This window comes from Levilactobacillus lanxiensis (assembly GCF_016861655.1).
Classification (GTDB): Bacteria; Bacillota; Bacilli; order Lactobacillales; family Lactobacillaceae; genus Levilactobacillus; species Levilactobacillus lanxiensis.
Genome location: NZ_BOLN01000003.1, coordinates 115,344 through 173,014 on the forward strand (window position 1 = coordinate 115,344; position 57,671 = coordinate 173,014).

At 49.6% G+C, this 57,671-nt stretch carries 55 protein-coding genes and 1 tRNA gene (2 of these 56 cut by a window edge); 36 read left to right on the plus strand and 20 right to left on the minus strand.

Going from position 1 to position 57,671, the window contains the following annotated elements; all coding sequences use genetic code 11:
* On the plus strand, positions 1–434 hold the 3' portion of the coding sequence (locus JUF22_RS04580) for a polysaccharide biosynthesis protein (RefSeq protein ID WP_203643909.1). The gene continues 1,177 nt to the left of window position 1, outside the view; the window shows 434 of its 1,611 coding nt (coding positions 1,178–1,611); the start codon falls outside the window, past its left edge; it ends in the stop codon at positions 432–434.
* Between the two features lie 193 nt (positions 435–627).
* Entirely contained in the window at positions 628–1,005 is a 378-nt protein-coding gene (locus tag JUF22_RS04585; protein WP_203643911.1) for a helix-turn-helix domain-containing protein, read from the plus strand.
* 661 nt (positions 1,006–1,666) lie between these two features.
* Here the strand turns inward: JUF22_RS04585 and JUF22_RS04590 are convergent.
* Both JUF22_RS04590 and JUF22_RS04595 read right to left on the minus strand, forming a co-directional pair.
* Positions 1,667–2,149 carry a C40 family peptidase gene (locus tag JUF22_RS04590; RefSeq protein WP_203643913.1) on the minus strand — a complete coding sequence of 161 codons (483 nt, stop codon included), beginning with the start codon at positions 2,147–2,149 and terminating at the stop codon, positions 1,667–1,669.
* Positions 2,150–2,303: 154 nt separating this feature from the next.
* A complete protein-coding gene (locus tag JUF22_RS04595; RefSeq protein WP_203643915.1) occupies positions 2,304–3,260 on the minus strand; it encodes a linear amide C-N hydrolase in 957 nt (318 codons plus the stop codon).
* Between the two features lie 151 nt (positions 3,261–3,411).
* Here JUF22_RS04595 and JUF22_RS04600 point away from each other — a divergent pair, with 151 nt between their 5' ends.
* Complete coding sequence (locus JUF22_RS04600; RefSeq protein WP_203643917.1) at positions 3,412–4,038, plus strand: LVIS_2131 family protein; 627 nt, start codon at positions 3,412–3,414, stop codon at positions 4,036–4,038.
* Between the two features lie 623 nt (positions 4,039–4,661).
* On the opposite strand, the gene JUF22_RS04605 is transcribed toward JUF22_RS04600, so the two are convergent.
* The 6 genes from JUF22_RS04605 to JUF22_RS04630 form a co-directional block, all read right to left on the minus strand.
* A complete protein-coding gene (locus JUF22_RS04605) occupies positions 4,662–4,820 on the minus strand; it encodes a hypothetical protein (RefSeq protein ID WP_203643919.1) in 159 nt (52 codons plus the stop codon).
* A 92-nt stretch (positions 4,821–4,912) separates the two neighbouring features.
* Complete coding sequence (locus tag JUF22_RS04610) at positions 4,913–5,440, minus strand: hypothetical protein (RefSeq protein WP_203643921.1); 528 nt, start codon at positions 5,438–5,440, stop codon at positions 4,913–4,915.
* Between the two features lie 140 nt (positions 5,441–5,580).
* Entirely contained in the window at positions 5,581–6,708 is a 1,128-nt protein-coding gene (locus JUF22_RS04615; RefSeq protein ID WP_203643923.1) for a DUF5776 domain-containing protein, read from the minus strand.
* Between the two features lie 363 nt (positions 6,709–7,071).
* Entirely contained in the window at positions 7,072–7,626 is a 555-nt protein-coding gene (locus tag JUF22_RS04620; protein ID WP_203643925.1) for a M15 family metallopeptidase, read from the minus strand.
* Between the two features lie 764 nt (positions 7,627–8,390).
* On the minus strand, positions 8,391–9,038 hold the full coding sequence (locus tag JUF22_RS04625; protein ID WP_125765202.1) for an NAD(P)H-hydrate epimerase: 648 nt from the start codon (positions 9,036–9,038) through the stop codon (positions 8,391–8,393).
* Positions 9,039–9,069: 31 nt separating this feature from the next.
* Positions 9,070–9,522 (minus strand): MarR family winged helix-turn-helix transcriptional regulator, encoded by a 453-nt coding sequence (locus tag JUF22_RS04630; RefSeq protein ID WP_203643927.1) that lies wholly within the window; start codon positions 9,520–9,522, stop codon positions 9,070–9,072.
* Positions 9,523–9,950: 428 nt separating this feature from the next.
* On the opposite strand from JUF22_RS04630, the gene JUF22_RS04635 reads away from it, so the two are divergent.
* Both JUF22_RS04635 and JUF22_RS04640 read left to right on the plus strand, forming a co-directional pair.
* Positions 9,951–10,277 (plus strand): hypothetical protein, encoded by a 327-nt coding sequence (locus JUF22_RS04635; protein WP_203643929.1) that lies wholly within the window; start codon positions 9,951–9,953, stop codon positions 10,275–10,277.
* A 47-nt stretch (positions 10,278–10,324) separates the two neighbouring features.
* Positions 10,325–10,396 (plus strand) — tRNA-Arg (locus JUF22_RS04640).
* Positions 10,397–10,562: 166 nt separating this feature from the next.
* Here JUF22_RS04640 and JUF22_RS04645 read toward each other — a convergent pair.
* Entirely contained in the window at positions 10,563–11,687 is a 1,125-nt protein-coding gene (locus JUF22_RS04645) for a GGDEF domain-containing protein (protein ID WP_236000718.1), read from the minus strand.
* A 544-nt stretch (positions 11,688–12,231) separates the two neighbouring features.
* Positions 12,232–12,633 carry a winged helix-turn-helix transcriptional regulator gene (locus JUF22_RS04650; protein WP_203643934.1) on the minus strand — a complete coding sequence of 134 codons (402 nt, stop codon included), beginning with the start codon at positions 12,631–12,633 and terminating at the stop codon, positions 12,232–12,234.
* Positions 12,634–12,735: 102 nt separating this feature from the next.
* Between JUF22_RS04650 and JUF22_RS04655 the strand changes: the two genes are divergently transcribed.
* From JUF22_RS04655 to JUF22_RS04670, 4 genes are all read left to right on the plus strand, one after another.
* The gene (locus JUF22_RS04655; protein WP_203643936.1) at positions 12,736–13,698 is read left to right on the plus strand and encodes a 2-hydroxyacid dehydrogenase family protein; all 963 of its coding nucleotides are present in this window, start codon (positions 12,736–12,738) and stop codon (positions 13,696–13,698) included.
* A gap of 178 nt (positions 13,699–13,876) precedes the next feature.
* Positions 13,877–14,074, plus strand: coding sequence for a hypothetical protein (locus tag JUF22_RS04660; protein WP_203643938.1), 198 nt, complete (start codon positions 13,877–13,879; stop codon positions 14,072–14,074).
* A gap of 125 nt (positions 14,075–14,199) precedes the next feature.
* Complete coding sequence (locus JUF22_RS04665) at positions 14,200–15,411, plus strand: hypothetical protein (RefSeq protein ID WP_203643940.1); 1,212 nt, start codon at positions 14,200–14,202, stop codon at positions 15,409–15,411.
* Positions 15,412–15,427: 16 nt separating this feature from the next.
* The gene (locus JUF22_RS04670; RefSeq protein ID WP_203643942.1) at positions 15,428–16,396 is read left to right on the plus strand and encodes a helix-turn-helix transcriptional regulator; all 969 of its coding nucleotides are present in this window, start codon (positions 15,428–15,430) and stop codon (positions 16,394–16,396) included.
* Positions 16,397–16,785: 389 nt separating this feature from the next.
* Here the strand turns inward: JUF22_RS04670 and JUF22_RS04675 are convergent, their stop codons facing one another.
* Complete coding sequence (locus JUF22_RS04675) at positions 16,786–17,370, minus strand: hypothetical protein (RefSeq protein WP_203643944.1); 585 nt, start codon at positions 17,368–17,370, stop codon at positions 16,786–16,788.
* Positions 17,371–17,725: 355 nt separating this feature from the next.
* Between JUF22_RS04675 and JUF22_RS04680 the strand changes: the two genes are divergently transcribed.
* Positions 17,726–18,676 (plus strand): restriction endonuclease, encoded by a 951-nt coding sequence (locus tag JUF22_RS04680; RefSeq protein ID WP_203643946.1) that lies wholly within the window; start codon positions 17,726–17,728, stop codon positions 18,674–18,676.
* Between the two features lie 47 nt (positions 18,677–18,723).
* On the opposite strand, the gene JUF22_RS04685 is transcribed toward JUF22_RS04680, so the two are convergent.
* The gene (locus JUF22_RS04685) at positions 18,724–19,809 is read right to left on the minus strand and encodes a family 20 glycosylhydrolase (RefSeq protein ID WP_203643948.1); all 1,086 of its coding nucleotides are present in this window, start codon (positions 19,807–19,809) and stop codon (positions 18,724–18,726) included.
* Between the two features lie 210 nt (positions 19,810–20,019).
* The gene (locus JUF22_RS04690) at positions 20,020–20,283 is read right to left on the minus strand and encodes a type II toxin-antitoxin system HicB family antitoxin (RefSeq protein ID WP_203643950.1); all 264 of its coding nucleotides are present in this window, start codon (positions 20,281–20,283) and stop codon (positions 20,020–20,022) included.
* 434 nt (positions 20,284–20,717) lie between these two features.
* Between JUF22_RS04690 and brnQ the strand changes: the two genes are divergently transcribed.
* From brnQ to JUF22_RS04720, 6 genes are all read left to right on the plus strand, one after another.
* Complete coding sequence (gene brnQ, locus JUF22_RS04695; protein ID WP_203643952.1) at positions 20,718–22,103, plus strand: branched-chain amino acid transport system II carrier protein; 1,386 nt, start codon at positions 20,718–20,720, stop codon at positions 22,101–22,103.
* 141 nt (positions 22,104–22,244) lie between these two features.
* Positions 22,245–22,565, plus strand: coding sequence for a nucleotide pyrophosphohydrolase (locus JUF22_RS04700; RefSeq protein WP_203643954.1), 321 nt, complete (start codon positions 22,245–22,247; stop codon positions 22,563–22,565).
* Between the two features lie 12 nt (positions 22,566–22,577).
* Positions 22,578–24,332: a DUF2075 domain-containing protein gene (locus tag JUF22_RS04705; RefSeq protein ID WP_203643956.1), complete on the plus strand. Its 1,755-nt coding sequence runs from the start codon at positions 22,578–22,580 to the stop codon at positions 24,330–24,332.
* Positions 24,333–24,396: 64 nt separating this feature from the next.
* Positions 24,397–25,710 carry a replication-associated recombination protein A gene (locus JUF22_RS04710; protein WP_203643958.1) on the plus strand — a complete coding sequence of 438 codons (1,314 nt, stop codon included), beginning with the start codon at positions 24,397–24,399 and terminating at the stop codon, positions 25,708–25,710.
* A 167-nt stretch (positions 25,711–25,877) separates the two neighbouring features.
* On the plus strand, positions 25,878–26,294 hold the full coding sequence (gene arsC, locus JUF22_RS04715) for an arsenate reductase (thioredoxin) (RefSeq protein ID WP_203643960.1): 417 nt from the start codon (positions 25,878–25,880) through the stop codon (positions 26,292–26,294).
* 287 nt (positions 26,295–26,581) lie between these two features.
* Complete coding sequence (locus JUF22_RS04720; RefSeq protein WP_203643962.1) at positions 26,582–27,775, plus strand: ROK family protein; 1,194 nt, start codon at positions 26,582–26,584, stop codon at positions 27,773–27,775.
* A gap of 52 nt (positions 27,776–27,827) precedes the next feature.
* Here the strand turns inward: JUF22_RS04720 and JUF22_RS04725 are convergent, their stop codons facing one another.
* On the minus strand, positions 27,828–30,116 hold the full coding sequence (locus JUF22_RS04725) for a MucBP domain-containing protein (protein WP_203643964.1): 2,289 nt from the start codon (positions 30,114–30,116) through the stop codon (positions 27,828–27,830).
* Positions 30,117–30,639: 523 nt separating this feature from the next.
* Here JUF22_RS04725 and xylA point away from each other — a divergent pair.
* Together xylA and xylB are read left to right on the plus strand one after the other, a co-directional pair.
* Positions 30,640–31,989, plus strand: a complete 1,350-nt coding sequence (gene xylA / locus JUF22_RS04730; RefSeq protein ID WP_203643966.1) for a xylose isomerase — start codon at positions 30,640–30,642, stop codon at positions 31,987–31,989.
* A gap of 470 nt (positions 31,990–32,459) precedes the next feature.
* Positions 32,460–33,968: a xylulokinase gene (xylB, locus tag JUF22_RS04735; RefSeq protein WP_203643968.1), complete on the plus strand. Its 1,509-nt coding sequence runs from the start codon at positions 32,460–32,462 to the stop codon at positions 33,966–33,968.
* Positions 33,969–34,100: 132 nt separating this feature from the next.
* Here xylB and JUF22_RS04740 read toward each other — a convergent pair whose 3' ends face one another.
* Positions 34,101–34,382: a hypothetical protein gene (locus JUF22_RS04740; protein ID WP_203643970.1), complete on the minus strand. Its 282-nt coding sequence runs from the start codon at positions 34,380–34,382 to the stop codon at positions 34,101–34,103.
* 405 nt (positions 34,383–34,787) lie between these two features.
* Here JUF22_RS04740 and JUF22_RS04745 point away from each other — a divergent pair, with 405 nt between their 5' ends.
* The 4 genes from JUF22_RS04745 to JUF22_RS04760 all read left to right on the plus strand — a co-directional run bounded on the left by JUF22_RS04745 (position 34,788) and on the right by JUF22_RS04760 (position 40,077).
* Entirely contained in the window at positions 34,788–36,161 is a 1,374-nt protein-coding gene (locus JUF22_RS04745) for a sugar porter family MFS transporter (protein ID WP_203643972.1), read from the plus strand.
* Between the two features lie 335 nt (positions 36,162–36,496).
* Positions 36,497–37,870 carry a sugar porter family MFS transporter gene (locus JUF22_RS04750; RefSeq protein WP_203643974.1) on the plus strand — a complete coding sequence of 458 codons (1,374 nt, stop codon included), beginning with the start codon at positions 36,497–36,499 and terminating at the stop codon, positions 37,868–37,870.
* A gap of 342 nt (positions 37,871–38,212) precedes the next feature.
* Positions 38,213–38,992 carry a (S)-acetoin forming diacetyl reductase gene (locus JUF22_RS04755; protein WP_125765394.1) on the plus strand — a complete coding sequence of 260 codons (780 nt, stop codon included), beginning with the start codon at positions 38,213–38,215 and terminating at the stop codon, positions 38,990–38,992.
* A 710-nt stretch (positions 38,993–39,702) separates the two neighbouring features.
* Complete coding sequence (locus JUF22_RS04760; RefSeq protein WP_308439789.1) at positions 39,703–40,077, plus strand: iron chaperone; 375 nt, start codon at positions 39,703–39,705, stop codon at positions 40,075–40,077.
* 49 nt (positions 40,078–40,126) lie between these two features.
* On the opposite strand, the gene JUF22_RS04765 is transcribed toward JUF22_RS04760, so the two are convergent.
* Together JUF22_RS04765 and JUF22_RS04770 are read right to left on the minus strand one after the other, a co-directional pair.
* Positions 40,127–40,642 (minus strand): universal stress protein, encoded by a 516-nt coding sequence (locus JUF22_RS04765; RefSeq protein ID WP_164511360.1) that lies wholly within the window; start codon positions 40,640–40,642, stop codon positions 40,127–40,129.
* Positions 40,643–40,662: 20 nt separating this feature from the next.
* Positions 40,663–41,172 carry a YbhB/YbcL family Raf kinase inhibitor-like protein gene (locus tag JUF22_RS04770; RefSeq protein WP_125765392.1) on the minus strand — a complete coding sequence of 170 codons (510 nt, stop codon included), beginning with the start codon at positions 41,170–41,172 and terminating at the stop codon, positions 40,663–40,665.
* 194 nt (positions 41,173–41,366) lie between these two features.
* On the opposite strand from JUF22_RS04770, the gene JUF22_RS04775 reads away from it, so the two are divergent.
* The 4 genes from JUF22_RS04775 (at position 41,367) to JUF22_RS04790 (ending at position 44,565) form a co-directional block, all read left to right on the plus strand.
* Complete coding sequence (locus tag JUF22_RS04775; RefSeq protein ID WP_203643976.1) at positions 41,367–42,551, plus strand: ArgE/DapE family deacylase; 1,185 nt, start codon at positions 41,367–41,369, stop codon at positions 42,549–42,551.
* A gap of 177 nt (positions 42,552–42,728) precedes the next feature.
* Positions 42,729–43,187 (plus strand): Panacea domain-containing protein, encoded by a 459-nt coding sequence (locus JUF22_RS04780; RefSeq protein ID WP_203643978.1) that lies wholly within the window; start codon positions 42,729–42,731, stop codon positions 43,185–43,187.
* On the plus strand, positions 43,184–43,621 hold the full coding sequence (locus JUF22_RS13765; protein WP_236000719.1) for a hypothetical protein: 438 nt from the start codon (positions 43,184–43,186) through the stop codon (positions 43,619–43,621). The genes JUF22_RS04780 and JUF22_RS13765 overlap by 4 nt, the downstream gene beginning before the upstream one ends.
* Positions 43,622–43,803: 182 nt before the next feature.
* On the plus strand, positions 43,804–44,565 hold the full coding sequence (locus JUF22_RS04790; protein ID WP_203643980.1) for a potassium channel family protein: 762 nt from the start codon (positions 43,804–43,806) through the stop codon (positions 44,563–44,565).
* A 30-nt stretch (positions 44,566–44,595) separates the two neighbouring features.
* Here the strand turns inward: JUF22_RS04790 and JUF22_RS04795 are convergent, their stop codons facing one another.
* Complete coding sequence (locus JUF22_RS04795) at positions 44,596–45,204, minus strand: hypothetical protein (RefSeq protein ID WP_203643982.1); 609 nt, start codon at positions 45,202–45,204, stop codon at positions 44,596–44,598.
* Positions 45,205–45,410: 206 nt separating this feature from the next.
* Between JUF22_RS04795 and JUF22_RS04800 the strand changes: the two genes are divergently transcribed.
* The gene (locus JUF22_RS04800; RefSeq protein ID WP_203643989.1) at positions 45,411–46,274 is read left to right on the plus strand and encodes an aldo/keto reductase; all 864 of its coding nucleotides are present in this window, start codon (positions 45,411–45,413) and stop codon (positions 46,272–46,274) included.
* A 552-nt stretch (positions 46,275–46,826) separates the two neighbouring features.
* Here JUF22_RS04800 and JUF22_RS04805 read toward each other — a convergent pair.
* Positions 46,827–47,216, minus strand: a complete 390-nt coding sequence (locus JUF22_RS04805; protein WP_203643990.1) for a hypothetical protein — start codon at positions 47,214–47,216, stop codon at positions 46,827–46,829.
* A gap of 170 nt (positions 47,217–47,386) precedes the next feature.
* On the opposite strand from JUF22_RS04805, the gene JUF22_RS04810 reads away from it, so the two are divergent.
* From JUF22_RS04810 to JUF22_RS04835, 6 genes are all read left to right on the plus strand, one after another.
* Positions 47,387–47,923 carry a GNAT family N-acetyltransferase gene (locus tag JUF22_RS04810; protein WP_203643992.1) on the plus strand — a complete coding sequence of 179 codons (537 nt, stop codon included), beginning with the start codon at positions 47,387–47,389 and terminating at the stop codon, positions 47,921–47,923.
* A gap of 460 nt (positions 47,924–48,383) precedes the next feature.
* On the plus strand, positions 48,384–49,826 hold the full coding sequence (gene nhaC, locus JUF22_RS04815) for a Na+/H+ antiporter NhaC (RefSeq protein WP_203643994.1): 1,443 nt from the start codon (positions 48,384–48,386) through the stop codon (positions 49,824–49,826).
* A gap of 866 nt (positions 49,827–50,692) precedes the next feature.
* On the plus strand, positions 50,693–51,061 hold the full coding sequence (locus JUF22_RS04820) for a hypothetical protein (protein ID WP_203643996.1): 369 nt from the start codon (positions 50,693–50,695) through the stop codon (positions 51,059–51,061).
* A 73-nt stretch (positions 51,062–51,134) separates the two neighbouring features.
* Positions 51,135–51,494: a hypothetical protein gene (locus JUF22_RS04825; protein ID WP_203643998.1), complete on the plus strand. Its 360-nt coding sequence runs from the start codon at positions 51,135–51,137 to the stop codon at positions 51,492–51,494.
* A gap of 564 nt (positions 51,495–52,058) precedes the next feature.
* Positions 52,059–52,322: a hypothetical protein gene (locus tag JUF22_RS04830; RefSeq protein ID WP_203644000.1), complete on the plus strand. Its 264-nt coding sequence runs from the start codon at positions 52,059–52,061 to the stop codon at positions 52,320–52,322.
* 36 nt (positions 52,323–52,358) lie between these two features.
* Complete coding sequence (locus JUF22_RS04835; protein ID WP_203644002.1) at positions 52,359–52,721, plus strand: hypothetical protein; 363 nt, start codon at positions 52,359–52,361, stop codon at positions 52,719–52,721.
* Between the two features lie 139 nt (positions 52,722–52,860).
* Here JUF22_RS04835 and JUF22_RS04840 read toward each other — a convergent pair whose 3' ends face one another.
* Positions 52,861–53,526, minus strand: coding sequence for a metal-dependent transcriptional regulator (locus JUF22_RS04840; protein ID WP_203644005.1), 666 nt, complete (start codon positions 53,524–53,526; stop codon positions 52,861–52,863).
* Positions 53,527–53,918: 392 nt separating this feature from the next.
* On the opposite strand from JUF22_RS04840, the gene JUF22_RS04845 reads away from it, so the two are divergent.
* The 3 genes from JUF22_RS04845 to JUF22_RS04855 all read left to right on the plus strand — a co-directional run.
* Positions 53,919–55,511: an Nramp family divalent metal transporter gene (locus JUF22_RS04845; protein ID WP_203644013.1), complete on the plus strand. Its 1,593-nt coding sequence runs from the start codon at positions 53,919–53,921 to the stop codon at positions 55,509–55,511.
* 3 nt (positions 55,512–55,514) lie between these two features.
* On the plus strand, positions 55,515–55,946 hold the full coding sequence (locus JUF22_RS04850; protein ID WP_203639532.1) for a universal stress protein: 432 nt from the start codon (positions 55,515–55,517) through the stop codon (positions 55,944–55,946).
* A gap of 534 nt (positions 55,947–56,480) precedes the next feature.
* On the plus strand, positions 56,481–57,671 hold the 5' portion of the coding sequence (locus tag JUF22_RS04855) for an Nramp family divalent metal transporter (RefSeq protein WP_203639533.1). The gene runs 372 nt beyond the window's last position; 1,191 of the gene's 1,563 nt are visible here — the first part of the coding sequence; it begins with the start codon at positions 56,481–56,483; the stop codon falls past the right edge of the window.

A 57,671-nucleotide genomic window follows, 5' to 3' on the forward strand; every position in this document is an offset into this window, starting at 1 on the left:
CGGTGCTACAGGCGCTGCGGATGAGCAAGAAGGCCACGACTTACTTATTGACGGGTTTGGGCATTAAAATTGTCCTGCAACTGCCAATGGTTTATTGCTTCCAAGGTTACGGTGCGCTGTTGACCACGGCGATTGCCTTTGGTTGGATCACGGTCGTTAGCTGGCGCTTGATTCGCCGGAGCTATGCGGTCAAGCTGCGGGCTATCGGACCGATTGCGCGGTTAAATTTGGTCTTTGCGGTCGTCGCCACGATTTTGGTCGACGGTTGCCAGTGGTTGATTGGGAATTTCTTCTTCACCAGTAAGTTGCTGGCGATGGGCTACGTCGGCGTCCTGGGGCTGATCACGTTAGGCATCTATCTGTGGTTAGCTAACCGGTTAGGCGTGTCAGAATTAATTTTCAAGCGACCGATAAAATTAGAATTACATCGTTAACAAGGTTTGGCTACTGGCCAAGCCTTTTTTCGTGCGACAAGTGATGAATGCTGATAACGTAAGATTCGCAACCACTTTCGCAACGATTACGGGCGCAACTAGCCCGGGCAAAGTGCGGCTTGTTCGCTTTTGTTTGCTAGGCAGCCCGGTTGAACTTGGGTATGATGAGGACAGTCTAAGAGGGGATGAGAATATGGAAAATCGGTTTAGTCAGCAGTTGGGAAAACTTCGGCGACAACGGCAATTGTCACAGGAACAGTTAGCGAGCCAGTTGTTTGTTTCCCGGCAGTCAATTTCCAAGTGGGAGCAGGGGGAGACGTCGCCGGATTTAGACATGCTAGTGAAATTGGCCAATTTGTTACAAGTTGACCTGAACGAATTAATTGGTGGTGAGCAGCCCCAACCGGCAGCGCAGACAACGACGGTCGAACATGAGGGGCCACATGATTACTTGCGGCGATGGAACGGGCGGCCGATGAACGGCTGGGAATTTCTAGCCGGTTACTGGTGGTTGCTGTTTCCATTGATCGGGTCGATTGGTTGGGCGTTGCGGGTAATTACCGGACATTGATGGCATTGGCCGGTATAAGTCGTGTAAAATAGTAAGATATCTAGGTGAATAAACCCCTTAAAGGTTTGCGGACGAAGGATTTTAAGCCATCCGGTAACTTTTAAGGGGATTTTTGTGTGTGGTGAATAAACAGGTGGAAGGTGGTGAAGGTATGGATATTGATTGTAAGTATGATGGGTGCGGTTGCGTATCAGTGATTGTGAGTGTCACGGTTGCGATAGTGATGATTCGGTTGTTAATTGGTGTTCTTACATATTAATTTAGAGATGGCTGTATTGGTTTGGTTCGTTAGACATTCTCTCGCCAATATATCCAGGTTCCTTGCGGCCTCCGAAACGTGTTCCACAGGACAGCTGGTTCCGCTTAACAACGCTAAGCAAATAGGTGGCTGTAAAGCTACATTAGTTTGAGTCGTTAGACATTCTCTCGCCAGTATATCCCGGTTCTTGCGGCCTCCGAAACGTGTTCCACAAGGCAGCTCCTTCCGCTTAGCACCATTAAGAAAATAACCCAGACCCGGGGTTATTCTCTTAATGCCACTAATGCTCGGGAGCTAATCGCCTTGTTCCACACTCTTTACCCAAAAATCCCCCGTCGCGACGTACGACGGGGGATACAGTTTATTTCATTTATGAAGGTTGGAACTGTTTATGGAGCTAGACTAGTCGGTGACCACGTTACCAACGCGGGCGTAACCAACAGCGTGCCACCATGGGGCGTGAACGGCTTCGGTCACAACACCACGGTTTTGGGAATCGATCATCCGACCGTTACCAACGTACAAACCAACGTGGGAGATAGAACGCTTAGACCCACCGAAGAAGACCAAATCACCCTTCTTGATGTTCTTGTAGCTCACGTGCTTGTACTTGTTGTATTGGGCTTGGGCAGTCCGTGGAATCTGCTTAGAAGCACCCTTCTTGTAAACGTAGCTGGTAAAACCAGAGCAGTCAAAGCGGGAAGGACCAGTTGAGCCCCAACCGTAAGGCTTACCTAATTGGGCTTTGGCAACCTTGTGGATCTTGTCGTAAGAGATGGTGCTGTCAGCTTGGGCGGTAGCGGGTTGGGTAATAGCAAACCCGGCAATAGCAAATGCGATAGTGGCCATAACAGTCAATACGATATCAGTAAACGTCTTCTTCATAAATGTAAACAAACTCCTTAAGTTTTATTTTTTAGTAGTAAGTGTTACTCGTTGCGAATCAACATGCTTAATACTATCAGGGAGTTGTTACAGAAATGTCTCAAAGCAGTATCAATCGGATTAAAGTGAAAATTAAGTTTTGCAATATAAGTCGTTAATCAGCGGGATAGGCGTGTGGAAAATGCCGGTGGGCCGCCATTTCGGGGGCCAAAGTGATTTGTTGCAGCCGGTTGGTTGTTCGTGACATAAAGAAATATGTCAGCCGGGTTAAATCGATAATTCCCCGATAATGGGTGTAATTATGGTTACCTTGATTGCGGCGAGCGGGGTCGTATGGCAAAATAACGGCCGCTAACCAGTCAAAAAGTTGGGTGACGGTGGCGTCGGTCGTGGCAATCGTGGGGGTGCCCCAGCGTTGAACGGCCATATGAATGAAGCGCCGAGTGGGGACCGGACCCGTGGGGAGTGGCGCGCCACTCGCTATGTAGGACTGCGCGGCGGTAATGGTGGCCGGTGTGAAGTCTGTGCCGGGAACGCCGAGGAAGTCGTTGAGATTTTGCAGGTGAGTGGCCAAGACAGGCGTATTGGTGAGAACAGCGGCTGCATCGGGTTCAGCGGTCAGGGGGCCGCCAGTGGGTTCGATGACCAGTGTTTGGCCCGACCGGTCACTGAGAATCCAGTGGAAAGGGTAGACGTACTTGTCTGCGCCCCATTTGCGACCGACGAGGGTCACGCGGGGCAGGTCGGCCACGACCTCGGCTAACGTCGCGTGTTCGCCTAAGACCCAGTTAATGAAGTCCTGGGGCGTCAGGTTTGTTTGGCCGGGGACCGGGTCGTCGGCGTAATCGACGGCACCAGGTAGGTAGAGTTCGGCACACGTGAGACCGTTTTCATTTACGCCGTCGGCCATCAGGTACGCGGAAAAGTCCGCCGAGATGCGACCGCCGCCCAGTAAGGCGTAACGGGTGGTGCGCGTGGTGTTCAGAGCCGTTTGCCAAGAGTAGTGCCGGGGCAGAAAAACCGGCCGCCAGGGTGTGGTCGTGGGAAAATCCATGGTTCGTCCAAAAAAGTGGTGGCCTGTCGCGGCCGTATAGGTTAGACTAGTACACACAAGGGATTCCTCCTTATATAGGAAATTGACTTCAGTATACCATTGAAATTGGCCGGGACTGTGGCTTGTATTCCCGGCACGAATCTCGTAAGCTATTAGAGAGAAGATTTACCCGAATTTTGCGGCTTAACTCTGGAAGGGAACTGGGAAAATGAAATCGACATGGAATTTGGTGGGGATGGCACTCTGGCTGCTCGTCCTCGTAACGCTGGTCTGGATGGTCCACGACATGCGCGTGCGGCGGATTCGCCTCATTGTGAAGGAACACCACAGTTTTTCGTGGCAGAACTTTACCATTTCAACGATTGAGCTGGTCGTTTGGCTGTTGTTCTTCGGTGGGATGAGCTACACGACTTTCTTCCAAAACGTCAACCAATTGGGCGACCGGGTCAGTCAGACTACCCGTTACGAGCCACTGGTCATCAATACCGGGAGTGGTAGCGGATCCGCGTACTACGTGACCGTGAACAACAGTACCGGGAAGAAGCCCGTACAGACCTATACATACCTGACCGAAGGGGAAAAATACCAGGTCAGCAGTACCGACGCGACCGTTTCGGCGGGCAAGAAGGCCATTAACCTGCCGGCTTCGGCGTACAAGTGGAACACCAAGCAGGTGGCCAAGTATGATCAGCGGCATCAAAAAGCCTGGGTCGGCGTCATCGAAACGACCTACAAGAAGTCCTTCGTTAATGGCATTGGCCTTCACGCGGGTCGACTTGCCAACCGCTTCACCTTGATTCGGATTCCGGATCATTCGTTTATGATGAGTGAATAAAAATATCGCCTATAAATCCTTGATATAACGGGATTTATAGGCGATTTTGTTTTCTCTACGTGATTAGTCGGTTTTGGTGAATGACTCTGGTATGCTGAAAATTAGTAGGAGTTAGAGGGGTGTGCTGGTTTCGTTCGACTCAATGGACTGCTTTTTAGGCATTGAAAAGGATAGGTGAAAGCCAATGCAACAAAAATCTGTCGAGAGGAATTTAGCTATTGGGCGACTGGATGTCTTTCGTGTTGGCTCTGGCAGTGTTCTTATACCAGATTTGGCGCGACCAGCAAAAGCCAAAAAAATAAGCCTTCCCTCAAACTTTAGCAGGTTTGGGAAGACTCGCAACATGAGTTGAACCTAATCGGCTATTGCCCTTTTAACGGCTAGCTAACATCTGAGAAGTTGGTGTACGACCACCAGCTTCTTTTTGATTGGCTACAGTATAGCATGAAACTTTGGGATTAGCAGGTAATTTCTCTTAGTAAATCAGAACCAAAAAATAGTATAGATGGTATCTACCAGCAGCGTGTTCTGTCGGTAAATCTGGTGATACTAGTTTTTTCGTGATTAGTCGGATTTGGTGAAGCGCCCTGATAGGTTGACTCAACACGAAAGTTAAAAGGACTTCAAGACTTACGATTTTTCACGGCAATTGCCAATCCCAAAAGGATAACGACAACCCAGATGCCAATTTTTAGCCAACTGGTATTCTTCAGGTTAACGGTTAAGATAATTGCCAGGAACGCAATGAAACCCCAGATTAATTGCCAGTGTAATTTCCACATTATGGCTAGTCCTCACTAAAGTGACTTTATTTTTTGACTGGCTACAGTATAGCATGGAGCCCTGGACTCAGTTGGTAATTTCTCTTGGTAAATTAGAACCAGAAAACGGTATAGATAGCGTCGACCAGCAACGTTGCGTAGGCGAAGACGACCGTGTAAATTTGAAAGACGGTACCCAGCCGGTCGACCCGAACGTGGGTAGCCATTAGTAGGTTGTTTTGTCGGTAGATTTGGCGCAATTGGCGTTTGGTCGAGAACATTAGCCATTGCGAAACCCCAACGGCGATGGCAAAAATTGCAATCAAGCTCAAGACAGCGGTCGGTGAGCCCAACCCAGGGAACATAACGATCCACAGCATTGGCAAAATAACGGCTGCGAGAAAAATATATGAAGACACTTGTATCCGCGGTCGGTAGGCGTCGTTCACGCGCTTCTCTGCCGGATGTTCTTGGAAGAATTGGTCCTGCGCAATGGTGTGGCGGGCGAGGTCCTGGACACTGACGTCATATTTACCCGTTCGCAAGCGGTTGTAAACGTGAATCAAGTAGAGCGTCAGGATGACAAAGACGACAATGAAAACGGCATAGACGATGAACACGGTTAGTAAACCCGTAAGCATGGGTGTCCCTCCTAAATGATTTAATGACTTATATTATAGGCGTCATAGCAGAAAGAAGAAACTAGGGAACTAAAAAGTCCGCCGGCAACTGAGCCAACGGACTAGGGGTGTTTAGATAGTGTAGTGACAACGGGGTGACCCTATTTCTTGATGACTAAGGTCTTGTTCCCGGTGATGTAAGTGCCATTGGTGAGAACCAGCCGAGTGGTCAAGTTGTGCTTCTCAATCCGCTTGATTTTCAGCGTGGTATCGCGCTTGTAGTGCCGCACCTTGCCACTCAAGTTTACCTTGTGGTAGGCGTTGAGACCGTGATTACCGATGACGCGGATAGTCTTGGGGTTGGCGTGGTAGTAAGTGTTGCGGACAAAGTTAGCATTGGCCGTGATGTAGCCGGTGCGGCCATCAAGGGACCGGACACGGTAACGGAGCCGTCCAGCGTTGGACCGGGCGTAACCGGTGACAACAAATTGGGGCCGATTTGGCCGAGTCTGCTTGGTGTACCAGTGTGTCCGCGTAGACTTGGTGAAGGTTGGCTTGTTGTAGAGCGCAATCTTCTTGGTCGCGTAAACGGCTGAGACCTTGACGGCAGAAACTTTGGTGGCGTCGGCTTGGTCGGCGGCGCCAGATGTCGTGAGGGATGCGCTACTACTGGTTGCGGCAGCTGGAGTGGCGCTTGAGGTGCTGCTTGAAGTGTTGCTGTTGGTGTTGCTTGCTTCGTTTGAAGTTCTGGTACTTGGGTGGTCACTTGACGTATTAGTGTCTGAATCTTTGGTGTAGTAGTAATTGACCGTAGCGGTTTGATCAGCAGTATCAGTTGTGCTCGTTGTAGACGTCTTAGAATCGAGTGTGTAACCCTTAAGTTGAACGTTTAAGGCTTTCAGGCCACTCATTGCGGCATCAAACAGAGGCGTGTCAGCGTCGAATCCGGTATCGACTGTTCTGGTTTGAATAGTCTTAGTTGGATCTGCTGTGTCGTAGAAGTTCAATGTAATTTTTACTGGTTTTGTATTTGATTCAAAAGTCATTTTGGCTGAATCAAATTTCATGTAAAAAACGTCTGTGTCAAGATGGCTGCTAAAGAACATACCGTAGTACACGACACCTGTATCTGCATCAATAATAATATTGTCGATCATCTTGTGCATGCCTGCTGTTACATCACCATCACCATCAGATGAATACCGGGAACCATCGTCAAGGTAAAGAGGATAGCGATCGTCACTGGTACCACCCGTATAAAGGTTGCCATGATCTTCTGCTGTTCCCAAGCTTGCTAACAATTTAACCATATCTTTGCCATTGGATATGCTAGTTGTCTCAGAGCTGTCCGCAGTAACGGAAGACGTGTCCTGAGAACTGGCCCTCACATTAATAGCTGGTTGGTTAATGGATGTAATCAAAGCAACTGAAAATAGCAGGAATGGAATGGTCCAAAGTCTATTTTTCATGGTTCATACCCCTAGTGTATTTATTTGGTACCTAAAGTATAAGTCGTAAAATAAATAATAACAATATTAGCCGTCAATTGTTTATAATTTGCAATAGAAACCAAAAAAACGGGACAATTTGATTGGAATTGTCCCGCCAAAATTAGGCGTCAATATTTAGTGATTGCAGCCAATTAAATTAAGTTAAAAGTCATTCGGATCAGCCGCCGCAGGCTCGTAGTCGTCCATCTGTGTATCGCGGTAGTCCCACCACTCATTCTCGTAGCCGAAGAAGCCGGCTTCCTGCATGGCGCGGTCTAGAATTTGGTAGTGCTTCTCCTGAGTCGCAGTCCGGGGATGGTCCCGGTGGGCGGCCACGGTGAAGTCGTCGAATGGCGTCTGCATTTCCAATTCATTGCCGTCAAGGTCACAGAGTGTCAGGTCAAAGGTCACGCCCTTTTGGTGAGAGAAATTGGGATTGGGTTTGGCTACGAACGAGGGGTCCGGGTAAACGTCGTATAATTTTTCTTGAGCCGGGATAGGCCGGTAAGCGTCCCAAACCTTTAATCGGTAGCCCTGTTCGCGCAACAAAGCACTAGCCTTGGCGAGCTTCTTCGCCGTACCGGTCCGCGCAATGGCGGTCGTGAAATCATAAATCACGTGATGAGTAAAATTGTCAGGGGTGGCATAGCGCAGGTCGACCAGAATGCTGGGGTCCAGCGCTTGAACGTTGGTAAAGCCAGTTTCGAGTTGTGTCATGGTGCACCTCCAAGTGAATTTATGCTGAGTGTCGGTTTTTGTCAGCGCCTTACCGGCCGGAGAAAATAGACCGGAACGCTGAGGAAGGACGTCCGAAGCCAAAGAGCGGTCTTCGGACTCGCTTTGAACCTCTGGAAAACGCCTTTCAAAGTCGCCATTTTTTAAGAAAATAACTCAAAAAATCTCTCGGCTGAGTCTATTTTCACCGGTCTCACGGCTTACACTGGCGTAACCAGCACCGCTGTCAGCATAGCTGTTGTGACCAGTATACCGGGTTTCAGAGGGGAAAGCTTGTGAAGTGGCTTGAGAAAACCTGGTTAGGAATTTAACGAGGACTATCGTCCAAATCCCACTAACAATAGTAGTTGAACGATTGAACGACTAGTGGCGTCGGCCATTTTCTTTAACGCCAACCAGGGGAACCGGAGGCAGTCAGGTGCGAAACCCTGTGTCGGTGGTGTTGGCCGGGTGATTTTCCCGGCCTTACAGCACGGGCCGTCGCCAAGACTTGCGGGCTAGGCAAGGCTTGGTGGCGAGGCTGGAGACCGCTCCTCAGGCTCCGGCCGTGCCCCCACAGGGTGGAAGTACCTGACTGCCGCAGGTGGACCGGTCAATTGTGCGCAAAAGAAAAAACGGCCGACTCCCTTAGGAGGTCAACCGTTAGTCGGGAAACACGAAAGTCACTCAGCTCTCGCATATCCCATTTTACGCGTTTTACGATATTTTCTAAGCAATATTTCTCGGTTGGTTAACTCACTAGCCAATCACCGGGCGTGTTCCAAATGATCCTGGGCGTAGATGCCAATGTCGGCCACGTGAATCGTGCCAGCATGCTGCTTGCCAATCGTGGTCAATAGGCCAATCTTGTTGTAGGCCATGGTGGTCGTACTGTCGGCCACGACCGCAACGCCCATGACGTCGCCGGTGTCGGCGTTGATGCCCGAAGGCACGTCGATGGCCACGGTCTTGGCGTCGGCCGCGTTAATCGCGTTGATGGCATCCGCAAATTTACCAGTGACCTCACGTGACAGGCCCACGCCGAAGATGGCGTCGACGATGACGGTGGCGTTGACCACGTGGTTCAGGTCGTTGGTCACCGGAATGCTGTAGTAGTTCGCAATCTTTAATTGCTGGCTGGTCTGCGGCGTCGCCTTGTCGGGGTTGCCCAGCAGGTAGATTTCCACGTCAATGCCGCGAATCTTGAGTAGGCGGGCGACCGCGATACCGTCGCCGCCATTGTTGCCGGTAGCGGCCACGACCACGACGCGGCTCAGGTCGAAGTCGTCATTTAAAATGTTGTTGAAAGTTGCCAAGGCGGCTCGTTCCATCAGGACTAGCGCGGGGATGCCGATCACGTTGATGGTGTGGGCGTCGTAGCGCTGGGCCTCGGCAATGGTAATGGCTTTACTCATAAAAATCCCTCCTTAGTAGGGAAAGGCGTGGCTAGTGGGATTCGGACTGCTGGTCACGGAGAACACGTGATGAAAGTAGTTGGAGCTGGGTGGTGATGTTGGCGTAGTCAAAGTCGCTGTCTGGCGGCGTGGCTTCCTGCCACCAGTCGTGAAGCACGGCAATGGCCTGTTTGACCAATTCCTGGCCGTCGGCGGTGAGCTTGAGACGCCGGTTGCGGCGGTCATCGGGATCGGTTTCTTTTTGTAGTAAGGACAGGCTGACGAGGTGCTGGACCATGCGGGCCATTAAGCCCTCGTCGACCGCCATCGTCCACGCGGCGCGCCGTTGATTGAGCTGGCTGGTTTCGGAGACCAGCACTAACAAATAAAATTCGGTGATGTTGACCGGCATCTTGTCGGCCTCCAGAATCTGGTTCATTGCCCGCTGAAACTGCCGGTGGAGGATGGCCAGGTTCGTGGTAAAGTCTAATATCGAGTCTTCCATGAGTCGCCCCACCTCCTAGGTTACTAATTAGTCATGTCCGGTACGTGGTGCGCTGACGGGGCCTCCGGGCTGGTGAAAATGAGACCGGTTCGCGGTGGGCGCCCGTCCGGAGCCAAAGAGCGGTCTCCGGACTTACTTTGTGCCTCTGAGAAGCGAGTCACAAAGATAGCAATTCCCTAACCGGCGTTGCCGCTAAGGGAATTCCCACGGCTGAGCTCATTTTCACCAGCCCTGCGGCGAACGTTGACGTAGCCCCAACCGTCCAAACTGAATGAGAGACTTAAATCTAGACGGTTGCCGGTACCAAAACATAGTCGTTCATATACCCTTAGTTTACACCAGATTGCGGAGAAGGATAACGCTTTGACTCTATTCTTTGCCGGAACGTGCTAGAATAGCAATAAAACTAATTATAGGAGGCAACAAATATGATTATCCAAGTACCAACCGATATGGATGAGGTTCAGATGCGCCAGCTTCAGCTGAAACAGCAGGGGGAGGACGTGAGTGAAGACGTCATCATCCGGCAGGCCGTCCTGGATATTTTTCAAAATGTGCTCGACCAGATTGAAGACGGGCACTACGATACAGCGGATTGGGCCGGGGAAACCATGACCGTTACCGACATTAATGGTGATCAGACCGCTGTGGTCAAGCCCCAGGGCGACTCGTTTGTGGCCGATTTCCGCGAAAATTCAGATGCCGCAGAAGACTATTTAGAACAACAAGCCATCAAAGCATCTGGCGCCCGATAAAAATATTTGGTCATTGGACTAATTTAGGACTAAAATAAAGGCGTAGCGCGCCCTTAGTGTAATGGATAGCACATGAGATTTCGGTCCTCATGATCCGAGTTCGACTCTCGGGGGGCGCATCGCGTATTTAGGTTAATTAGTCGTCTAAGACAACGAGTCTTTACTTAATATCTCTAACAACGGAAAGTTTGGTTGAGATATTGGTTGAGACTCGTTGCCTTTTTTTCGCTTGGAATGAAAAACAGGTCAACCGCATGATTGCGATTGACCCGTTAGTAAAGCAATTTAAAATTTCCGCGTCTGACCCTCAACGGTAATCCGGTCGCGGCCGCCTTCTTTGGATAGGTACAGGTAGTGGTCGACCCGTTTGAACCAGCTGTCAAAGTCCAGGTCCGCCGGCTGGAGCGCGGAAATGCCGACCGAGACCGTCACACTTAATTTCTGTCCGTTGACATGGACCGGATGTTCTTCCAGCGTATTGCGGATGGCCGTGACCACACTTTGAGCGGTACTAGGGGATTCGTCCTCAAAGATAATGACGAATTCCTCGCCCCCGTATCGGAACAACTCGCCGGTATTGGTCTGCCGGGCGAGTTCTTGGTTGAAGTGCTGCGCGACGTGTTTGAGGACGGCATCCCCAGTGAGATGGCCGTAGTCGTCGTTGAAGTGTTTAAAATGGTCAATGTCAAACATCGCCATGGTAATCGGCTTCGCGGGGTGCTGCTGGTAAACGCCGAAGACGCCGACCGTGGTCGTGTCAAAGTTGGCGCGGTTACGGACACCGGTCAGCTCATCGTAGTTGGCCGCCTGACTGAGCCGCGCAAAGTGGGCAATCATCAGGTTGACCCGGGTCACGAAGACGCGAATGATCCACATGTAGAGAATGAAAATCACGAGCACGTTGATTGCGTAAAACCAGTGATACGGTAGGACTGACCAGATGATCACACACCAAGCCAGGCCATATAGGAACTGTAATAAGAGATAACGCCATTCGGATTCCAGTGCCAGGGCCTGGTGTCGACTGATATAGCCAACCACGCCGCCTAGCAGGAGGAGCATTAAGGTGAAGAGCCACCATAGCCGGGGGCTGGCGCCGAGGTAGAGGGACTGGCCATAAAAGACTAATGGCATCAGGAGATTGACCACGGTCACCGCCAGCGTTTGCATGGCGTAGAGACTGAACAACAGAATGATCAGCTGGGCAATCACGTAGCCCCAGTCGGCCACACTCCCGCCATTTAGGGCCCAGAAGGTTTGACGCAATAGGACGACCCCGCCGATAACGATGGCGGCTTCAATCAGATGGACGCCCACGGTATAAGCCCGTGACCGCCGAATGGTGCGCTGAGAAACCAGGTAAGTCATGACCAGCATAATGGCAATCAACCCGATGGTAATCAGGGCCATAATGACCGATTTTATATTAAAAAGATCCTGAAAAAAGTTTTCGAGAATTGACATCAATTCACCTGCTCAAAGAACTGTTCTAAGTACAGCCTTAAGCATACCATAAATGGGGAGAACGGTTTCGCTGATTAATAAATATTTCGTCAAAATAGTGGCCATGTTGGGGAGAGTGAGGGAAATATGCGCGGGCAAACCCAAAAAGCCGCTAGCTGTAGGACTAGCGGCTTGGAAAAGTACACGGGAGCGCAAAAGAATACCATGGTTATGTAAGCGGTTACGTTTATGTGAATGCCAATATCATGTAGAAGTGAAAAGACCCCCCAAAGGTTAAAAATGAACGTCTGTGTAAGTGACCAGAGGCGGGCCAAAGTGGCCAGCTGTGTCGGTGGTCTTAACTGAGTGAATTTCTCAGTTTAGAGCACGGGACGACCTTTGAGACCGAGCTTTGGCTCAAAGGCGAGGCCCCAGACCGCTTCCCAGGCTGGAGCCGTTCCCCATAGCAGGCCACTTTGAGCCCGCCGCCGGGAACGTAAAACAAGGACCGCTAGTCATTTTTAACCGGACCCAGATTGAAGGGGACGTTGTTCATATGCAGCTCCTGCAACCGCTGTTCGCCCCAGTCATACATGCTATCGATGATGGGCAGGAGCGACTCACCCAGTGGTGTCAGGGAATAGGCCATTTTAATGCGGGGCCCATCCTCTTCCTCCCGGCTGATCAAACCGTCTGCGACCAACTCCTTGAGTTTCTTAGCGAGTTCCTTGTGCGACGCGTTAGGAAGCAGCGTTTGTAATTGATAAAAATAATAAGTCCCTTCGTGGCCCAAATGGTAGATGATGTTCACCTTCCATTTGCCACTAAACATGGCTAGGGTGAATTCCTTGCGACAAGTGTAATCGCCGTTCTTCAGCCTTTGCCGAACGAGTTTACGAACTGTATCAGTCACGTGAAGACCTCCTTTGACGGACCGGTAACTAAAAAGTGCGTTATTGTGGGACAGCAGATTAGGGCTTAAGCTAAGTGTATCAAAGTTTAGGAGGAAAAAATCATGACAAAAGTATATTTAACTGCCCAATTCCCTGAAGTTGCCCTGAAACAGCTGCGTGACAATCATTTAGACGTTGAGAGTTATACCGGCGATGGTCTGATTTCACACGAAGAGTTACTGGCCAAGGCCGCCACTGCTGATTTTCTGATCACCACGTTATCCACGTTCGTTGACCAAGAAATTATCGATGCGGCACCGAAACTTAAGTTGATTGCGAACTTTGGCGCTGGCTTCAACAATATTGATAGCGCTTACGCCAAGGAAAAAGGCGTTCTCGTCACGAACACACCCAAGGTTTCGACGAACTCGGTAGCTGAATTGACGCTTAGTCTGATTTTAGCCCTGAGTCACCGGATGGTCGAGGGTGACCAGCAGATGCGCACCGTGGGCTTTCCTGGCTGGGCACCGCTCTACTTCCTGGGTCATGAAATTACCGGCAAGACGCTGGGCATCTTTGGCTTAGGCAGTATCGGGAGCGAAGTGGCACGCAAGGCCGGTAGTCTGGGGATGAAGGTCAGCTACTTCTCCCCACATCGTTTGGCTAGTGCGGATGAAGAGGCCCTCAACGTGACCTACCAATCGGTTGACGACCTGGTTAAGAACAGTGATTTCATCAGTATCAACGCACCGCTCACGCCAGAAACGAAGCATCAATTTAATGCGGAAACGTTTAAGCAGATGAAATCAACGGCCGCTATTATTAATGTGGGTCGGGGACCAATCCTGGATGAAGCCGCGCTGTTACAGGCCTTACAAGCAAAGGAAATTGGTGGCGCCGCACTGGACGTTTACGAAAACGAACCGCAATTCGATGCTGGGTTCACCACGCTGAAGAACGTCATTTTGACGCCTCACATTGGTAACGCAACGGTGGAAGCCCGGAACGCTATGGCCGACATCGTTGCCGGTAACGTGGTGTTGATGGCTAAGGGCCAAGATCCGAAGTATGTCGTTAATAAATAAGCGCTAAACAAGTTATGAGACCCGTCAACTTTCCTAGTGGAAGGCTGGCGGGTCTTTTTGTCGTGGTCTGGTTTTAATTTACTTTCACTGCCGTTATTCGACAAATTCTGTCGGAACGGGTTGCTAAACTGAAGGCATCAAGTGGAGTTAACCCAGCAATAGAGAGGAGTCTTGTGCAATGAAACCCACCTATGTTCCACTCACTGACCGCGAGAAAATGGTGATTGGCTTGTTAACCGTCAGCCAACGATTGTCCGGCACCTTGCCCACGCCGGCCGAGTTTGATGCCAGCCTCCAAGCGTTGGGGGTGGCGCGCACGGAAGCGTTCATGGCGACCGTTGCCCGTTTATTCCCGGCGATGGGGTTGCGGTGGTAACGACGATTCACCCGCCTATCGTGACTAGGTCGGCCGTATTTTTAACAAATTTTTCAGGACGACATATGGTGTCGTGGGTGGTCGGTATACTGAAAAGTGACAAATCAATCTGAGGAGGATGCGCGATGACAATACCCAAAATTCAAGGCGATGTGAACAAATTCATCCGGCATCACGATCTTTACCTAAACTTCGTGACCCAACAAACGAGTCAAGGCGAATCAATCGAGGCAGATGGGAAAGGCACGCTACTGACGCGGGGGATTCGGCGATTCGATCAGGCCCATAATCGGTTTCAGCTGTACAACGAGAACGGTGAGGTATACGTGGGTCCCTATCTCACGTCGCAGGATCTACAGCGCACCCTGGCGCGGTTCATGGCAAGCGGCGTGGACAAACCGGCCTCGCGGTGGGACGCCGAGTTGGGAGTCCTGGTCTTTCTGATCCACGAGTTGAACCAGCAGGGGTTCGTGGTCACCGGGGGCGTGCAAGAAACCCAACATATCTGGCAATCCACCAACGATCGCTGGGTGGCGCACGAAGTCCTGGAGGCTAACGGTGAAGATTGGCTGGCAAAGATGCCGGATCAGACGGACTTCTTACGGCCAAGCGACCTCCCCAAAGTCCTGTTGACCACCACGGGCGACTACTACGCCGTGCGTGATCAACACGGCAGCGTGGTGATTGACAACGTGCCGTTGGAAAAGTTGGTTAGTGTCTTATTGGGGCTCCGGCTCGGCATTCCCGCCTGGGCATTGACCTCCTTATTGTTAGCGCCACGGGTTTCCACGGAGTCGTTTGCCGATGCGCAGCTGGTGATCACCCGCAATGATTGTTCGGCTGCCCATGAAATTCGGACGCTGGCGGACTTTGATGCTGTTGCGGCATTACCGATCTTACACGATCACCAGCATCAGACGTACCAGTACCAATTTGATACGCCGCACGAGCAGTTGGGTGACCCGATGACGGCGTCTGTTTTTTGTGGGATGACGTCGTTTATTTATCACGGCATGCCTCTGCGCGATTTGACCGCCGATGAGAATTTGACCGCTTGGCTGGCCAACTTGGCGTTTAGCGCGGGCATGCGAATTTCCCTGCGCCAGCAACGGCAAGTGCACCAGGCAAGCGTGGAAGCGCTGATTGTGACGGACGGGATAATCAACAAGCTACAGTTAAAGGAAAATGATGAGCAGCGGGGTGAAATCGAGACGGTCTACGACGTTTACGCCGGGGATGCGGACGACCCGATCATGTACGACTTAGCATTTGATGAACTGGTGACGGCCTTATTGGTGGTTGGCCAGATGCAAGGGATTTTGAAATTTCCAAACTAATTAGGAGGCGGCATTTATGAAGGGACGCGAACGCGCGGTTGACGTGCTGGTAAAGTTATTAGCGGGTGGAAAGATTACGACGGATACGAATGGTAAGGAAACTTATCAGGTCTCTGAACGAAGCCTGGAACGGGATACAAAACTCATTCGCGAAACGTTGGCGGACAACGACTCGGCCTACCAGCTGCAGCAAAAAGGCAAGACGTACTGGTTAGAAAAGGACGGGGCACTGTCGGCCGAAGAGATTCTCGCGTTGATAAAAATTGTGATTGGGACCCGGTCACTGACGCGAGAGGAATTGTTGCGGGTCAAGGACAGTTTGCTCGACCTGGTCGCGGATAATAAACGTGGGCCGATTCAGAAATTGATCAGTAACTCACTGGTCCACTACACGCCGTTATTTTCCAATGGCGATAAGGAAATCTTGCCATTGTTGAAGGATTTCGCCAACTGGGTCAGCCACAAGACACCGATTAAGTTTCATTACCGCAGTAGTGTGCCCGATGCGCAGGGCCGGGCGCTCAGTAAGCCCGGTTCCGGCGTGCCGTTGAGCATTTACTTCGCCGATTTCTACTTTTACGTGGTGATGTACATTCCGGAAATCAATAAGAGCCTGGTGTACCGATTGGACCGTTTCCAAGATGCTCGTACCACCCGTGCCGTGGTGAAGGTGCCTGGCGATAAGAAAATTGATGAAGGCGCTTTGCGAAATAAAACTTACCTCTTGAGCGGTGGGACGGATATTCCGTACGAGTTCCGCTACTGGGGCTACCCACAAACGGCGCTGGACAAGCTACCCAACTCTCGAATCACCGAGTGGAATCGGGAGGATGGCAGTGTCACCATCAAGGGGGACCACTTGGCGTCACAAGGGGCACTGCTGTGGGTGCTGAGCCAGGGCGCCCAGATTCAGGTGGTGGCGCCACAGTCGCTGGTAGATTCCGTCAAGCGCGAGCTCACGAAAACCATGAGTTACTACGACTAAACGGTGCTTGGATTCGCCTACAGGGCGGCGCCAACCTACTGGAACGGCTGTGGGCGGACGTCTGGAGCCAAAGGGCGGTCTCCAGGCTTGCTTTGAACCTCAAAGGTCGAGTTTCAAAGACACCAATTCTCTAAGCGGTAAAAATCACCACTAAGAGAATTCCCACGGCTTAGCAAGTTGGCGCCGCTCTGTAGGCTGATACTGGTTTAGGTCGTCGCTGGTGATTTTCCTGAACGGTTTCCTCTCAAATGTGATTTACCGTATCAATTTGTGGCAATAAAACCGTTATGCGGGGTGATTCAGTACCCTACATAACGGTTTTGTCTTGGTGTTAAGTGCACAAAAACTGGCCCAGGGATTTTGTCCCGAGCCAGTTTTTATTATTCAATTTATTTTGTGATTTCGACCAACTTATTGTGGACGTCTTCTGCGTTCCAGTGGCCGTTGGCGCCTGAGTAATGCTGGATTTGCGCGACCGGGCGCTTGGCGAACTTGGTCAGCGGTGCGGCGGTCTTGCCGCCCATGGCAATCAAGGTGGCGTCACTTGGCACGCCGAGCTCGTCGAGATGGTTTTCCAGATTGTTCACGTCGGCGGCGGTGATTTGGACCTTGGTGCTATCGCTTTCGACCGTGCCTGACAGGTCGGTCATGAAGGCGCCCCAGGCTGGCGTGTCATAAGCAGCGGCGGCCAAGCGGTAGTCGAGGCTCTTCTTTTGACCATGGAAATTTAAAAAGTCGACATCGGCTGGATGATCAATAGCGGCGTTGCCAGGGTTCATGCCTACGAGCACAAATTTGCTGGCTTGGAGGGCGGCGCCTAAATCGCTAGGTAATTCAGCCGCTGGGAACGTTTCGGATTGGTAAGCGGCGCCAAAGGCTTGTTCGCGTTCTTTAGCAGTTTTGCCGGCTAAGGATTCAGTGGGAACGGACCAGATGGCCCAGCTATCAACGTTTGAAAATGCTAAGTTTGTCATAGATATCGACCTTTCTTTTGTCAGAGACGAACACTTAATTTTGTCACGTAAGTAGGACAGATAGGACTGTCGGGGCGAGTTCACGGAGGTCGTGTTTGCTTTTAGTGGACTAAACGATTGGTCGTTTTCCTTCACAACCCCTCATTTGTGAGTCGCAACCTTGCCTATCTGATGGTTCTAGCATAGCATTCGGGGGTGTCACATAATGTCGTTTGGCTGAGATGGGGAGGAGTTATTGGGGAAATTTGTAAAAGTTGTGTAACGGGCTGAGAAATCAGCCGGTGATCGCGAATTTTAGCGCCGGGACCGGTATACTTAGGGTATACATCAGCGTTTTCGAGGAGGATACGGGCAAATGGATTACCAGCAATTGAAATTGGGCAAGCATGGGCTACCGACGTGGGATGCCCTGGCACCAATCGTTTTGAAATTAGCGGAACAACAGACCGAATGGCATGGTCGTGCGTTAAATGCGGCAGTCGCCGACGACCTGAATTTACCAGCGATATTGCGGCAATTAACCTATCCCAATCAACAAAATATCATTGAAGATCGAGCGGGGTGGGCAGTTAGTGAGTTGACCACCGCCGGACTTTTGCGGCGCACCCGGCGTGGATTTTATGGGGCGACTGATTTAGGCCGTCAAGTGTTGCACGGCCTAAATCAGCTGGTAGACCGGAATGTCATCCATCAACAGCCTAAATATAGTCAACATCAACAGGATTTACAGGAACGACAAACCCGTAACCAAATTAGTCCGGCGCCGGAATTAGAAGTGGATGAAACAGAAAACACGATATCCCTAGATCAGCTGACCCAACAGGTGAAAGGCTACAACGCGGAGGTGGCCACGGACCTCCTCCAACGAATTCGGGAGTCGGCGCCGGAGTTTTTTGAAAACTTAGTGGTCGACCTGCTTTCAGCGATGGGGTATAAGGGCCCGAACGGTTCGGCCTGGGTGACACAACTGAGCAACGACGGTGGTATCGACGGCGTGATTAATCAAGACGCGCTGGGAACCAGCACGGTCTATGTGCAGGCTAAACGTTACGAAGCGGAAAATACTGTTCAGCGGCCGGCTATCGATTCATTTTACGGGGCACTGTCGCGAAACCACGCGGACCGGGGTGTTTTCATCACAACGTCGAGTTTTTCTAAAAAAGCAGTTGAAACGGCCAAGGGCTTCTCAATTGTTCTGGTTGACGGTATTCAGCTGACAGAATTGATGCTCCAGTATCACGTTGGGGTTCAGGTGAAACGCCAGTTTGAAGTGTTTGAGATTGATCAGGATTTCTTTGAAGACTGAACACAAAAAATCCGTACCGGCCCAAGTAGGCTAGTACGGATTTTCAGTTATTTCGGCACCGACAATTGCCGAATAAAGTTGACGATGGCCGCTGGCTTGACCTTTTGGGCGTCGTGACCCCAGAGACTGACCAGTGTGCCATTGGTTTTAATGCCAGGAACGTAGGTGCGGTCCTGGTTGAGGCCGGTCGCGCTGATTTCGTTGAACAGGTTGGGCCGGTAAGAATCGCGCAGATAACTGATGAAGTATTGGTCGTGCGCGGCGTTGCCAATGTACTGGAACTGATAGTAGGTCGCGTAGCTATTGGCGTTAACGATGCCGCGCTTGGCCTTAACGAGGTCGTTGACGGACACACGCTGGGTGCGGCGGGTCGTTAACTCCTTCGTAGTCGCCCGGTTGCCGGACTGGGACCAGTAATTTACGGTGATGTTTTTGTTGAGCTTACTCAGCTGACTCTTCAGGAGGGAGTCGTTCCAAACCACCGTGGTAAAGCCGCGCTTGTTTTGGGCCTTATTCACCTGATTGATATAGGTGATCAGGGACTTGTACATCTTGTTCGTGCCGGGAACTTCGTCGGCCCCCAGTAGAAAATCACGTTTGGGTTGTTTCTTAAAGCTAGCAGTCAATTCGCCGTACAACTTATTGGTCAGCGTCACGGACTGCTTCTTGGTGTAATCCAGGGTGTGACTGTCTAGTTTGACCTGACGATAAAGTTTGGGATGCGACTTCTTGAGTTGGCGTAAAATCGCGCCGCTATGCGAAGGCATGTCCACGGCCGGGACCAGTTGGACGTTCTTACTGCGAGCATAACTGACCAGTTGCTTCAAGGTTTTCGGTGAGTGGACGGTCTTGGTGGCCTTGTTTTTCAGGTATTTAGATTGAAAACTCAGATGTTCGTTGTCGCTCAGGTAGAGCACCACATAGGTGAATTTACGGTCGGCCGCGGCCTTGATCATCTGCTTGATGGCACTGGCCGTCATGGGCTTGCGCCCCAAATCAAGGAGTAGGCCCTGCTGTGTGGGCAGCGTCGATGCTTTGACGGCTGCCTGAGCGGGTGCCGGACGGTTAAAAAATAGGACTAAACTTAATGTTGCCAACAGGATGGTTAACCACCATCGATTCTTTTTGAACATCGCGCGCCTCCTAGCGTAAACGGTTTTTAGTGTTCCTTTTAGCATAGTGGTTCGAGTGAACTACCGTCAACGAGTTAGCTCGGTGGTCGTCATTTTTCGATGGTTGGGCTTCGAGATTTGATTTGGCAGTGAATTTTTGAGGGATTTAAAAACAGCTAAGCCGGCTTGGGAGCTGGCTTAGCTGTTAGGCGAACGCTTGGGTCAATCGTATCAATTAGATTTTGTATCAACTTCAATTGGAATTAGGCGTTGTTGGGAATCAGGTGTGAGGTCTTGAAAGCTTGAGGGTTGTGGCAGCTTGATGCCCAAACTTTCAGCTGTCAGTAAGTAACCCACTAGTGCGTCGGCCGCCATGCGCTGGGCATCGGGTAGATTATTGCCGAAAGTAGCCACGTGTGGCGCCAAATCGGGAAATGTGACTTCAATGCGTCCTTGATTATTGGTGGTGAACAGAGCGTAGTATGAATATTTCATTGTAAAATCTCCTCGGCTAACGTCAGCAGTATAGCACGAATCGAGCTGTGATTCAGAAAATGCCACTCAATCCAGCTAATCTCATTTAATTTTAATTTACCCATTGATTTTTAATGATCATCAAGCTATAATACACAACAATACTTATAAAACGTTGAAGAAAGTAGTAGCGAACCCGTTGGTGCCTAGGGAGTCACGTGAAGTGCAAAGTGACCACCACCTGTTCGTGAAGGTTAATTCTGAGTTCGGTAGTTGAGAAGGCTGCCGTGGTTGCCACCATTACTTGGCTAGCGGATGTCAGTCCGTGATGAGTGTGATGGCCGCGGTCGTCACAAAAAGGTGGTACCGTTCTACTTGTAGAGCCCTTTTCCCATAGTGGGAGAAGGGCTCTTTTGACGTTTACGGGTAAAAATTAAGAGTTGGAGGAATTGATGATGGAAAAGACAAATGCAACACCAAAACAAAGTTGGGGTCAATTATTGGTCGTCAGTTCCTTAATTTTTGGCATGTTCTTTGGCTCCGGCAACCTAATTTTTCCCGTTCATTTAGGACAGATGGCCGGATCGAACTGGTTCATGGCCGCCTTGGGATTCGCCATTTCTGGGTCGCTATTCCCGTTGCTGGCCATCATGGCCGTGGTCGTTACCAAGAGTGACGGCCTGTTGGATTTGGCCCGCCCCGTGGGCAAGCATTACGCAGCCATTTTCTTAATTTTAGTCCACCTGACGATTGGACCGTTCTTCGCCACGCCCCGGACGGCCGCCACGGCTTACGAAATGGCTGCGGAACCCTTTATTCCCAAGGATTTTTCGACTATTGGCATGTGGCTCTTCACGGGGGTGTTCTTTGCCCTGACTTACGTCGCCGCCATGCACCAGGGCGCATTACTGAAAATCGTGGGTAAATACCTCAACGCCGGGTTCCTGGCGCTGTTGGCCATCGTCTTCCTGGTGGCCTTTCTCAAACCCATGGGTGGCTTGACCCAGGTCCCAACTGCGACCTATCAAGCTAACGCCACAATTGGCGGGCTACTCGAGGGCTACAATACCCTGGATGCCGTGGCATTGTTGGCATTGAGCGTCACCCTGATCCACGCGATTCGGGGTCTTGGGTACCACGGCCGGGAGCTGACCAAATTAACGGCGAAGGCCGGCCTCATCAGTATTTCACTCGAAGTCTTGATTTACTTTGGCCTGGTCCTCTTGGGCGCCCTAAGCATGAGTCAGTTAAAATTGTCGGCTAATGGCGGGGTGGCGTTGTCGCAAATCGTTGGCCATTACTTCAGCAGCGTGGGCACGTTGTTACTGGGCGCCTTAGTCACGCTGGGGGTGTTGACCACGGCGATTGGACTGGTGTCCTCGTTTGCCCAGGACTTCCACAAGCTATTTCCTAAGGTCAGCTACCGGGCCTGGTTGCGGGTCACGACGATCCTATCCTTCCTGGTGGCTAACGCTGGTTTAGATACGATTATCAGCTGGTCGTTGCCGGTTTTGATGCTGATGTATCCGTTGGCCTTGGCGTTGATTCTGCTCTCACTGACGGTGTCCAAGCGGCCGTACGCGGGCGTGGTCTACAAGGTGACGATTGCTTTCACAGTGTTGCCAGCCGTGCTGGACATGCTAAATAGTGCACCGGCCATGATCACCAGTTTGGCACCGATTCAAGCGGCGCTCGGCCTGTACCACCAGTTCATCCCGTTTGCCAGCATGGGCTTGGGTTGGTTGGTTCCGACGCTGATTGGCTTTGGCTTGAGTCTGATTTGGGGCCATTTACGCTTTGCTGGTCAACGGGGGACGTTGCCGGAGCGGGAACGGTTTTAGGTGAAGAGATACTGTATCCCAGCTGGAAATCAGTTGGGATTTTTTATTGGCATGACGCCATTAAGCGCAGAAATTAGCGGACGGCAAGATCACCGAAATGGTATAATTTGACCAACTAAAGGGAACGAGGGGGATTGGCGCATGGCTGATTTAGACTACACACAGGTGATTCAGGAACTTCGGGATTTTCGGGATGCGCGGGGCTGGCGAAAGTATCATACGTTGCCGGCGTTGGCCCGGGCCTTGTCAGTGGAGGCCGCGGAAATCAATGAAATTTTTCTGTGGCAGGATGGCCAAACGACATTCTCTGATAAGCAAACCGCCGATTTGAAATTAGAAATGGCTGACGCCCTGACCTACCTGTATTACATGTGTGATCAGTTGGGGGTTCAGCCCAACGAGTTGGTCCAACAGAAGCACGAAATCAATGTGCAGCGGCATTGGAAATTCGACCAAAAGTAAGGAGGGACGCGGATGGCAGACACAACTAAATCGGAGGCGGCAGGCCTACCTCAGCCAGTGGTTGAGGAGGTCGCGTTTAGTCGGCAAGGGCTGACGGATATTCAAAAGAAAGTGGCCGGCAATCGGGTGGAATTACTCCTGGAATACCCGACCGTCTACATCGTTTATGACAAAGAAAAGCCGCACGCTTATCAGGTATATGTCGGTGAGACCAATAATATTGAGCAGCGGACGCGACAACACCTGGAGGATGATCCGTTACGACGTGAGGATTGGCGGTATCTGGCAGAAAGCTCCGCGTCACAATTACTGGTGATTGGGCATCCCCATTTCAACAAATCATTAACGCTAGACATCGAAAACAACATGATGCTCTACATGTCCGGCGTCGAAAGTGTTAAGAAACTCAATAACCGCCGGGAAAATCAGCAGAACAAGTACTACACCTTCAAGGAAAAAGATAAAATTTTTTCAGCCATTTGGCGGAAACTACATAACTTTGATCCGGAACTCTTTCCGATTGAAGAGGTCGTACGTGACTCAGCGTTGTTTAAAGCGTCGCCGTTTCACACACTGACCAAGGAACAGGACCATGCCCGAGAACTGATCTTGCGGCGAATTCAAGCTGCCCTGCATGTGCCTCAGGGGCATCAACTGATTTTAGTTGAAGGAGAAGCGGGCTCCGGAAAAACAGTTCTGCTCAGTTCGCTGTTCTACCAGCTCTGGCAATTGGGTGAGGATAAGAACTATTCCGAATTTAATACGGCGAATAGCTACCTGCTGGTCAACCACAACGAGCAGGTCAAGGTCTACGAAAATATCGCCGCGAAGTTAGGCATGAACACGGCCAATGTCAGCAAGCCAACGGCGTTTATCAATAATGAGCAGACTGCGGCGGGCGTGGATGTCGTGCTGGTCGACGAAGCCCATTTACTCTGGACGCAGGGGAAACAGTCCTATAGGGGCGAAAATCAGCTGGATGATATTTTGGCCCGGGCCAAGGTGGTGGTCGCCGTCTTTGATAAGAAGCAAATTCTCAGTCGGGAAGGCTATTTGACGACCAATGAGATTCACAAGCTTGAACACCACGCGAAGCAGCAGGGCAACTGGATTCAGTTTAAGCAGCAGCTGCGAATGAATGCGAGCGAGGCCACCCAGACGTGGTTGACCAGCCTTATCGAACGACACGTGGTGGATCCCATTCCAGCGGATTCGAGCTACGATTTAAAAATTTTTGATGACCCGGTCGCCTTGTACCAGGCCATTCAAGCCAAGGCCCAGTCCAAGGAACACGGGTTGTCACGGATGTTAGCCACCTTCGACTGGCCGTATAAAAATAAGCCACCCAAGGATGGTCAACTCTACCGGGTCACGGTCGGCAAGTTATCGCTGCCGTGGAACCTCCAATTGAAGCCGGCCAAGCAACAACGCGGTCGGATGAAACGGCTCGCTTGGGCGGAACAGGACCAAACGATTGGCGAAGTGGGGTCGACCTTTACGATTCAGGGATTCGACCTGAACTATAGTGGCGTCATCATTGGCCCATCGGTCAAGTACCGCGATGGGCACGTGGTGTTCGATCCAAAGGCCAGTCAAAACCAAAAGGCCACGACCAGACGGACGTTAGCTAATGGTGAAAAGGTCTACGTGGATAAAGAGTTATTGCCCAACGAGCTCAATGTCTTATTAACGCGGGGCGTCAACGGTCTCTATATTTATGCAGTGGACGATGCCCTGCGTGCCGCGCTGTTGGCCGCGCAATCATAGGTTTTAATGACTTTTGTAAATCGGCCAAACGGGTTATCATAGACCTAAAAGGGTGGTGTTTCACGTGGAACAAGAGTCGTTGTTTGCCAGCCAACAGAAGTCGCCGTTGGCCAGTCGGGTACGGCCGCGGACGTTGGACCAGTTTGTGGGTCAGACGCATCTGCTAGGCACCGGGAAGATTCTGCGGGAACTGATTGAAAATGACCAGGTCTCGTCGATGATTTTCTGGGGGCCGCCGGGTGTGGGCAAGACCACGCTGGCCGAGATTATTGCCCGCCAGACCAAGGCCAAGTTTCTGAGCTTTAGTGCCGTCGACAGTAGCATCAGCAAGATTAAAAAAATCATGCACCAGGCTGAAAGCGACCGTGAAATTGGTGAGGAGACCATCGTCTTCGTTGATGAAATCCACCGGTTTAACAAGGCCCAACAGGATGCGTTTCTGCCTTACGTGGAACGGGGAAGCATCATCCTGATTGGGGCCACGACCGAAAACCCTTCATTTGAAGTGAACTCGGCCCTGTTGTCGCGGTGTAAGGTCTTCGTGCTCAAGGCACTGGAGACCAGTGACATCACGCAACTGTTGACTAATGCCTTGCAGAACCCCGATGGTTTCAAGGCAGACGTCAAGATTGGGTCGGATGAGCTGCGGGCCATCGCGGAGTTTGCCAACGGGGATGCGCGGAATGCCCTGAACACACTAGAGATGGCGGTGTTGAATGGTGACAAACAGGGTGACCAGATCACCGTGACCATGGACGACCTGAAACAGCTGATCAGCCAGAAGTTTGTGCTCTACGATAAGAGCGGTGAGGAACACTACAATATTATTTCCGCGCTGCACAAGTCGATGCGTAACTCCGACGTGGACGCGGCCATCTATTGGTTGTCACGGATGCTAGAGGGTGGTGAAGACCCCCTGTACATTGCTCGTCGGCTGGTACGCTTTGCCAGTGAAGACATTGGTTTGGCCGATACCAACGCGCTCAACGTGACCATCAACGTTTTTCAAGCCTGCCAGTTTCTAGGGATGCCGGAGTGTGACGTTCACCTGACCGAGGCCGTGACCTACCTGTCGCTGGCGCCCAAGTCCAACGCCATTTATAAGGCCCGGCAAGCCGCGAAGAAGGATGTCAAAGAAACGCGCGACGAGCCAGTGCCGCTCCAGATTCGTAACGCGCCGACCAAGTTAATGAAGGATTTGGATTACGGTAAGGATTATCAGTACGCCCACGATACCGAAGCTAAGCTGACTAACATGCAGACGATGCCGGACGACCTGCAGGGTCACGTGTATTACGAGCCCACTGAGCAAGGACGTGAGGGGCGCTTTAAACAGCGGCTGGCCTACATTAAGCAGTGGCATCAGGAGCATCAATAGGAGATTTTAGGACCGACCGGCATGTGCCAGGGTTGGTCTTTTTTTGGTGGCATAAGTAGCGGTATGCCAGGATTTAATGCGCGTATTGCTGGATAGAAAATTAATGGTCGTAAACCACCGATCTTTCGATTATACTGGAGAAAATAACGCGCCAAGGAGGGTTCACCATGTCCCAACAACTCTATTTTCTCTGTACCGGAAACAGCTGCCGGAGCCAAATGGCGGAAGGCTTTGCCCAAGCGTTAGCACCCGCTGATTGGACGATTGCCAGTGCCGGTGTCGAAACGCACGGGCTCAATCCCTTAGCCGTGAAGGCCATGGCTGAAATCGGCATCGACATTTCGCAGCACACATCGAAGCTGATCGATACGGACTATCTGAACAGCAGTGACGTGGTGGTCACGCTGTGTGGGGATGCTCGTGACAAATGCCCAATGACCCCGCCGACCGTGGAACGTCGCCACTGGCCGTTGCGTGATCCCGCGCAAGCAACCGGGGATGAAGCCGCGCAATTGGTCGTCTTCCGCCAGGTTCGTGATGAGATCAAGGAGCGCGTGTCCGCATTGATTCAAGAACTGTCTTAATTTAATAAGTTGACTGAAGCCGCCGACAGCCTGCTGTTGGCGGCTTCTTTTGGCCAGTTAACAAAGAAACCGGTGAATTGCTCGTGGGTAGACAGAAAATTTTGAAAAATGGTTGAATTTTGACGATGAGTAGGTGATACTGAAGTTAGTTGGTTCACTAAACCATGATAGCGTGATTGTTACCGCTTGCAAAACCAGTTAATTCAGGATTTGCGATGAACACGGTTAGTTGGTTTTCTCAATGGTCCAACGTAATGATATTTACTGACCCAAGAGGAGGGGACGAAATGGTGCAACGAAGCATGAATCGGAATCAACTGCACGACCAAAATTTAAGTTTTGTCCTGCAGCAAATTTTTAATAACCATCCCACCTCGCGGATCGAGATTTCTCACCAGTTAAGCCTAAACAAGTCCACGATTTCATCACTGTACAACACCCTGATGGCCGCCGGTTACTTGAGAGAGCTGGGCCTGGGTGAGGCCTCGACCGCGGGCGGCCGCAAGCCGACATTGGTGGAAATCAACCGGGATTACGGATACACGGTCACGTTTGACTTGGGATACCGCCACTTGCACGCGCTGGTCACGTTCTTGGACGGCCACGTCTGGAAGTACGACCGGATTGAAACGCAGGGCCAGTCCATCCACGAAATGCTGGACCAAATCAAGCAGTACCTGGACGACCGGGACCAAGAAAGCACCACGAGCCACGGATTACTGGGCATCTGCTTCTCCATTCACGGTATCGTGATGGACAACCAAGTCCAGACCTCGCCGTTTATTGAGATGGCAGACGTTGATTTGGAACAGGTCTTCACGACCGCCTACCAGGTGCCCGTCGTCTTGGAAAACGAAGCCAATCTGGCTGCCGTTTACGAACGCGACTTCAACGGTGCCCGGGACCTCAACAGTACCGTCACCGTCAGCATTCACCGCGGAATTGGGGCCGGCATTATTTTAAAACGCGACCTCTTCCGGGGCGAACACGGCGATGCCGGTGAAATTGGCCAAACCGTGGTCAGCATTGCCCAGGATGGCGCGGGTAATCCGCATCCTGTTCACGCCGAAGATATCAGTTCCGAAGACGCCATTATCCAGGAAATTGAGGATAAAAAGGGCTTGGCTAGTTTAGACCGAGCCGGGGTCGTCGCGTTGTACGAAAAGCACGACATGGATACGATTGCGGTGTTGACGCAGTTTACCACGGCGATTGGCGGGTTGATTTACAACTTGATGCGGTCGCTCGATCCCGATGCGTTCTTCCTGAACTCACCTTTAGTGGAAGAAATTCCTGATTTGTTGACGCAGATTCGGGGCGTTTACCAACGCTTGGCACAAAATGATGTGCCGATTAACCTGACGCAAAATGCCCGTCTGGCCACGGTTTTGGGCGGTTGTTCCTTGATTACGCACCGTGTCTTAGGTTTGGATCACTATGAATTAAACTTTGAACGGCCGAGTGCCGATGAAACAGCGTAAATAAAAAACTTGTCCCCAGTTAGTGTGTGGACAAGTTTTTTTGTGGTTGCGCTTAAGGTTGTTTGCGTTTTAAGCCAAATCCCAGAAACGTTCCCAGTAGAAGGGCAATGCCCAGCAGTGGAGTGACGCGGTGTTCGCTGGTCTGAGGAAGTGTCGTTTTGCTAGCTGAGTTTGTGGCGACTGACTTAACCGGAGTTGCCGGATTCTGGTTAGTTAAAGTTGTTGCTGGAACCCGAACGGCTGCGCCACCTTTTTGATTAGTGCTTCCGGGATGGTGAATGGTTGCGGCCTGGTCGCCGGTTGTTGGTTCTTGCTTAGCTGGCTGAGCGGGGTCGACGGGGTCAATGTTGACTTCAACGCCGTTTCCGGAAGTGTGGTCGGTGTAGACGTAGGTCACGGACGTATCGGTGTCGCCAAACGTGCCGCTGGCATTTTCAGGTGTCGTCGTGGGGTCGTAACCTGGAATCGTAAAGGCCGTCGTGCTGTAGCTGTCACCAGCGTGGCCGGTCAGGACCTGGTCGGCGTGAATGGTCTTGCCATTTTGGTCAACGTAGTGAGCGGTCACGGTCGTCTGCGTGGTTGGCGTGACGACTGGCGGGGTGACGGGCGTGACGGGTTTCGTCGGATCCTTGGTGAAGTACAAGGTTACTGTCAATGGTTTGGCGGTAAAATTACCGGTTAGCTTACCATCCGCGTGGTCGAAGGTGTAGCCTTTAACGCTGGTTTGTTCGGCAGTCAGGTCATAAGTGTCGCTGATGAATTTGCCTGTCATGATTTTGTCGGTTTGAATGGATTTGCCAGTCTTATCGACGTAGTGGACGGTGAGGTATTTAGGATTTGTATAGGGAATGAAGACGGTGAAGTGGACATTCTTTTTACTAGTACTTCCAGTTGGGGTGTAGGAAACTTGAAGATTGGCCCGTAAATAATACTGGTAAGGGTGCTGAATGGGGGTGACATCTGGATATTCAAAAATGTCAGTCCAATCACTGTAATTGATGATATAACCGTCATTTTGCGGGAAAATATTGGTGAATTGGACGGTGCCAGTATCGTCAAGTACTTTGTAATCAGTAAGCACTGTTCCAGAGTGGTAGAAGAGCATATTACCAGTTAAGGTATTTGCGGAGGTAGCAGTTTCTGACTCTAATCGTGTGTATCGGGCATATCTAGCATCCTGATCGAAAGGTTGTTTATATTGGCCATTAAAGTTTTGAGGTAGCTTCATCAATTGTGATAGTGTGAGGGTTGGATTTTGGGGATCAATAAAATGAACAGTATCCGGAGTGACGAGCTGATTATCAATGGACAAATTAGTAAATTGAGAGGCATCTAGCATAGAAAAGTCTGAAATTTGATTATCCGATAAATCTAGGACTTTCAGATTCTTAAGGTTCCCAAGAGGTGAAATATCTGTGATTCGATTGTGGGCAAGAATCAGCGTTTGCAGATTGGTTAAACCAGCAAGCTTCTCGAGAGAAGTGACGTCACCCCAATATGAACGGGTACCGCTTTGGAGACTAAGAAAGTCAACGCTTGGGTCAAATGAGAGGTCCAAGTAGGTTAAATTGGTTGCCAGTTCTAATCCTGTAAGGTTGAAAGAATCGGTAGCATTAACAAAAACGTTTGGGCTATATTGTTTATGCGTGGCGGCTAAGGTGGTGAGGCTGGCCATGTCATCTTTAGTTAAACTATCAACAGATTTATGCAGTTGGTTGGCAACTAAGGCCTGTAAAGTCTTATTCGGCATCCAAACATCAATCGACTCATCGTCTTCAGCAATGGGCGCAGTTACGGCAACCGGAGCCGCTGCTGGAGCGGGAGTTGGCGCGCCTGGTGCCATAGCTAATCGTGGTTGTGGTCGTTTCGGAGCGGTTTGCTTAATCGACGAAACATCTGAATCTCCTGGCGTTTTATTAAGTGAATCAGTGGTGACGCCGGAAGTGCTGTAGTTGTTCTTATGTAAGTTTGAAGGATTCGCTTCTTCATTATCTTGTGGGGTAATGTTTTTATCAGGCTCATCACTAGGTGCAGGGTCGTTATCTGATTGACTGTCCTTAGGCTCAGTCGGATTGTTGTCTTCAGGAGATTGAACTGGGGCTGGACCAGAATCAGATTTAGACAGAGTAGTAGGGTCATTTTGACTTGATGGTTGCGCGACTGACTTCTCCGGACTCACTTGTTCCGCCTGTGGTGCGGCAGAATCTGCGGGTGTATCGGCGAAGGCCGTTTCACCACCGAAGCCTAATAACAAACCAGCTGAAATGAGGCCAGCGAAGACCCATGATTTGCCACTTTTGTACATCTTGTAGTGGATTGAATGATTATCGGTACCTAACATGACAGTTCCTCCTTTAATGACTGTGTAATCGTTGTGATAATCAATGGTGACGGGGAATGATTGCCCACGTTTATCGGTTGCTAAGCTATACCATTTGTCACTAGTATAGCGGGTAGTTGAAATAAAATCTACCGTATACTAATAAAAGTTAAACATAGTTATTATATGAAAATACCCTCAACGTCTTTAGTGGCCATAAGCTGTCATAGTAGTATTTATCACCCGTACAAGGACATGCCCTTATACGGCTTTGTGACGCTAATTTAGCTAAATTAACTAATTGCACGATCGGTGGCGTGTGGCTAAACAAATAGAAGAAAAACGATCAGCCTGCGGGTGTCAGTCAGATTCGCCGGTTTGCCAATCAGCTTTCGAAAGCTAGTCCACGAATCACCCAAATACGCCTACCAAAAAGTTTTTCAACTTTCTTCAAGAAAACGCTTGCAATAACGAAAAAAGATTGTATACTAGGATTTGTAAGTTGGTTGTCGCAACGAACTAACTAGGAGGGTATTATAAAATTATGACTGAAGAATACTGGAAAGGCGTCGACAAGATTCAATACGTCGGCCATCAAGATAAAAAATCAGGTTTAGGTTTCCAATACTACAATCCAGAAGAAGTTATTGCTGGTAAAAAGATGAAAGACTGGTTACGGTTTGCCGTAGCTTACTGGCACACCTTTGATCAACGCTTAGTCGACCCATTCGGTGACGGGACTGCACAACGTCCTTACGACAAGTACACCGACCCAATGGACTTAGCTTTGGCTAAAGTTGACGCTGCATTTGAATTCTACAACAAATTAGGCGTTGACTACCTTTGCTTCCATGACCGGGACTTAGCTCCTGAAGGCGATACGTTACGTCAAACTAACGCTAACCTGGACAAGGTTGTTGACAAGATCGTTGAATACCAAAAGACTTCTGGCATGAAGGTTCTCTGGAACACCTCAAACATGTTCACCAACCCTCGTTTCGTCGAAGGTGCCGGGACTTCTCCATACGCTGATATCTTTGCTTACAGTGCTGCCCAATTGAAGCACAGTTTGGAAATTGGTAAGCGTGTCGGTTCCGAAAACTATGTCTTCTGGGGCGGCCGTGAAGGTTACGAATCACTCTGGAACACCAACATGAAGCAAGAACAAGAACATGCTGCTAAGTTGTTCCACATGGCTAAGGACTACGCTAATGAAATTGGCTTCGACGCTCAAATGCTGCTCGAACCAAAGCCTAAGGAACCAACGACGCACCAATACGACTTTGATGCCGCTACCACGATTGCCTTCATGAAGGAATACGACTTGGAGAAAGACTTCAAGTTGAACCTTGAAGGGAACCATGCCAACTTGGCTGGTCACACTTACCAACACGAAATTCGCGTTGCTCGTGAAGCCGGCATGCTCGGTTCATTGGATGCCAACCAAGGTGACAAGCTGATCGGCTGGGATATCGATGAATACCCATCTAACTTGTACGAAACCACTGCCGCAATGTACGAAGTTGTTGAAAACGGCAGCATCGGACCTCGTGGTGGGTTGAACTTCGATGCTAAGCCTCGTCGTTCATCATTTGCCCCAGAAGACCTCTTCTTAGGCCACATCGTTGGGATGGACAGTTTCGCTGCCGGCCTGCGTGTTGCTGCTGCTATGAAGGAAGACGGCTTCTTGGACAACTTGAAGGCTGACCGTTACAGTTCATACGAATCTGGTGTCGGTGCTGACATCGAAAGCGGCAAGGCTGACTTCAAGTCCCTTGAAAAGTACGCTATCGACAAGCCACAATCAGAATTGATTGCTGCTACGCACTCAGATCACCTTGAAGAAGTTAAGGACACGATCAACCATTACATCGTTGAAACCCTTAGCAAGTAATCTTCAGTTGAATACGAAATAACTGACATTAAATTGGCGGACGAACGGTGTGTTCGTCCGCCAATTTTCGTGACTGGATTGTGCGTGGGCAAGTGTCATTAAAAAACACAATTCGGTAAAATAGGGCTAGCTGATTGGCTAGTTTAAACCAATCTAACAACCAGTTAGTCGATAAATAAGTGAAATGCGATGAGTTTTGTTGGGTTAAACACCCGTTAGCCGCAGGGGTGGTGAAAATGAGCCTAGCCGTGGGAATTCTCTTAGCAGCGGTCCTTGCTGGTTAGAGAATTGATAGTTTTGAGACTCGTTTTTGGAGGCTCAAAATAAGTCTGGAGACCGCTCTATGGCTCCAGACGTTCGCCCACAGCGTCCCGGTCTCATTTTCACTACCCCGGAGGCGCTGCCAACGAGGTGTTTGACACAATTCAAGAACTAAACCAAATGAAAAAGCCATCTAGGAGGTATAACCCATGGGGAAGTACGTACTCGGCGTGGACCTCGGCACCAGTGCCGTCAAGGTTTCCGCCCTCGACCATAGCGGGCAAATTGTTGCCCAAGAAAGTTTTGATTACGATTTGATCCAGAAGCAACCCGGCTACAACGAACAGAATCCAGAGGACTGGGTTTCTGGAACGACCGTGGCCATCGTGCGCTTGATTTTAAACGATCACCTGGCCGCCGAAGACATCGAAGGGCTGAGCTACTCTGGTCAAATGCACGGGCTAGTTTTGTTGGACGAAAACAAAAAGGTCCTGCGCCCGGCCATTCTCTGGAACGATACCCGGAGCACGCCACAACGCGAAGAAATTGAAGCCAAATTGGGCGACGAGTTTGTGGACATCACCCGGAATCAACCGCTGGAAGGCTTTACGCTGACCAAGTTGTTGTGGGTCAAGGAAAATGAACCTGACATCTGGGCTAAGGCCAAGTACTTTGTGCTGCCAAAAGACTACGTGCGTTACCGGATGACCGGCAACCTCGCCATGGATTACTCCGATGCCACCGGGACCGTCTTACTCGACGTTGCCAAGGGCGAATGGAGCAAAAAAATCTGTGACACCTTCGACATTCCGATGAGCATGTGCCCACCATTGATTAAGTCGGTGGACTTTGCGGGAACGGTCACGGCCGCTTACGCTGAATTCTCTGGATTGACGACCGCTACCAAGGTCTTTGGTGGGGCCGCCGACAACGCTGCCGGGGCCGTGGGTGCGGGAATTTTACACCCGAACATGGTGCTCTCCAGTATCGGGACCTCCGGCGTTGTGCTGAAATACGAAGACAATGCCGACGTGAACTATCATGGCGTCCTGCAGTTTGAGGACCACGCCATTCCTGACAAGTACTATTCCATGGGTGTGACCTTGGCCGCTGGTTACTCGCTGAGCTGGTTTAAGAAGACCTTTGCGCCGGCCGAAGACTTTACAGAATTCGTGTCGAGTGCTGCCAAGTCTACGGTTGGAGCCAATGGCCTGCTGTACACGCCGTACATCGTGGGTGAACGGGCGCCGTACGCGGACGCTGATATCCGGGGGAGTTTCACCGGTGTCGATGGGACGCATCAACGCTACGACTTTGTCCGCGCCGTGCTGGAAGGTATCAGCTACTCCTTTAGAGATCTCTTTGATATCTACGAGGAAAATGGCGGTGACTTCGATACGGTCGTGTCCATTGGTGGTGGGGCCAAGAGCCCACTTTGGCTGCAGATTCAGGCCGACATCTTTAACCGTAAAGTGGTCAGCCTGACCAATGAACAGGGGCCAGGGATGGGGGCTGCGATGATTGCGGCCACCGGTCTGGGCTGGTTTGACTCGCTTCAAGACTGTGCCGAAACCTTCGTGCACTTCGGCAAGGCCTACGAACCAAACCCTGAGAACGTCAAGAAGTATGCCAAAATGCATGCGATTTACAAGCAAGTTTATCAACAAACCAAGAGCATCAGTGCGCAGTTACTCGCGTACCGGAAGGCCGAACTGTAGCCTGCTGGTCAGTGGCGACTGGCAACATGCTGTTGAATAGAGACGATACCCGAACTGACAATGACGTCGGTTCGGGTATTTGTCGTGCGATGAAAAAGGACCCGGAATAAGATCCCGAGCCCTCTGTGTCAATTAAATTAAGTGCAGCGACTGGCTAACGATAGTAGCGGCGAGGGCAATCAAAGTTAAGCCCAGTGCGAGCCAACGTAACGCCCAAGCCACGGTATGCATGCGATTCACGCCCCGGTTGTCAGCGATAAAGCCGTGAAAGGCAAAGTAGGTGATTGCTAGAATGATTAAGTAGTTGATGAGTGGCTTGTAAAAATCGTCCATGTTATAGATGAGTGGCAATTGCGCAATGGCTAAAAGACACCATAGATCGAAAAGGACCAGTAAAGGTGTTGTGGTTTTCATGTGAGTCTCCTCCTAAAATTTCCCCCATACCTCTAGTGTAGCAGAACGCTCTCAGAAGGTGAAGGCAGCTAGTGGGAAGCAGGCAGACTGACTGAGCCTGGTTAGACCAATTTCATGGAAAATTTTTGACTGAGATTTTGGGAAAATTCGTAAACCGCTAAAGCAGGGGTTAAGCCTGACGTTAGCGAGTGGTCGATGGCTTTCAGAAACTCGGCAAATAAGGTGAAATTCATATTTTTAAAAGAAAACGCTTTCAAAATAAACCGAAAGATGGTATTCTACTTTCTGAGGTTGGTTTATCCGACCAACCAACAGCAAAACCAACTTACATGTTCAGCTATACTTCCACATACGTTGTCACGACTTAAGAATTTATGGCGCAAAGCCACATAAGGAGCGAAATCTATGCGAAAAGTTTCGACCGGATTTGTTTATTTTTTTGGCGCGTTGGGCGGCTTACTCTTTGGGTACGATACCGGGGTAATCTCTGGCGCAATTCTATTCATTCAAAAGCAGATGCACCTGGGTTCCTGGCAACAGGGCTGGGTCGTAAGTGCCGTGCTCTTGGGCGCAATCCTGGGGGCCGCCATCATTGGGCCATCCTCTGACCGCTATGGACGGCGCAAACTGTTATTGTTATCAGCTATTATCTTCTTCATCGGGGCCATTGGCTCCGGGTTGGCGCCAGAATTCTGGACGCTAATCATCTCCCGAGTCATTCTCGGGATGGCCGTGGGGGCCGCTTCGGCGCTGATTCCCACGTATTTGGCCGAATTATCTCCCGCTGACAAACGGGGGACGGTCTCCAGTCTGTTCCAACTGATGGTGATGACCGGGATCCTGCTGGCCTACATCACCAATTACGCCTGGGCGGGCATTCCAACCGGCTGGCGGTGGATGTTGGGCTTCGCAGCGATTCCCGCGGCCTTGCTGTTCTTGGGCGGGTTGATTCTGCCTGAGAGTCCTCGGTTCCTGGTGAAGACTGGCCACACGGATCAAGCGCGGGCCGTCTTGGATACCATGAACAAACACGATACGGCCGCAGTTGACGCGGAACTGAATCAGATTCAAGAACAAGCTCAGATGAAAAATGGTGGCTGGTCCGAACTGTTTGGCAAGATGGTCCGGCCATCACTGATCATTGGGTTGGGCCTGGCGATTTTCCAACAGGTCATGGGGTGTAACACGGTGTTGTACTACGCACCAACCATTTTTACCGATGTTGGTTTCGGGGTGAACGCGGCCTTGCTCGCCCACATCGGGATTGGGGCCTTCAACGTGATTGTCACAGCGATTGCGGTGGCTATCATGGATAAGATCGACCGGAAAAAGATGTTAAACATCGGGGCCGTTGGGATGGGGATTTCCCTGTTCGTCATGAGTATCGGGATGAAATTCTCCGGTGGCTCACAAGCCGCAGCCATTATTTCTGTGATTGCGCTGACCATCTACATTGCCTTCTTCTCCGCAACCTGGGGTCCCGTGATGTGGGTCATGATTGGGGAAGTCTTCCCACTCAACATCCGGGGACTCGGCAACTCCTTTGCCAGTGTGATCAATTGGTCCGCGAACATGGTCGTTTCCCTGACGTTCCCAGCCCTCCTGAACTTCTTCGGGACGGGAAGTCTGTTCATCGGTTACGGCGTATTGTGCTTCGCTTCCATCTGGTTCGTCCAGAAGAAAGTCTTTGAAACGCGGAACCGTTCGCTGGAAGACATTGAAGCGACACTGCGGGCAAAGGCTGGCGAGACGGCTAGTGACCTGAGTACAGTTAAATAATCTAAACACCCACGTGACTGTAGGCGTTTGAAATCTAGGGATGGCTGTTCGCAATTTTCGGGCAGCCATTTTGAATTATTACAAAATAAACCGTTAAACAGAAAACGCTTTCAAAAATCAACAAAATGTGATAACATAATTGTCATGGTTGGTTGCGACAATCAACCAACTGGAATGTCAACTTACACTTATTCACATAGATAGGCGTTTGCCACGCTACCAATCCAGAAACCAGACTGCGAGACAGCTGGTTGCCCGATTCCTAACTGACAGAACACCACAAGATTCTCGAAATTATTACGTCAACGGCTAAGGGCCGCATAAGGAGCGAGATTATGCGAAAAGTTTCAACCGGATTTGTCTATTTCTTCGGTGCGCTCGGTGGATTACTCTTTGGGTACGATACCGGTGTCATCTCCGGAGCCATCTTATTTATTCAAAAACAAATGCATTTAGGTTCCTGGCAACAGGGCTGGGTCGTGAGTGCCGTCCTGTTAGGGGCCATCTTAGGGGCCGCCATCATCGGGCCATCGTCTGACCGTTACGGCCGACGGAAATTATTACTGTTATCTGCTATTATCTTCTTCATCGGGGCGTTAGGCTCTGCCTTCTCACCCGAATTCTGGACGCTGATTGTGTCACGGATTATCTTAGGGATGGCCGTCGGGGCTGCCTCAGCCTTGATTCCCACGTACCTGGCCGAACTCTCACCCGCTGACAAACGGGGGACCGTTTCCAGTCTGTTCCAACTGATGGTCATGAGCGGGATTCTCTTGGCCTACATCACCAACTACAGCTTTTCTGGCATGTACAGCGGCTGGCGTTGGATGCTCGGTTTCGCTGCGATTCCAGCGGCCTTGCTCTTCTTGGGTGGGTTGATCTTACCCGAAAGTCCCCGTTTCTTGGTCAAATCAGGCCATATGGATCAAGCACGTGAAGTCCTTGAAACCATGAATAAGCATGACGAAGTTGCCGTTAAAAAGGAAGTTGATGCCATTGAGGCCTCAGCTAAAATTGTGAGCGGTGGCTGGTCCGAATTGTTTGGGAAGATGGTTCGTCCTTCACTGATTATCGGGTTGGGCTTGGCTATTTTCCAACAGGTCATGGGCTGTAACACGGTGCTCTACTACGCGCCAACTATCTTTACTGACGTTGGTTTCGGTGTGGACGCCGCCTTGCTGGCCCACATTGGGATTGGGGTCTTCAACGTGATTGTGACCGCGATTGCTGTGACCATCATGGATAAGATTGACCGGAAAAAGATGTTGAACATCGGTGCCGTTGGGATGGGGATTTCCCTGTTCGTCATGAGCTTTGGGATGAAGTTCTCTGGCGGTTCGCAAACGGCGGCCATCATTTCCGTGATTGCCTTGACCATCTACATTGCCTTCTTCTCCGCTACTTGGGGTCCTGTCATGTGGGTCATGATTGGGGAAGTCTTCCCATTGAATATTCGGGGCTTAGGGAACTCCTTTGCGTCCGTTATCAACTGGACGGCGAACATGATCGTTTCCTTAACCTTCCCATCTTTGTTGGACTTCTTTGGGACTGGGAGCCTGTTCATCGGTTACGGTGTGCTGTGCTTCGTCTCCATCTGGTTCGTCCAAAAGAAGGTCTTCGAAACCCGGAACCGTTCTTTGGAAGATATCGAAGCTACGTTGCGGGAAAAGGCTGGCGAAGAAACCACGACCTTGAGTGCAACGAAGTAAGTTAAATAGGTAACTAACTGAGGGCCTGACACTGTTGTCGGGCTCTTTTTGATGAATCGGTTTCTTTACGTAGGGGGTTCAACCAGAAAATTCTAGGTGAAGTCTTTCAGAAAGCTATCGGCGCAGAGACGGCCTTTTTAAGTGAGCAAACTATGAATTTAACAAACTATTTAACACCGCATATAGCGATGGGACCGGATTTGAGCCGGATTAACTGACCGACCATGTGATAAATGAACATTTTTTCACAAAATATGGTGCAATCGCTTTCCTTTTCATAATTTTTCCGTTATGATAAGAACGTACCTGGAAATTTACTTATTCTGAAGGAGTGAATGGCACATGGCATCAAATGGAAAAGTAGCAATGGTTACTGGCGGCGGACAAGGAATTGGTGAAGCTATTTCTAAGCGCTTAGCTAGCGACGGTTTCGCAGTTGCAATTGCTGATTTGAACTTAGATAATGCCAACAAGGTTGCTTCTGCTATCGAAGCTGATGGTGGAAAAGCCGTTGCAGTCAAGACGGATGTCTCCGACCGCGACAGTGTCTTTGCGGCAGTTAAGGAAGCCTCAGAAAAGCTTGGCGGCTTTGACGTTATCGTCAACAACGCCGGCCTTGGCCCAACTACCCCAATCGACACGATCACCCAAGAACAATTCGACACAGTTTACCACGTTAACGTTGGTGGTGTTCTGTGGGGGATTCAAGCTGCTCACGCTAAATTTAAGGAACTCGGCCATGGTGGGAAGATTATCTCAGCTACTTCTCAAGCCGGTGTTGTCGGGAACCCTAACTTGGCCCTCTACAGTGGGACTAAGTTTGCCATCCGGGGGGTTACGCAAGTTGCTGCCCGTGACTTAGCTGCCGAAGGAATTACGGTTAACGCATACGCACCTGGGATCGTTAAGACGCCAATGATGTTTGACATTGCCCACAAGGTTGGTCAAAACGCTGGTAAAGACGACGAATGGGGTATGCAAACCTTTGCTAAGGACATTACCTTAGGCCGTCTGTCAGAACCAGAAGACGTTGCTAATGGTGTTGCCTTCTTAGCAGGTCCAGATTCAAATTACATCACCGGTCAAACTCTCGAAGTTGACGGCGGGATGCAATTCCACTAAACATTTAATGATTCACAAAGATTGATTGGTAAGGTCACCACGCAGAGATGTGTGGTGATTTTTTTGTATAAGAGTGCGGAACGAGCCGTTTAGGTCCTGAGCATTAACGTCGGCTAAGTGATGACCCCGGGCTTGGGTCATTGCTTAGCCGGGGTTAAGCACAGGGACCTGGCTCGTGGAGCACGTTTCGGAAGCTGCCAGGATCTGGATATAACGGCGAGAGAAAAACCAGCGATTTAATCGGATGGCAGTTAAACAAAATTGTCAGCAGCACACCCTAACAGCAAGAAGAACAGTATCCCGAATAATATGTAAGGTTAGATAAATTGCCCCAACACCTATTGTCCCCCAAAACCAGTCCCCATAAACCGCAAACAAAAACATCTAGCAACGGAGGGTAAGGACGTTGCCAGGTGTTTTTGGCACTACTTTGATTGGAGTTCTTGGACGGCGGCAGTTAGACTGGGACTGCCGCCGTCCAGGAGAAGGGACAGCAAAACTAATTCGATGAGATTGGGTGTGTTGGTTTGAGACATTGATGAGGCCTCCTTAGGTATCATCGAGGTTCATTGTAGCAAGCTTATATAATGATTGCGTGTGGTTTATGTATTGAAGATGTAAAGGCCCAAATTGACGATTAATGCGGCAATATTCCCCCGGAAAACCATGGTACAATAGGGACGATTGATTAACCGTTTAGGGGTGAAAGCATGATTGCAGAATTTGAAGAATATATCGCCAAGATTGATGATCCAGCGCACCAAGACCGTTTACGGACCGTGTTGAATTGGGTCCAGGACACCTTCCCACAACTAGAGCAGCGGTTTGCCTGGAACCAGCCGATGTTCACCGACCATGGGACCTTCATTATTGGTTTCAGCGTGGCCAAGGCGCACATGGCTTTCGCTCCGGAAGGCCCCGTGATGGCCCAATTTGCCGACCAGATTGCCGCCGCAAACTATAATCCGGGCAAGAAGTTCGGGCGCATCAAATGGACGCAGGACGTGGATTACGACCTGCTGAAACAAATTATTGCTTTTAACATTGCCGATAAGGCCGACGTTACAACATTTTGGCGTAAATAAAAAATTCCTCGCTAGCCCAATTTACAGCTAGCGGGGAATTTTAACGTTTTTAAGAGAACTTGGGTTGGTTCTTGTTCTTTGTCGCAACCGTCGAGGCATCAATGGCCAAACCATTTTCATCGGTCCGGACCACGAAGACGTCGACCGCCGTCATTCGGCTAACGTAAGCCGTGACGGAGCCTTCAACCATCCGGGCAACGGCGCTCATCCCGGTGGCCCCAATGACAATCAAATCGTTCTTATGGTCGGTGACGAACTCGTGAGAAATAACCGTCTTGGGATTGCCGAAACGCACGTGAATGGCCATATCTTTGAAGCCAGTGGCCGCGCGGGTCGTTTGGACCAGGGAATCCAAATAGGACGTCGCATCCGCGACCAAATCGTGAATGACACCACCGGGCATGGAACCACTTGCATAGAAGCCGTAATGGTTGATGCGTAAGACATTCAAGAGGTCAATGTGAGCATTGTCTTGTTGGGCAACGATGACCGCCTTCTTTAAGGCCAGTTCCGCTTGGACTGAACCGTCTACGGGAACCAGGATGTTGGTATAGTGCTGTTCCATAATTAGCCTTCTTTTTAAGTTTAAACTCGTCCGCGTAACGTAATCGTTGCGGTGTCCAGGACGTGGCCGTTGATTTGATGGAGCAGGTCGTTTAACCAGAAGCCTTCGTCCAGGTCTAGCTTGGTGTTCAGGGCGTAGACGGTCAGGCTGTAATCGTGGTCGCCGTTCGGTGGGAAAGGACCCGTATAATTTTGGAAAATAGCTGGGTCCGTGTTATTAATGAGGGAACCGGCATTACTGTTGCGACCGTGAACGTGGGGAATCGCGTTCGTCCGGGACACGTCCGCGGTAATTTCACGCGTGGTGCCAGGGAAGTTCGCGGCCACCCAGTGAATCCACGGAAAGCCACTGACGGGAACGGCATCGAAGTCGATGAGGTTCAGCGCAATGGTCTGTGTTTTCTTGGGAATCTTGGATAGGCTGATAGGGAACGACTTGACGGGCGTCCCATCGTAAACGTCGTCGCCAGTGGCGTGCTTACTGTATTCGTCGGCTAAGAAGCCGTTTTCGGTTGGCACAAAAATTCTCATAAAACCCCTCCTATGATCAATCCTTAACATTATTATACCGCAGGAGGTGGTTGTTCCGCGAATATTCATTAATAATGTATAAAAATGCGTATAAAATGGATATAAGTAATAAAATTACAAAAATTGGTTGATTTTTTGGTTAACGGGCGTATGATGAATAACAATAAGTTTGGTTCCGAGAAAGGATGACGCCCATGACGCCCGCAAAGAAAATTGAAATTTTACAAAAGCTAATTCAAATTAAATCCGTTAACGACCACGAAACCGATGTGGCCGACTACATCGCTAGCCTGTTTGCCTCGTATCCACAGGCCAAGGTCGAGAAGGTGCCGTTCGCAGAAAATCGCGACAACCTGGTCGTGACGATTGGCAATCCGGACGGGCCGATGATTGGGCTGTCTGGGCATATGGACGTGGTGTCCGCGGGGGATGAAGCCGCTTGGCAACACGCGCCGTTTGCCGGGGAAGTTGTGGGCGACCAACTCTTTGGTCGGGGCGCTTCCGATATGAAGAGTGGTCTGGCGGCTATCGTCATTACCATGCTGGAATTTTTGGAAACGGGCACGCCACTAGCCGGAAGTATTCGCTTGCTGGCAACGGTCGGCGAGGAAACCGGTGAATACGGGGCCGCCACCTTGACCGATGCGGGTTATGCAGATAACCTAGCGGGCCTGGTCATCGCAGAGCCCAGTGGCCTCGACAACGTCGTTTACACCGCGCGGGGCGTGATTGATTACAAGGTCGTTTCTACTGGAAAGGGCAGTCATAGCGCGCACCCAGAGAAGGGTATCAACGCCATTGATAATTTGATGAAATTTTATAACGCCGTGGGTCCACTGATGGCACAACACACTAAGACCGATCCCGTCCTGGGCGGTCTGCTACACAACGTCGACCTGATCTCTGGTGGGGAACAGATCAATTCGATTCCCGCGCACGCCGAGTTGATGGCCAATATGCGGACGATTCCGGCCTACCCCAATCAGGTCATTTACGACGAGCTAGAGGCCTTGATCGCCCAACTGAACCAGGAGGATGGCGTGCAGCTTGAACTGAGCTACAGCTACCCTGAAGAGGCAATTCCGGGCGATCCTGAGGCACCACTGGTTCAATTGGCTAAGCAAATCAGTGATACGGTCTGTGACCACGATACCCAGGTTGTCGGGTCAGGCGGCGCCAATGATGGGGCCGAATTTTTGCGGGCCAAGGGCGATTTCACCAGCATTGAAATGGGTCCCGGGAGTAACACGTCACATCAAGTTGACGAGTACGTCTCCGTCACGGAATATCTGCAGGCCATTGAGGTCTACAAGCAGTTAGTGCCGGCCTTTTTTGATCAAGTTGCTGAAAAGGACGCGCACGCAACTGCCAATAACTAACTAAATTGAACCGGGTACGACCAGTTGACTAGGAACTGATTGGGCCCGGTTTTTGATTGGGTGGAGAATGATTTGGGGGATGGGTACGATAGCGGTGGGATTTAGTGTACAGTAGGCTAAGTGAACAGGTATACTAGATAGACTGGTATCAGACGGAAACGCCTAAGGAGAAAAGATATGACTGATGTGTTTAAATTAGTTAATTGGTTCAGAGCCGTGAGTAATGCACAGATGCGTCAGTACGATGCGGATGAACTGAGCCAAATGAAGGTCATGAAATTGTTATATTATGTGCAGGGAACGTATTTGGCAATTCATGGCGAAAAGGCCTTTGCGAATGACATCTTAGCTTGGCGTTATGGACCAGCAATTAAAGCGGTTCATGACAAATATGCTGGAAAAGTGAGCATTGTTGGGCAACTGGCAACATCGGATTTAGCAGACTACAATGAAGTTCGACAGGATGATAGGCTTGAACCGGTCTTAACGGCTGTTTGGCAGGCGTATGGCGATATGTCTGCCATTCAGTTAATGAAGAAAACGCATGAAGAAGCACCTTGGTTAGAGACTAATCAGAGCCAGGTGATTTCGCCGGGACTAATGGCAGATTTTTTTAAACGAGAAATTGTTCTGTGAGCAAAAAGAGCGTGCGGTTAGCACGCGATTCGCAAGTGTTTCCGCGGGTGAATCAGCATTCTAAGGGGACAGATGACCGGTTTGCTTTTAATTTTTCTTTTGTCACGCAAAATGATAAATATGGTTTTAGTGGAAAGCATTTTGATAAAACGATTAAAAATAAATTTGTCGAGAAACTCATTCGCTTATCGACGGCAGATCTGGTGACCGTATTCGGCTGGCCCAAGAGCATGGGGTTGGAAAATATGGCTGAGAGCGACGTTAAACTAGCGGTTAACCCAGCCTTTGAGCGGTCAGGTCGGCAGCAGAATTGTCTGGCAGGTATGTGGATTTTTAGATTAGCTAAGAGTGGACGCGTCATTGGCAAAATCAATGGCACGATATTTTATGTTTTGGCCGTTGATACGACGTTTGATTTGTACAAGCATGGATAAGCAAAAGGGACAGATTGTGGTATGGATCTGTTCCTTTTTTCGGCAAAACATTAAGTTTGCAATTATTTTCTTACTAAATCACTAAAATTGCTGATTATGGCTGGAAAAAATACGGAATCTGACTATATTAGAAGGTAACTTATGTCGGACAACAAATAAGTCATGGGGGGAAGGGAAACACGATGGCCAAGCAATCACGCGGCCTGATTGCCTATCACGTAGGGGTAACTGCCTTGACGTTGGGGTCGGTGCTGAACGTTGGGTTACTCTTTTTAAAGCAGGGAAATTACGCAGTCGAGATGGCGATTGCCAACGGGTTGTTGGCGATTTTTGCCATGGATTATTTGGTGCGTCTGATAATCACCAAGAATCGTAAAATTTTCCTGATTCAGTCGGCGTTTGATCTCCTGGGCATCATCCCGCTACACCCGGTCTTTGCCTTCTTTCGATTAGCCCGATTAGTCCGGTTGATCCGGTTCCATCATCTTTTCTGGCGGTTAGGCATCTCTGGTAAATGGACCAAAGCCTATCACCGGTTCATTTATCAAACGGGCTTTATCTATTTGTTCTCAATTAGTGTGGCAATCATTGTGTTGAGTGCCTTTCTCTTTTCACTGACGGAGAAACAGAGCCTGGCCGATTCGCTGTGGTGGGCCATCACGACGGCGACCACCGTGGGGTACGGGGATGAGACGCCGCACACGGCCTTTGGTAAAATCATTGCCAGCTTCCTGATGGTTGGGGGTATTGGTTTTATTGGGTTGCTGACCAGTACGATTACGGATTTTATCGCCGACCGGGCCTCTCAATCGGCTACGGCACAAGAAATGCAGCAACAGACGGATATCACGGCGCTCTTAACGAAAATTGATACGCTGACTGGCAAGGTCGACCAGTTACAGAATCAACTCGATCGACTGGAAAAATCAACGCCAAAAAAATAGCCCGAACCCGGTTAGGCTCGCGCTAAAAAGTTAACGGACAAACTGTAAATTGTAATTACCTTGGCCATCGGACGTGATGGTATAGGTGGTGTAGCCCGCCTGCAACCACTGGTCCTTAGACGCCTGAGCCCAGTTCTGAGCGTCGGCGACAGAGGAGAAGGTATGGGTGCTAGCAAACGTGGCGTCGGCATGGCTGCTAGCCGAAGAAGAACTCGTTGAATTGGCCGAACTCTTTTTGGTTTGGGCCTGATTCAATAATTTCTGCTCGCGGTCTTGCACGGCACTGTTGGACTCTTCATTGATGGTGCTTTGTAATTTTTGTTTTTGCGTCACGGTTAACCCGTTGTCATTGTAGCTGCTGTACGTTGATTTAAAACTTTCGAAGGCGGCCTGTTCCGACGCGGATGATGACTTGGCCACGACGGAGGCACTGGTGCTCGATGACGCACTGGGGTTGGAGCCAGAGTTGTTGTGATGATTGATGGCTAAGACCAGCAAGATGGCAATCGCCAACGTAATCAGTGTCATGATCCAAGGCCACCAACGCCGCGGCTTCCGTTGCCGCTGACGGGTAGGCTGGTCCGGCCCCTGATTAAAGTTATACCGTTGTACGCGTGATTTTGGTTCTTGGTTGTTCAACTGAAAAACCTCCATGTCCAGAACGGTGTGAAAAAACGAGCTTGCCGCCGAGACGACAAACTACCACACCCTCCATAATACCTCAAAACGCCAAGAGAAGAAAATTTTACTCCTGATTTCGGTCATTTTTCAATCATTCTAATCCCGATATTTCCAAACGTATTGTATGATAGAAGTGGAACTAACTTTGAAAGGTGGTTTTATTTTTGCATAATGATATTCCCGAATTACCATTAAATAATGGCAACCGGATTCCGCAGCTCGGCCTGGGTGTCTTCCAAGTCGATAACGCTGAGGATACGAAGAATTCAATCAAATGGGCCTTGGCCGCTGGCTACCGCCACATTGATACGGCCGCATACTACGGCAACGAGCAGTGGGTGGGCGAAGCCATCCGCGAGAGTGATGTCAAACGCGAAGACGTTTTCGTGACATCTAAGCTGTGGAACAGTGTCCGGGGCTACGATGAAACCAAGGCAGCCTTCCAAGAAACGCTGGATAAGTTAGGCTTTGACTACTTAGATATGTACCTGATTCACTGGCCAGCACCTGGCTATCTGGATAGCTGGCGGGCCATGGAAGACTTGTACAAGGCCGGCAAGATCAAGAATATTGGGGTCTCTAACTTCAATCAAAAGCAGATGGCAGATATCCTGGCAAACGGCACGGTTAAGCCCGTCGTTGACCAGATTGAAACCCATCCCTACTTACAACAGGACGAAATGCACGCCTACCTGGAAAGCCAAGGTATCCTGCATGAAGCTTGGAGTCCATTAGGTGGCGGCTCAAACAACGCCTTAACGGATCCCGTCATCAATGAATTGGCCGCTGCCCATGACGTGAGCGCCGCCCAAATCATCTTACGTTGGCACGTGCAACGCGAAGAAATTGTGATTCCAAAGTCCATCCACGAAGAACGGGTCCAACAAAACCGCGATATCTTTGCTTTTGGCTTGGATGAAGACGAAATGAAGGCCATCGCAGACCTCGACGCTGGTAAGCGCGTGGGTCCTAATCCCGATGACGAAGAATGGTTGAAGAAGTCCCAGACCTATTCAGGACGGAAGTAAAAGAAAAGAGTGCGGAAAGAGCCGCTTAGACTCTGAGCATTAACGGAAATAGGGCTTCTGGTCGACAACGTCGGCCAGGAGCCCTATTTTGGTTAAGCGCAGGAGTCTGGCTCTTTCCGCACGTTTCAGAGGCCGCCAGTTTCCGGATAGGCTGGCGAGAGCAGGATTGGCGGTCTATGACAGTATCACCAGTAAGGCAAGGCCGAGCAGGGCGCCTTATTTTTCTAAGCGCAGGGACCTGCCCTGTGTAGCACGTTTCAGAGGCCGCCAGTTTCCGGATAGATTGGCGAGAGAAAAGTTAGCGGTCTATGAAGGTAGCGTCAGCAAAATGTTTTCTATCATACAGAAATTAAAAGTGAGTAAAAAGCCCAATCAATACCTACGCAACGTAGCGTGGATATTGATTGGGCTAAAATGATCCTAAAAGTTCTACATAGTTAATCTGATTACGTGAAATGGGTCCAAACCCACAAAATAGTGAGCCGCCAAAATTAAGTGACCAGAGGCAGGGCAGCTTGAGCCCGCCGCCGGGAACGTAAATTTACCAATAAACTACTTATACAACGGAATCCCCTGTTCCTTAGCCAAAGGAATCAACTTATCGGATAAGACGTTTACCACATTAATCGGTACCTTCGCAAAGGGACTGAAGAAGTCCGGATGGTCGGGGTCGGGAACGTCCTGGGTCTCCTTGCGATTGGGCACTAACGCCTCTAAATCAGCCTTGTGCAGGCCCAGTTTCTTAGCGTAGTAGACGATTTCACGGTAGGTGACGTTTTTAAAATAAAAGTAGTAGCAGAGCGCGGCAACGACAAAGTACCAGAAGATGGTCCACTCTAGACCAATTTTACTGGGGTCTAAAAAGCCAATGACGATGGCCGCAACCACGAAGACGACGTAAATCAGGGCTGAAATAGCGGCCCAACGCTGTTTGTGCGTCAAATTTAAGTACCTCGATTTCCTTAATTGTGTTGGTACCAGTGTACGGGGTTTCGGCTGGTAAATTCAAGCGATTTCGCTAAAATCTAATTGGAAAGGTCGATTTTCCGCGTCAGTCGTGTATAATAACACGGTAATATTGCCAATCGCTTAGGAAATGAGAGGTAGACGAAGTGAGTTTAAGTTTTGAAACAATCCAACCAACAGATTTCAAACAGGTAGACCAATTAGTTTCAGCGGCGTTCGCCCCCGTCGAAGAGAGTGACGGTCGCGAGGTCGACTTGATTCACCAGCTCCGGTCAACGTATGAGTACCAGGGCAGCCTGGAAGTCGTTGCGAAGCCCGCAGTTGATCAGGTCGTAGGCCATGGCTTACTGAGCCCGGTCACGATTCGCGGCAACCAACACAAGACGGCGGTGGTTGCCTTGGCGCCGCTGGCCGTTCATCCCGACTGGCAAGGTAAAGGTGTCGGGAGTCAACTGCTAAGTGAGTTAGAGACGCGGGCCCGGCAGGCTGGTTTTCCCGCTATCAGCGTGGTCGGCGACATGAACTACTATGGGAGTCGCGGTTACGTGATGGCCGAAGACTTTGCCATCCACAACACGTTGCCCGTACCAATGGGCAGTCACTTGATCAAGCCATTAACGGCAGGGGCCTTGGCCCACGTTGGTGGGATGCTGGAATATCCCGGCGTGTTTTACAATGATTAACGTTTGCTGAGAGTGACCGATTTTGATGATGGAAAATTTAATTGAACTTTTTTCAAATCACCATTGAAGTCAACGGCCACACCGGATTCAGCGACTAACCATTAAGATTAAAATTAAATTAGAGGTTGACGGGTATCTGTCGTCGTGATAGTATCAAAGTCAATCAAATACAGAACGCTAATTTCCATTACCAAGTAGCGTGTCATCTGAGTGTCAGAAAGTCGGTGGTTGCTGCGAACCGATCAGGGTGATTACGATGAAATACAGTGGAATGTCCTGGTACGCCAGGCGGAGAATGACTAGAACCGTTACCTTCTAGAGAGTGGAGTTACTGGGTCTAGAACCAGTGGCTCAAGTTGGGTGGTACCACGGTTTAGTCTTAATCGTCCCTGTTGCATAGTTGCAGCGGGGACGATTTTTTTATTACATAAAACTTGGCAAATAAGAGGGAGCGATTTTTATGAAAGAACAATCCAACAAGAGTCACAAGCCGGTTAGTTTCGGCGAAGCCATTATTATTTTATTAGCAATGTTAGCCATCATGGGTCTCGGTGTTATCAAATTTGGGCTTTCCCCAACTACGCCAGTTCTGCTGGTTATCGCGTTAGTGATTCTGTGGGCGAAGGTCCGCGGCGCCGACTGGGATACCATTCACGGCGGGATTACTGAAGGAATCAAGACCGGTATTATCCCCATCTTCATCTTCCTGTTGATTGGGGCCTTGATCAGTGTCTGGATCGCCGCTGGGATCATTCCATCTATGATGGTCTTCGGGTTCCATTTAATCTCGGCACAATGGTTCGTGCCATCCGTCTTCCTGGTCTGTGCCATCGTTGGGACGTCCATCGGGAGTGCCTTCACCATCATCTCCACGATTGGGATTGCCCTGTTCGGGATGGGGACCACGATGGGCTTCAACCCCGCATTAGTCGCTGGGGCCATCATCTCCGGTGCCATCTTCGGTGACAAGACTTCACCGCTGTCTGACTCCACGAACCTGGCATCAGCCATCGCTGAATCCGAATTATTTGCCCACATCAAAAACTTAATGTGGTCCACGATTCCCGCATTCTTTGTTTCCTTGATTCTCTACTTCATTCTGGGGACCGGGGCATCTGACAGTAACGCCATGGGTAAGATCAACACGACTGTGGCCACGTTAAACGCCAACTTCTCCATTACCTGGTGGGCGGCCTTACCAATCATCGTCATGTTCGTCTGTGCTTGGCGGAAGATTCCAGCCATTGAAACATTGTTGTTAAACGTTGGTTTAGGGATCGTCATGTTATTCATCGAAAAGCCTTCAACGTCAATTAGTAGTGTCGCTACCATGATTGAATCTGGATTCGTTTCTAAGACCGGTAACGCCAGCGTTGATGCGTTATTGAGCCGTGGTGGGATTAGTGCCATGATGTCCACCGTTTCCTTGATTATCTTAACGCTGACCTTAGGTGGCCTGCTGATGCAATTTAACATCATCCAGACGGCTATGGTGCCATTGGCTAAGCGTTTAAAGAGTTCTGGCTCCTTAGTCACCGCCGCTATCCTTTCCGGGATTGGCGTGAACATCTTCGTTGGGGAACAATACCTCTCCGTGATCTTACCAGGGAAGGCTTTCAAGCAAACCTTTAACGACCGGGGATTAGACAACTTGGCCTTGAGCCGGGTCTTAGAAGATGGTGGGACCGTCATCAACTACTTGATTCCTTGGGGGGTTGCTGCCGTCTTCGCTGCCAACACGTTGGGCGTCTCCACGTTGGCTTACCTGCCATTCTGTTTCTTCAGTCTTTTCTCACCCGTCTTCTCCATCCTCAGTGGGTTCACTGGCGTTGGCCTGAAGCGGTTGCCATCATCTGATGATCAAAGTGCCACGGCTGCCTCAATGGCTGCTGACGGGCGTTAATCACAGTTAGAATAGAAGCATCGCGGGTTGTTACACGACCAGCAGTCGTTCTTGTGGGTGGCCTCAGGTTAGGGGCCGAGGATGAGTGGGTGGTTGTGAAATGACCGTGATGGATATGAATGTTAGTTAAAATAGTCGTTTCCGTTGGATAGTCTTTCCAGCGGGAGCGGCTATTTTTTTGAAATTAGTGAGTTAAATGGTTTTTAGCTATAACTATTAGTGATAAAAATAGAAAAGGTGTTTACTATGCTTGGCTTTAGGCTTACTCTTGAATGTAAAGGGATGAAAATAGCCACGGTGGTAAATGTGTGTGAGTAATAATGGAAACGGAAAATAACTAACAGTCATGTCAACAGTATTCATTCTGTGGATAAATCGGTTGCACATTGTCTGATCAGTCCTAAGTCGGTGAGGGTTCGACAGGTAATTGGCTTACAAGTGAAGGGGGCAAGCATGAATCAGAGAAGAACAATCACAACGTGGTTAAACATAATCGTAGGCCTCTTAGTATTGGTTATTGCACTGGTAAATGGATTAAGTATTGTGGCAAGCAATCACGAACTGGCTCCAGGACCATGGAAAGTAAGCTGGATAGTTGTCAATATTCAGATGTGGGTGAACTTGCTTTGGGGCGTAGCTATCTTGATTAAGCAGGTTCCAAACTGGTTTTTATTTATCTTGGGATTAATGGGAACGGCCTTATTTGGTTATCTAAATATCTACGTTCAGTATTTTTTCTGGTTCCAGGACTTAATCTTAAGTCTGGTTTGTCTATTCTTCGCGTACGAAACCTATCGGAATTATAAATTTAGTGTGTCCAACGCTTAAAGTAAGACTTATACGATATCAGGTAGGAGGCACTTAGCATGAACAGAAAAAGAACAATGAACAAATGGGGCAATCTGATACTCGGGTTGGTGGTACTGCTTCTAGCTTTGGGACACGGACTAGAAATTTTAGCAAGCAATGCTGGTGCTGGTTCGGAACCGTGGGGGATACGGTGGACAATTATAAATATTGGCATGTGGGTGAATTTACTTTGGGGCCTTTTAATTTTCGTGAGGCGCCTACCTAATTGGATTTTACTGATTGTGAGTGTGAGTGTGAGTGGTTTAGCTTTTTTTGCTTATTTTAATTACTATGTTCAATATTTCTTCTGGCTTCGGGTTTTGATTCTGACAATTGTTTGTGGGTATTTTGTGTATGGCACTTATCGAGATTACCGGGAACGGTAGCTAAAGGTGCATCAGATACGCTTTACAGAGTCTATTTTTAAGCAGTGATTCGAAAAAGATATAAGGAAAGTTGGTGAGTGATATGCGCCATAACGCTAAGCAATGGATCAAAAAGCCTGTTAGCTGGTTGGAGATGGTACTGGTATTGTTAGTGTTGCTTCTGACATTCACCCCATTTATCCCAAGCAATGCCGTTAGACTGTGTATTTTGCAAAATGGGCATCCAATTGCGGCTGTGCTTTCAGGGCCCAGCAAGCTGCCTAAATCAGAGATTAAGTATTACAGCGGCAGCAAGCAACAGCTACATTATCAAATCAATGTGCCTTTTTCTACGGATAGTGCAGACGTGGACGTCTTAGTGGTACATAAGGTTTCTAAAAACCATTTTTATAATAAGTATGTTGCGACACTTGCCTATGCAGTTGGGCCGTAGAGAAGGATCAATAGATTCTGCGAATATAGGACACTTCTCAGTGTATTCGCTCAGTTTGCATACATATATGGCGTTTAGATAGGCTGTTCCTTGTGAATTGTGCTGGGGTGGGATTATTTTGAATAAGTTATTTTCAAAAATCATTATACTTTTTTCTACAATACTTCTTATTGTGGTAGGAGTTTTCGTGATACCATTTTCACCGAAAAATGCAGTGCGATTACGAATGGTAGAGGATTTAAGTTTGAAGTCAGCTATTGTAGCTAATCCGACTAGGTTAACTGTGAAAGGCACGCCGGCTGTCATACGAAAGGAAACAGCAGGTGACATTTATAGCGTAAAGCCATTTGAATCTTACCTCGCGGGAGGAGATGTCAGCATGCTGAGTGTATCGAAGATGAGTAGAAATAGTCCATTTTATAAAGCAACGTACATTGCGAATGCGGTCTAGATGATGAGTAGCGTGTTATCCGAAAAGGGAAGCAAGGTTGATGAGTGACGTGATTAGTAATTTTAAGAAATGGACTAAAATGCATATGGAATGGTTGGGGAGAAGGGATGATATTGCGTAATAAGCAAATACCCATGAAATTATTTGGATTCGTTGGGCTCGTAGTTACGGCATTTTGTATTCTAGGTTACATGATAAATGAGGAAGCCATTTCCGCTCAGGCAGCTTCCCCGATTAATAATTGGGTGTGGGGGATGACCACAGTCTTTGCACTAGCATTTACAATCTGTGCATTTTTAAAGCAAAAACGATTCGCAATTATTAGTTTTAGTCTCATGGTGCTGGGGATGGTTATCTATTTTGGATTTTTAAGTTAGATAACGGTTTACGCGAATAGATTGAAGGAGCTTGGCATGAACAGAAAAAGAATGACGAACAAATGGTTCAACCTTGCGTTGGGCATTGTGGTACTGTTCGTTGCACTCAGTAATGGTGTAGATATTTTGGGGAGTAATGCCAGCTGGGGACGGAATTCATGGGGAATAGGCTGGACCGTTGTGAATATTGAGATGTGGGTGAACTTAATTTGGGGCAGTTTGGTTTTCGTAAAGCGTGTACCCAATTGGATTTTACTGGTATTGGGTGTGATTGAAATTCCCTTGTTTATCTATTTCAATTTCTATATTAAATACTTTTTCTGGTTTCAAATCTTAGCCTTGATTATTGTTTGTGGCTATTTTGCATATGGCACCTATAGAGATTACCGAGAGAAATAACAGGGTGTGTGTTGGCAGATGATTGGCGTAAACTTAAGGCTAATAATTTTTCATTTTATCTCCATAACAATCTAAAAAGGCAGCAGGCACGACGTAGTTTCTAAAGTCGTGTCTGCTGCCTTTAACGTATCCTAATCGTTTAACTCTCAACCGAAGCCATGACCGGCACCGTATACAAGTACGTGGCCACCAACGCATTCACGGTCACTTCCCTGTCATCCGACAGTCGCAGATAGAGCAGATGGAGCTCCTCATCGCGCGCGGTAATTGTAATCGGCACGTTCAACGGCAGGGCTAGGTGATCGACGTAAGCTACCAAATTAGCCGTTTCCAGGTAGCCGGTCAGCGTGACGGTTGTCGCCACTGGCACGTCACTGAGACGGGTGATGTGGCTATCGTCCGGCAGGGCCGTCGAATCCAGCAGGCCGCCAAAGGGACTCCGTTGTGGGTGGTCGAGGTATTCAGCCAGCGCGCTCACCGTGATGGGTGTTAAGGCATCAGCCATTTGCCAGGCCTGCGTTGGAATTTGCGCGAGAGGTAGGTGTAACTGCTGATCACAAAAGACCTCGCACAACCGGTAAGCGTAGAGTAACCGGCCAGCGACGGCCTTACCCTGTTCGGTCAGCGTCACCCCCGTATAGCGGCGCCGATGAACGAGGCCCTGCGCCTGTAATTGGCGGGTCGTCTCGGTGACCGTGGCAGGTGTCACGTTGGCGAAGTGAATAATCTGTTTATTGCTGACGCGAGCGCGGGCAAAACTACACTCTGCGATGATTTTTAAATAAGTATTTTGATGGTTCGACATCCAATCAACTCCCCAGTGAATTGAAAATAGTTAAGTGCCCCTAAAATTTTATTTTACTAGTTTAAATTCTACTGGTATCGGCTTAAAGTTGCAAATCTTTCTGAGTAATCATAAATATCGTGATAGTCTTATATGTTTATTTTAAAATAAAACGCCTAATTAACGGCGTTTATCGTTGAAAAGTTTTGCGAACCAAAAAAACTTTTCGATGGGTTTCACTTATTCAGTTCAGTAAATTCAGTGGCGAAAGGCCGGGGATGAAACCGCTTAAATTACGAATATTATTATTAAAAAGTTCACATTTTAAAGTTAAGTCACCCTAAATTTCTATTTGATTTAAGTGAACTTTACGGTACAATGGGCCTTGTAGGAAACAGAAGGGGGTCTTGATTTTGAGTGATACACCAAAGAAGCACAAACTCATTGAATATGCCAATGGGCGGTCACTTGAAGAGATTAACGGTACTGTTAAAGTGCCAAAGGGGAAAGGGTTCTGGAAAACACTATTTATGTATTCCGGGCCTGGTGCGTTAGTTGCGGTCGGTTACATGGATCCAGGCAACTGGTCAACGTCCATCACTGGTGGGCAAAATTTCCAATACTTATTAATGTCGATTATCTTGATTTCAAGTTTGATCGCGATGTTACTGCAATACATGGCGGCTAAACTTGGTATCGTGAGTCAAATGGACTTGGCCCAAGCCATTCGGGCACGGACCAGCAAGTCCCTCGGCATCGTGCTGTGGATCATGACAGAGTTTGCCATTATGGCAACGGATATTGCGGAAGTTATCGGGGCCGCGATTGCCTTATATCTGCTGTTCCACATTCCATTGGTCATTGCCGTGTTTATCACGGTGTTAGATGTTTTGCTCTTATTGTTACTGACCAAGATTGGGTTCCGGAAGATTGAAGCCATCGTGGTTTGCTTGATCTTAGTAATCCTGGTGGTCTTCGCTTACGAAGTCGCCTTGTCTAACCCTGACTGGGGTGGCGTCTTTGGCGGCTTGATTCCTAGCATGAAGACGGTCGCTTCTACGCCACACATTGGTGGACAAACGCCTATCAGTGGGGCTTTGGGAATTATCGGGGCGACAGTTATGCCCCATAATCTTTACCTGCATTCAGCCATTTCGCAAACGCGGGAAATTGATCACAAGGATGAAGAAGACGTGGCCCGGACGGTTAAATTTACCAGCTGGGACTCCAACATCCAATTGACTTTGGCCTTCTTCGTGAATGCCTTGCTGTTGATCATGGGGGTTGCCGTCTTCAAGAGTGGGTCCGTCAAAGACCCGTCATTCTTTGGTCTATTCCAAGCCTTATCTGACACCAGCACCATGAGTAACGGGGTGTTAGCCGGCGTGGCGCGGACGGGGATTCTATCAACGCTGTTTGCCGTTGCCTTGTTAGCTTCTGGGCAAAACTCAACGATTACGGGGACCTTGTCTGGTCAAGTTATCATGGAAGGCTTCGTGCACATGCGGATGCCACTGTGGTTGCGGCGCTTAGTCACCCGGCTACTGTCCGTGATTCCTGTCTTGATTTGCGTCATGCTGACCAGTGGCAAGAGTGCCATCGATGAACATGAGGCGTTAAATGATTTGATGAACAACTCGCAAGTCTTCTTGGCCTTTGCCCTGCCATTCTCCATGCTGCCGTTGTTAATGATGACGGACAGTGCGGTTGAAATGGGCAAGCGGTTCAAGAACGCGCTGTGGATTAAGGTGCTCGGCTGGATTTCTGTGCTGGCCCTGACCTACTTGAACTTAATTAACATGCCAGCTTCTATCCAAGGATTCTATGGCAACGCCATTACGGCGAGCCAGACATCCACGGCAAACGTGATTGCTTACGTCTTGGACGCTGCCATTATCATCCTGCTGATTTGGATGATGGTGGAACTCCACAAGGGGAGCAAGCGCTTAGTCGCAGAACTTGCAGCTGAAAAGGCTGAGAAGTCTTTAGGAAACGAGGAGGCATAGCTCATGGCAACGACATTTAAACGAATTTTGGTGGGGGTCGATGACTCGGCAGACGCATTATTAGCGTTTGACTACGCCATTCACCAAGCTAAACGAGATGCGGCCGAACTGATTATTGTGTCAGTTCTGGAACACGATGACATGAACGTCTACCAGGCCTTAGATAGCGACTACGTCCACGGGGAACGGGACGAGTTGCGTGAACACATGCAAGCCTATCAAAAGCAGGCCCAAGATGCCGGTGTCGCAGACGTGAAAATGGTTATCGCGGAAGGCGAACCAGGGGAAACCATCGTCCGCGACGTGATTCCCCACGTCAAGCCAGACTTACTGGTCATCGGCTCAATCGCCAAGAAGGGCGTCAGCCGCTACTTCGGGAGTCAAGCGGCCTACATGGCAAAGTACGCACCCATTTCTGTGATGGTCATTCGGTAGGGGTATGATGTAGCAAGTCTTTTTAAGATTAAGAAGATAGTTACCTAATGAGATTGATTACGAGTTGGCATGAACAAAATATTGGTCAAAAGTTTAGGTGACGATTGATTTAGCCTTGGGGTGTGAAAAGGCATCATCAGTGTTAGTGACCAGAGGCAGGCCAAGCGGACCAGCTATGTCGGTGGTCTTAACTGAGTGGTTTTCTCAGTTTAGAGCACGGGACGACCTGGGAGACTGGTGATTTTCCAGGCTTTCAGGCGAGGCGAAAGACCGTTTCTCAGGCTGGAGCCGTTCCCCATAGCAGGGAGCTTGAGCCTGCCGTCGGGAATGAAAGTGATCATGCCATTTGTAAGATAGTAAAAGCGTACGAACTAAGCCGTTAGCCCACTAAAACGTGGTCTAGCGGCTTTTTTAATTCCTTAAACTTAACCGCCACCCCCCAAAATTTAACGACTCGCCATTTAACAGCGCCGGTAGCTGGGCATTGCCGTACACTAGCCTTGGTCAGAAAAGTTGGCCAGGAGGAGTGAGAGCATGCCAGAAGAAAAGAAGCACAAGCTGATTGAATATGCGAACGGCCGCTCACTAGAAGAAATCAATGGGACGGTCAAGGTGCCCAAGGACATTGGTTTCTGGAAAACCTTGTTTGCGTACTCAGGGCCTGGTGCGTTGGTTGCCGTGGGGTACATGGATCCCGGGAACTGGTCGACGTCAATTACCGGTGGTCAAAATTTCCAGTACCTGTTGATGTCTGTCATCTTGATGTCAAGTTTGATTGCGATGCTGTTGCAATACATGGCGGCTAAACTTGGTATCGTGAGTCAGATGGATCTGGCCCAAGCCATTCGCGCGCGGACCAGCAAGTCACTAGGGGTGGTCCTATGGTTATTAACTGAATTGGCCATCATGGCGACGGATATCGCGGAAGTCATTGGGGCAGCGATTGCGTTGTACCTGCTGTTCCATATTCCGCTAGTTATTGCCGTCTTCATCACGGTCTTTGATGTGCTGTTGCTATTATTGTTGACCAAGGTCGGCTTCCGGAAAATTGAAGCCATCGTGGTTTGCCTAATTATGGTGATTCTCTTCGTCTTTGTGTATCAGGTCGCTTTGTCCAATCCCGATTGGGGTGGCGTCTTCAAGGGCCTGATTCCCACCGGTGAAACGTTTTCAACTGGTCATGCGGTTGCTGGAATGACGCCATTAAACGGGGCTCTCGGCATCATCGGGGCTACCGTCATGCCGCACAATTTGTACCTGCATTCGGCCATTTCACAGACGCGGTCGATTGACCATAACGATGAGGAAGACGTGGCGCGGACGGTCAAATTTGCTGGGCTGGATTCTAACATTCAACTGACCTTTGCCTTCTTCGTCAACGCCTTACTGTTGATCATGGGGGTTGCCGTCTTTAAGACCGGCGCCGTCAAGGACCCTTCCTTCTTCGGTTTGTTCCACGCGCTGTCAGATACGACGACCATGAGCAATGGTGTTTTGAGCAGTGTCGCACGGACCGGGGTCTTGTCCACGTTGTTCGCCGTGGCCTTGCTGGCTTCCGGGCAAAACTCCACGATTACTGGGACCTTGTCTGGACAAGTCATCATGGAAGGATTTGTGCACATGCGGATGCCACTGTGGTTGCGGCGGTTGGTGACCCGTTTGCTGTCCGTGATTCCCGTCTTGATCTGTGTCATGTTGACCAGCGGCAAGAGTGCGATTGCGGAG

What these genes read in the sequence shown, in the direction of transcription:
- JUF22_RS04680 (WP_203643946.1), top strand. Translation starts at nt 17,726, where the DNA reads ATGGATTACCAGCAATTGAAATTGGGCAAGCATGGGCTACCGACGTGG.
- JUF22_RS04620 (WP_203643925.1), bottom strand. Translation starts at nt 7,626, where the DNA reads ATGACACAACTCGAAACTGGCTTTACCAACGTTCAAGCGCTGGACCCC.
- JUF22_RS04780 (WP_203643978.1), top strand. Translation starts at nt 42,729, where the DNA reads ATGACTGATGTGTTTAAATTAGTTAATTGGTTCAGAGCCGTGAGTAAT.
- JUF22_RS04630 (WP_203643927.1), bottom strand. Translation starts at nt 9,522, where the DNA reads ATGGAAGACTCGATATTAGACTTTACCACGAACCTGGCCATCCTCCAC.
- JUF22_RS04820 (WP_203643996.1), top strand. Translation starts at nt 50,693, where the DNA reads ATGAACAGAAAAAGAACAATGAACAAATGGGGCAATCTGATACTCGGG.
- JUF22_RS04790 (WP_203643980.1), top strand. Translation starts at nt 43,804, where the DNA reads ATGGCCAAGCAATCACGCGGCCTGATTGCCTATCACGTAGGGGTAACT.
- nhaC (WP_203643994.1), top strand. Translation starts at nt 48,384, where the DNA reads ATGAAAGAACAATCCAACAAGAGTCACAAGCCGGTTAGTTTCGGCGAA.
- JUF22_RS04660 (WP_203643938.1), top strand. Translation starts at nt 13,877, where the DNA reads ATGAAACCCACCTATGTTCCACTCACTGACCGCGAGAAAATGGTGATT.
- JUF22_RS04635 (WP_203643929.1), top strand. Translation starts at nt 9,951, where the DNA reads ATGATTATCCAAGTACCAACCGATATGGATGAGGTTCAGATGCGCCAG.
- JUF22_RS04675 (WP_203643944.1), bottom strand. Translation starts at nt 17,370, where the DNA reads ATGACAAACTTAGCATTTTCAAACGTTGATAGCTGGGCCATCTGGTCC.
- brnQ (WP_203643952.1), top strand. Translation starts at nt 20,718, where the DNA reads ATGGAAAAGACAAATGCAACACCAAAACAAAGTTGGGGTCAATTATTG.
- JUF22_RS04835 (WP_203644002.1), top strand. Translation starts at nt 52,359, where the DNA reads ATGAACAGAAAAAGAATGACGAACAAATGGTTCAACCTTGCGTTGGGC.
- JUF22_RS04765 (WP_164511360.1), bottom strand. Translation starts at nt 40,642, where the DNA reads ATGGAACAGCACTATACCAACATCCTGGTTCCCGTAGACGGTTCAGTC.
- xylB (WP_203643968.1), top strand. Translation starts at nt 32,460, where the DNA reads ATGGGGAAGTACGTACTCGGCGTGGACCTCGGCACCAGTGCCGTCAAG.
- JUF22_RS04850 (WP_203639532.1), top strand. Translation starts at nt 55,515, where the DNA reads ATGGCAACGACATTTAAACGAATTTTGGTGGGGGTCGATGACTCGGCA.
- JUF22_RS04590 (WP_203643913.1), bottom strand. Translation starts at nt 2,149, where the DNA reads ATGAAGAAGACGTTTACTGATATCGTATTGACTGTTATGGCCACTATC.
- JUF22_RS04725 (WP_203643964.1), bottom strand. Translation starts at nt 30,116, where the DNA reads ATGTTAGGTACCGATAATCATTCAATCCACTACAAGATGTACAAAAGT.
- JUF22_RS04770 (WP_125765392.1), bottom strand. Translation starts at nt 41,172, where the DNA reads ATGAGAATTTTTGTGCCAACCGAAAACGGCTTCTTAGCCGACGAATAC.
- JUF22_RS04605 (WP_203643919.1), bottom strand. Translation starts at nt 4,820, where the DNA reads ATGTGGAAATTACACTGGCAATTAATCTGGGGTTTCATTGCGTTCCTG.
- JUF22_RS04740 (WP_203643970.1), bottom strand. Translation starts at nt 34,382, where the DNA reads ATGAAAACCACAACACCTTTACTGGTCCTTTTCGATCTATGGTGTCTT.
- JUF22_RS04700 (WP_203643954.1), top strand. Translation starts at nt 22,245, where the DNA reads ATGGCTGATTTAGACTACACACAGGTGATTCAGGAACTTCGGGATTTT.
- JUF22_RS04775 (WP_203643976.1), top strand. Translation starts at nt 41,367, where the DNA reads ATGACGCCCGCAAAGAAAATTGAAATTTTACAAAAGCTAATTCAAATT.
- JUF22_RS04685 (WP_203643948.1), bottom strand. Translation starts at nt 19,809, where the DNA reads ATGTTCAAAAAGAATCGATGGTGGTTAACCATCCTGTTGGCAACATTA.
- JUF22_RS04665 (WP_203643940.1), top strand. Translation starts at nt 14,200, where the DNA reads ATGACAATACCCAAAATTCAAGGCGATGTGAACAAATTCATCCGGCAT.
- JUF22_RS04705 (WP_203643956.1), top strand. Translation starts at nt 22,578, where the DNA reads ATGGCAGACACAACTAAATCGGAGGCGGCAGGCCTACCTCAGCCAGTG.
- JUF22_RS04645 (WP_236000718.1), bottom strand. Translation starts at nt 11,687, where the DNA reads ATGGCCCTGATTACCATCGGGTTGATTGCCATTATGCTGGTCATGACT.
- JUF22_RS04840 (WP_203644005.1), bottom strand. Translation starts at nt 53,526, where the DNA reads ATGTCGAACCATCAAAATACTTATTTAAAAATCATCGCAGAGTGTAGT.
- JUF22_RS04690 (WP_203643950.1), bottom strand. Translation starts at nt 20,283, where the DNA reads ATGAAATATTCATACTACGCTCTGTTCACCACCAATAATCAAGGACGC.
- arsC (WP_203643960.1), top strand. Translation starts at nt 25,878, where the DNA reads ATGTCCCAACAACTCTATTTTCTCTGTACCGGAAACAGCTGCCGGAGC.
- JUF22_RS04760 (WP_308439789.1), top strand. Translation starts at nt 39,703, where the DNA reads ATGATTGCAGAATTTGAAGAATATATCGCCAAGATTGATGATCCAGCG.
- JUF22_RS04755 (WP_125765394.1), top strand. Translation starts at nt 38,213, where the DNA reads ATGGCATCAAATGGAAAAGTAGCAATGGTTACTGGCGGCGGACAAGGA.
- JUF22_RS04750 (WP_203643974.1), top strand. Translation starts at nt 36,497, where the DNA reads ATGCGAAAAGTTTCAACCGGATTTGTCTATTTCTTCGGTGCGCTCGGT.
- JUF22_RS04585 (WP_203643911.1), top strand. Translation starts at nt 628, where the DNA reads ATGGAAAATCGGTTTAGTCAGCAGTTGGGAAAACTTCGGCGACAACGG.
- JUF22_RS04655 (WP_203643936.1), top strand. Translation starts at nt 12,736, where the DNA reads ATGACAAAAGTATATTTAACTGCCCAATTCCCTGAAGTTGCCCTGAAA.
- JUF22_RS04670 (WP_203643942.1), top strand. Translation starts at nt 15,428, where the DNA reads ATGAAGGGACGCGAACGCGCGGTTGACGTGCTGGTAAAGTTATTAGCG.
- JUF22_RS04625 (WP_125765202.1), bottom strand. Translation starts at nt 9,038, where the DNA reads ATGAGTAAAGCCATTACCATTGCCGAGGCCCAGCGCTACGACGCCCAC.
- JUF22_RS04610 (WP_203643921.1), bottom strand. Translation starts at nt 5,440, where the DNA reads ATGCTTACGGGTTTACTAACCGTGTTCATCGTCTATGCCGTTTTCATT.
- JUF22_RS04600 (WP_203643917.1), top strand. Translation starts at nt 3,412, where the DNA reads ATGAAATCGACATGGAATTTGGTGGGGATGGCACTCTGGCTGCTCGTC.
- JUF22_RS04720 (WP_203643962.1), top strand. Translation starts at nt 26,582, where the DNA reads ATGGTGCAACGAAGCATGAATCGGAATCAACTGCACGACCAAAATTTA.
- JUF22_RS04745 (WP_203643972.1), top strand. Translation starts at nt 34,788, where the DNA reads ATGCGAAAAGTTTCGACCGGATTTGTTTATTTTTTTGGCGCGTTGGGC.
- xylA (WP_203643966.1), top strand. Translation starts at nt 30,640, where the DNA reads ATGACTGAAGAATACTGGAAAGGCGTCGACAAGATTCAATACGTCGGC.